Source organism: Pseudomonas sp. Fl4BN1, assembly GCF_009908285.1.
Classification (GTDB): domain Bacteria; phylum Pseudomonadota; class Gammaproteobacteria; order Pseudomonadales; family Pseudomonadaceae; genus Aquipseudomonas.
Window position 1 is genome coordinate 168,716 of record NZ_JAAARM010000002.1, and the last position, 56,496, is coordinate 225,211.

General features: G+C 61.2%; 53 protein-coding genes and 1 other RNA gene (2 of these 54 only partly in view). 21 read left to right on the forward strand and 33 right to left on the reverse strand.

From position 1 onward, the window contains the following. Positions 1 to 499 carry the 5' portion of an alpha/beta hydrolase gene (locus GV818_RS03000; RefSeq protein WP_161775782.1) on the reverse strand. The gene continues 440 nt to the left of window position 1, outside the view, so 499 of the gene's 939 nt are visible here — the first part of the coding sequence; its start codon is at positions 497 to 499; its stop codon lies off the left edge, out of view. 109 nt (positions 500 to 608) lie between these two features. On the opposite strand from GV818_RS03000, the gene GV818_RS03005 reads away from it, so the two are divergent. From GV818_RS03005 to GV818_RS03015, 3 genes are all read left to right on the forward strand, one after another. Then, positions 609 to 1,187, forward strand: a complete 579-nt coding sequence (locus GV818_RS03005; protein ID WP_161753091.1) for a DUF6436 domain-containing protein — start codon at positions 609 to 611, stop codon at positions 1,185 to 1,187. A 107-nt stretch (positions 1,188 to 1,294) separates the two neighbouring features. Beyond that, positions 1,295 to 3,706: a penicillin acylase family protein gene (locus GV818_RS03010; protein ID WP_161775783.1), complete on the forward strand. Its 2,412-nt coding sequence runs from the start codon at positions 1,295 to 1,297 to the stop codon at positions 3,704 to 3,706. Positions 3,707 to 3,864: 158 nt separating this feature from the next. Further along, the gene (locus GV818_RS03015; RefSeq protein ID WP_161753087.1) at positions 3,865 to 4,206 is read left to right on the forward strand and encodes a carboxymuconolactone decarboxylase family protein; all 342 of its coding nucleotides are present in this window, start codon (positions 3,865 to 3,867) and stop codon (positions 4,204 to 4,206) included. 200 nt (positions 4,207 to 4,406) lie between these two features. Here the strand turns inward: GV818_RS03015 and GV818_RS03020 are convergent, their stop codons facing one another. The 8 genes from GV818_RS03020 to GV818_RS03055 all read right to left on the reverse strand — a co-directional run bounded on the left by GV818_RS03020 (position 4,407) and on the right by GV818_RS03055 (position 13,608). Continuing rightward, on the reverse strand, positions 4,407 to 5,297 hold the full coding sequence (locus GV818_RS03020) for an ABC transporter permease subunit (protein ID WP_161775784.1): 891 nt from the start codon (positions 5,295 to 5,297) through the stop codon (positions 4,407 to 4,409). Further along, positions 5,294 to 6,175: an ABC transporter permease subunit gene (locus GV818_RS03025; RefSeq protein WP_368668860.1), complete on the reverse strand. Its 882-nt coding sequence runs from the start codon at positions 6,173 to 6,175 to the stop codon at positions 5,294 to 5,296. The genes GV818_RS03020 and GV818_RS03025 overlap by 4 nt, the downstream gene beginning before the upstream one ends. 35 nt (positions 6,176 to 6,210) lie before the next feature. After that, complete coding sequence (locus tag GV818_RS03030; RefSeq protein ID WP_161753081.1) at positions 6,211 to 7,353, reverse strand: ABC transporter ATP-binding protein; 1,143 nt, start codon at positions 7,351 to 7,353, stop codon at positions 6,211 to 6,213. Positions 7,354 to 7,425: 72 nt separating this feature from the next. Beyond that, the gene (locus GV818_RS03035; protein ID WP_161753079.1) at positions 7,426 to 8,520 is read right to left on the reverse strand and encodes a polyamine ABC transporter substrate-binding protein; all 1,095 of its coding nucleotides are present in this window, start codon (positions 8,518 to 8,520) and stop codon (positions 7,426 to 7,428) included. A 190-nt stretch (positions 8,521 to 8,710) separates the two neighbouring features. Further along, complete coding sequence (locus GV818_RS03040) at positions 8,711 to 9,808, reverse strand: polyamine ABC transporter substrate-binding protein (RefSeq protein WP_161753077.1); 1,098 nt, start codon at positions 9,806 to 9,808, stop codon at positions 8,711 to 8,713. Between the two features lie 199 nt (positions 9,809 to 10,007). After that, positions 10,008 to 11,372, reverse strand: a complete 1,365-nt coding sequence (locus tag GV818_RS03045; protein WP_161753075.1) for an aspartate aminotransferase family protein — start codon at positions 11,370 to 11,372, stop codon at positions 10,008 to 10,010. A gap of 56 nt (positions 11,373 to 11,428) precedes the next feature. Further along, on the reverse strand, positions 11,429 to 12,787 hold the full coding sequence (locus GV818_RS03050; protein WP_161753073.1) for a glutamine synthetase family protein: 1,359 nt from the start codon (positions 12,785 to 12,787) through the stop codon (positions 11,429 to 11,431). Between the two features lie 38 nt (positions 12,788 to 12,825). Continuing rightward, entirely contained in the window at positions 12,826 to 13,608 is a 783-nt protein-coding gene (locus tag GV818_RS03055; RefSeq protein WP_161753071.1) for a gamma-glutamyl-gamma-aminobutyrate hydrolase family protein, read from the reverse strand. A 278-nt stretch (positions 13,609 to 13,886) separates the two neighbouring features. On the opposite strand from GV818_RS03055, the gene GV818_RS03060 reads away from it, so the two are divergent. Further along, positions 13,887 to 15,263, forward strand: a complete 1,377-nt coding sequence (locus GV818_RS03060; RefSeq protein ID WP_161753069.1) for a glutamine synthetase family protein — start codon at positions 13,887 to 13,889, stop codon at positions 15,261 to 15,263. Between the two features lie 111 nt (positions 15,264 to 15,374). After that, on the forward strand, positions 15,375 to 16,013 hold the full coding sequence (locus tag GV818_RS03065) for a TetR/AcrR family transcriptional regulator (RefSeq protein WP_161753067.1): 639 nt from the start codon (positions 15,375 to 15,377) through the stop codon (positions 16,011 to 16,013). 17 nt (positions 16,014 to 16,030) lie between these two features. On the opposite strand, the gene coaA is transcribed toward GV818_RS03065, so the two are convergent. The 11 genes from coaA to argE form a co-directional block, all read right to left on the reverse strand. Next, positions 16,031 to 16,948: a type I pantothenate kinase gene (gene coaA / locus GV818_RS03070; RefSeq protein ID WP_161753065.1), complete on the reverse strand. Its 918-nt coding sequence runs from the start codon at positions 16,946 to 16,948 to the stop codon at positions 16,031 to 16,033. A gap of 119 nt (positions 16,949 to 17,067) precedes the next feature. After that, positions 17,068 to 17,283, reverse strand: coding sequence for a TOBE domain-containing protein (locus GV818_RS03075; RefSeq protein ID WP_007928303.1), 216 nt, complete (start codon positions 17,281 to 17,283; stop codon positions 17,068 to 17,070). A 109-nt stretch (positions 17,284 to 17,392) separates the two neighbouring features. Further along, a complete protein-coding gene (gene ssuB / locus GV818_RS03080; protein ID WP_161753063.1) occupies positions 17,393 to 18,199 on the reverse strand; it encodes an aliphatic sulfonates ABC transporter ATP-binding protein in 807 nt (268 codons plus the stop codon). Further along, positions 18,196 to 18,984, reverse strand: a complete 789-nt coding sequence (gene ssuC / locus GV818_RS03085; protein WP_161775785.1) for an aliphatic sulfonate ABC transporter permease SsuC — start codon at positions 18,982 to 18,984, stop codon at positions 18,196 to 18,198. Before ssuC ends, ssuB begins: the two co-directional genes overlap by 4 nt. 9 nt (positions 18,985 to 18,993) lie before the next feature. Beyond that, positions 18,994 to 20,142 (reverse strand): FMNH2-dependent alkanesulfonate monooxygenase, encoded by a 1,149-nt coding sequence (gene ssuD, locus GV818_RS03090; protein WP_161753059.1) that lies wholly within the window; start codon positions 20,140 to 20,142, stop codon positions 18,994 to 18,996. 24 nt (positions 20,143 to 20,166) lie between these two features. After that, positions 20,167 to 21,132, reverse strand: coding sequence for a sulfonate ABC transporter substrate-binding protein (locus GV818_RS03095; RefSeq protein ID WP_161753057.1), 966 nt, complete (start codon positions 21,130 to 21,132; stop codon positions 20,167 to 20,169). 89 nt (positions 21,133 to 21,221) lie between these two features. Next, the gene (gene ssuE / locus GV818_RS03100) at positions 21,222 to 21,815 is read right to left on the reverse strand and encodes an NADPH-dependent FMN reductase (RefSeq protein WP_161753055.1); all 594 of its coding nucleotides are present in this window, start codon (positions 21,813 to 21,815) and stop codon (positions 21,222 to 21,224) included. A 321-nt stretch (positions 21,816 to 22,136) separates the two neighbouring features. Next, positions 22,137 to 22,775: a peroxiredoxin gene (locus GV818_RS03105; protein ID WP_161753053.1), complete on the reverse strand. Its 639-nt coding sequence runs from the start codon at positions 22,773 to 22,775 to the stop codon at positions 22,137 to 22,139. A 273-nt stretch (positions 22,776 to 23,048) separates the two neighbouring features. After that, positions 23,049 to 24,446, reverse strand: coding sequence for an OprD family porin (locus GV818_RS03110; RefSeq protein ID WP_161753051.1), 1,398 nt, complete (start codon positions 24,444 to 24,446; stop codon positions 23,049 to 23,051). A gap of 501 nt (positions 24,447 to 24,947) precedes the next feature. Beyond that, a complete protein-coding gene (gene argA, locus GV818_RS03115) occupies positions 24,948 to 26,246 on the reverse strand; it encodes an amino-acid N-acetyltransferase (protein WP_161775786.1) in 1,299 nt (432 codons plus the stop codon). 136 nt (positions 26,247 to 26,382) lie between these two features. Continuing rightward, complete coding sequence (gene argE, locus GV818_RS03120; RefSeq protein WP_161775787.1) at positions 26,383 to 27,540, reverse strand: acetylornithine deacetylase; 1,158 nt, start codon at positions 27,538 to 27,540, stop codon at positions 26,383 to 26,385. Positions 27,541 to 27,699: 159 nt separating this feature from the next. On the opposite strand from argE, the gene GV818_RS03125 reads away from it, so the two are divergent. Beyond that, positions 27,700 to 29,067 carry an inorganic triphosphatase gene (locus GV818_RS03125; RefSeq protein WP_161753045.1) on the forward strand — a complete coding sequence of 456 codons (1,368 nt, stop codon included), beginning with the start codon at positions 27,700 to 27,702 and terminating at the stop codon, positions 29,065 to 29,067. A 63-nt stretch (positions 29,068 to 29,130) separates the two neighbouring features. On the opposite strand, the gene GV818_RS03130 is transcribed toward GV818_RS03125, so the two are convergent. Beyond that, positions 29,131 to 29,601, reverse strand: a complete 471-nt coding sequence (locus GV818_RS03130) for an Lrp/AsnC family transcriptional regulator (protein WP_161753043.1) — start codon at positions 29,599 to 29,601, stop codon at positions 29,131 to 29,133. A gap of 124 nt (positions 29,602 to 29,725) precedes the next feature. Here GV818_RS03130 and GV818_RS03135 point away from each other — a divergent pair, with 124 nt between their 5' ends. From GV818_RS03135 to GV818_RS03155, 5 genes are all read left to right on the forward strand, one after another. Next, the gene (locus GV818_RS03135; RefSeq protein ID WP_161775788.1) at positions 29,726 to 30,055 is read left to right on the forward strand and encodes a hypothetical protein; all 330 of its coding nucleotides are present in this window, start codon (positions 29,726 to 29,728) and stop codon (positions 30,053 to 30,055) included. A gap of 111 nt (positions 30,056 to 30,166) precedes the next feature. After that, positions 30,167 to 31,945, forward strand: a complete 1,779-nt coding sequence (locus tag GV818_RS03140) for a GspE/PulE family protein (RefSeq protein ID WP_161775789.1) — start codon at positions 30,167 to 30,169, stop codon at positions 31,943 to 31,945. 153 nt (positions 31,946 to 32,098) lie between these two features. After that, a complete protein-coding gene (locus GV818_RS03145; protein WP_161753037.1) occupies positions 32,099 to 33,019 on the forward strand; it encodes an SPFH domain-containing protein in 921 nt (306 codons plus the stop codon). Between the two features lie 10 nt (positions 33,020 to 33,029). After that, entirely contained in the window at positions 33,030 to 33,479 is a 450-nt protein-coding gene (locus GV818_RS03150; protein WP_161753035.1) for an NfeD family protein, read from the forward strand. Positions 33,480 to 33,551: 72 nt separating this feature from the next. Continuing rightward, on the forward strand, positions 33,552 to 33,869 hold the full coding sequence (locus tag GV818_RS03155) for a DUF2388 domain-containing protein (protein ID WP_161753033.1): 318 nt from the start codon (positions 33,552 to 33,554) through the stop codon (positions 33,867 to 33,869). Between the two features lie 84 nt (positions 33,870 to 33,953). Here the strand turns inward: GV818_RS03155 and gcvP are convergent, their stop codons facing one another. Continuing rightward, a complete protein-coding gene (gene gcvP, locus GV818_RS03160; protein ID WP_161775790.1) occupies positions 33,954 to 36,827 on the reverse strand; it encodes an aminomethyl-transferring glycine dehydrogenase in 2,874 nt (957 codons plus the stop codon). Positions 36,828 to 37,018: 191 nt separating this feature from the next. Here gcvP and GV818_RS03165 point away from each other — a divergent pair, with 191 nt between their 5' ends. After that, entirely contained in the window at positions 37,019 to 38,158 is a 1,140-nt protein-coding gene (locus GV818_RS03165) for a DegT/DnrJ/EryC1/StrS family aminotransferase (protein WP_161753029.1), read from the forward strand. Positions 38,159 to 38,229: 71 nt separating this feature from the next. Here the strand turns inward: GV818_RS03165 and gcvH are convergent, their stop codons facing one another. The 9 genes from gcvH to GV818_RS03210 all read right to left on the reverse strand — a co-directional run bounded on the left by gcvH (position 38,230) and on the right by GV818_RS03210 (position 47,594). Continuing rightward, positions 38,230 to 38,613 (reverse strand): glycine cleavage system protein GcvH, encoded by a 384-nt coding sequence (gene gcvH / locus GV818_RS03170; RefSeq protein ID WP_161753027.1) that lies wholly within the window; start codon positions 38,611 to 38,613, stop codon positions 38,230 to 38,232. A gap of 51 nt (positions 38,614 to 38,664) precedes the next feature. Continuing rightward, complete coding sequence (gcvT, locus tag GV818_RS03175) at positions 38,665 to 39,747, reverse strand: glycine cleavage system aminomethyltransferase GcvT (RefSeq protein ID WP_161753025.1); 1,083 nt, start codon at positions 39,745 to 39,747, stop codon at positions 38,665 to 38,667. A gap of 154 nt (positions 39,748 to 39,901) precedes the next feature. Next, positions 39,902 to 41,518 carry an ABC transporter permease gene (locus GV818_RS03180; protein ID WP_161775791.1) on the reverse strand — a complete coding sequence of 539 codons (1,617 nt, stop codon included), beginning with the start codon at positions 41,516 to 41,518 and terminating at the stop codon, positions 39,902 to 39,904. A gap of 123 nt (positions 41,519 to 41,641) precedes the next feature. Beyond that, entirely contained in the window at positions 41,642 to 42,643 is a 1,002-nt protein-coding gene (locus GV818_RS03185; protein ID WP_161753021.1) for an extracellular solute-binding protein, read from the reverse strand. Between the two features lie 146 nt (positions 42,644 to 42,789). After that, entirely contained in the window at positions 42,790 to 44,007 is a 1,218-nt protein-coding gene (locus tag GV818_RS03190) for a 2-octaprenyl-3-methyl-6-methoxy-1,4-benzoquinol hydroxylase (protein WP_178124708.1), read from the reverse strand. A 9-nt stretch (positions 44,008 to 44,016) separates the two neighbouring features. Continuing rightward, a complete protein-coding gene (locus tag GV818_RS03195) occupies positions 44,017 to 44,502 on the reverse strand; it encodes a DUF4442 domain-containing protein (RefSeq protein ID WP_161753017.1) in 486 nt (161 codons plus the stop codon). Continuing rightward, positions 44,495 to 45,682 carry a 2-octaprenyl-6-methoxyphenyl hydroxylase gene (ubiH, locus tag GV818_RS03200; RefSeq protein WP_161753015.1) on the reverse strand — a complete coding sequence of 396 codons (1,188 nt, stop codon included), beginning with the start codon at positions 45,680 to 45,682 and terminating at the stop codon, positions 44,495 to 44,497. Before ubiH ends, GV818_RS03195 begins: the two co-directional genes overlap by 8 nt. Further along, complete coding sequence (gene pepP / locus GV818_RS03205; protein ID WP_161753013.1) at positions 45,679 to 47,013, reverse strand: Xaa-Pro aminopeptidase; 1,335 nt, start codon at positions 47,011 to 47,013, stop codon at positions 45,679 to 45,681. The genes ubiH and pepP overlap by 4 nt, the downstream gene beginning before the upstream one ends. Positions 47,014 to 47,036: 23 nt before the next feature. Next, entirely contained in the window at positions 47,037 to 47,594 is a 558-nt protein-coding gene (locus GV818_RS03210) for a YecA family protein (RefSeq protein ID WP_161753011.1), read from the reverse strand. A 235-nt stretch (positions 47,595 to 47,829) separates the two neighbouring features. On the opposite strand from GV818_RS03210, the gene GV818_RS03215 reads away from it, so the two are divergent. The 4 genes from GV818_RS03215 (at position 47,830) to GV818_RS03230 (ending at position 49,256) form a co-directional block, all read left to right on the forward strand. Then, a complete protein-coding gene (locus GV818_RS03215; protein ID WP_011064144.1) occupies positions 47,830 to 48,039 on the forward strand; it encodes a TIGR02449 family protein in 210 nt (69 codons plus the stop codon). After that, the gene (locus GV818_RS03220) at positions 48,036 to 48,359 is read left to right on the forward strand and encodes a cell division protein ZapA (protein WP_161753009.1); all 324 of its coding nucleotides are present in this window, start codon (positions 48,036 to 48,038) and stop codon (positions 48,357 to 48,359) included. Before GV818_RS03215 ends, GV818_RS03220 begins: the two co-directional genes overlap by 4 nt. Before the next feature lie 23 nt (positions 48,360 to 48,382). Continuing rightward, positions 48,383 to 48,561, forward strand: a non-coding RNA gene (gene ssrS / locus GV818_RS03225) — 6S RNA. Positions 48,562 to 48,650: 89 nt separating this feature from the next. Next, the gene (locus GV818_RS03230; protein WP_161775793.1) at positions 48,651 to 49,256 is read left to right on the forward strand and encodes a 5-formyltetrahydrofolate cyclo-ligase; all 606 of its coding nucleotides are present in this window, start codon (positions 48,651 to 48,653) and stop codon (positions 49,254 to 49,256) included. A gap of 33 nt (positions 49,257 to 49,289) precedes the next feature. On the opposite strand, the gene GV818_RS34050 is transcribed toward GV818_RS03230, so the two are convergent. Continuing rightward, positions 49,290 to 49,439, reverse strand: a complete 150-nt coding sequence (locus tag GV818_RS34050; protein WP_178124695.1) for a hypothetical protein — start codon at positions 49,437 to 49,439, stop codon at positions 49,290 to 49,292. A gap of 197 nt (positions 49,440 to 49,636) precedes the next feature. On the opposite strand from GV818_RS34050, the gene GV818_RS03235 reads away from it, so the two are divergent. From GV818_RS03235 to GV818_RS03250, 4 genes are all read left to right on the forward strand, one after another. After that, positions 49,637 to 50,086: an EVE domain-containing protein gene (locus GV818_RS03235; RefSeq protein WP_161753005.1), complete on the forward strand. Its 450-nt coding sequence runs from the start codon at positions 49,637 to 49,639 to the stop codon at positions 50,084 to 50,086. 184 nt (positions 50,087 to 50,270) lie between these two features. Then, positions 50,271 to 51,236 (forward strand): HlyD family secretion protein, encoded by a 966-nt coding sequence (locus GV818_RS03240; protein ID WP_161753003.1) that lies wholly within the window; start codon positions 50,271 to 50,273, stop codon positions 51,234 to 51,236. After that, positions 51,233 to 53,959, forward strand: a complete 2,727-nt coding sequence (gene rbbA / locus GV818_RS03245; RefSeq protein WP_161753001.1) for a ribosome-associated ATPase/putative transporter RbbA — start codon at positions 51,233 to 51,235, stop codon at positions 53,957 to 53,959. The genes GV818_RS03240 and rbbA overlap by 4 nt, the downstream gene beginning before the upstream one ends. Next, positions 53,959 to 55,077 carry an ABC transporter permease gene (locus GV818_RS03250; RefSeq protein WP_161775794.1) on the forward strand — a complete coding sequence of 373 codons (1,119 nt, stop codon included), beginning with the start codon at positions 53,959 to 53,961 and terminating at the stop codon, positions 55,075 to 55,077. Before rbbA ends, GV818_RS03250 begins: the two co-directional genes overlap by 1 nt. Before the next feature lie 101 nt (positions 55,078 to 55,178). Here GV818_RS03250 and GV818_RS03255 read toward each other — a convergent pair whose 3' ends face one another. Beyond that, a complete protein-coding gene (locus GV818_RS03255) occupies positions 55,179 to 55,586 on the reverse strand; it encodes a flagellar basal body-associated protein FliL (protein WP_161752997.1) in 408 nt (135 codons plus the stop codon). 158 nt (positions 55,587 to 55,744) lie between these two features. Here GV818_RS03255 and GV818_RS03260 point away from each other — a divergent pair, with 158 nt between their 5' ends. Next, positions 55,745 to 56,496 carry the 5' portion of an NADPH:quinone oxidoreductase family protein gene (locus GV818_RS03260; RefSeq protein ID WP_161752995.1) on the forward strand. 226 nt of this gene lie beyond the right edge of the window, so 752 of the gene's 978 nt are visible here — the first part of the coding sequence; the start codon lies at positions 55,745 to 55,747; its stop codon lies off the right edge, out of view.

The following is a 56,496-nucleotide window of genomic DNA, read 5'->3' on the forward strand; positions in this document are numbered from 1 at the left end:
TTTCGGCTCCCTGGTTGAGCAGATGATCCATGATGATCGCGCCGCCGGTGCTTTGTCCGAACAGGTGCCAGGGCTGTGGCAGGTCCAGGGACCGCGCTTCGGCGAACAGGCCTTGCAGCACCCGCTGGTACACCGCGAAGTCATCGATACTGGCTCGCTCGCCACTGGACAGCCCGTGCCCAGGCAGATCGCAGGAAATCACCACAAAGTGGCGCTGCAGCGCCCACTCAATCACATGTCGGTACAAACCCATGTGATCGTAGAAACCGTGGAACAGAAACAGCGTTGCCCGCGGCTGCTCTGGCCACCAGACCTGACAGACCACTTCGTAGCCGTCCACCTGGAACCGCCCCAGGCGACTGCGCGGCACCAGCGCACGTCCGGCGAAGTCCAGCCCATAGAACCGTTGGTAGGCCTGAGCCTCGGCCGACAAGGGCTGCCCGGCGACCAGGGGTTGCAGGCTGGCACGCAGGTGGTCGGAGTCGAAGGTCGCGGACATAGAGGTTTCCAAAACGGGATAGCGGGGACAAAACGGGCTTTCTGGGCCTGCGATATTCATCTGTCGCGGCAAGCATGGCAAGCTACGCGACCTTCGAGGACTGTATTCCATGCGCCATTCTTACCGCACGCCCCTGATTGCCAGCCTGCTCGTCCTGATCTGTGCCGTTGTGCTGTGGAGCGCCTACGACTGGTTTCAGGGACGCTATCTGCGGGCCTTCAGTGAGCACACGGCGATGTTCTCCGGCGACCCCTTGCAGCTGCCCGCCGAGTTGGCCGGCCCCGGGGCGATCCGCCTGGTGCACTTCTGGGACCCGGCCTGCCCCTGCAACGTCGGCAATCAGCAGCACCTGGCCGAGCTGATCGAGGCCTACGGCCCTCAGGGCGTGGAGTTCTACTCGGTGCAAAAGCCTGGCAGTCACGGCCAGCTACCCGCCACCCTGAGCCGCCTGAAACCCCTCGACAGCCTGCCGGGTGCCGAACAGATCCCCGCCAGCCCGGCAGTGGCGATCTGGGACCGTAGCGGCAAACTGGCGTACTTCGGTCCCTACAGCGAAGGCCTGACCTGCAACGCCAGCAACAGCTTTATCGAGCCGATCCTCCAGGCCCTGCAGGACAATCGCAAGGTCAGCGCCACCCATACCCTGGCGGTAGGCTGCTACTGTCCCTGGCCAGCCAGCGCGGACTAAGGCATTCGCGACTATTCAAGGACCGCCTCCTGCGCGAGGCCCATGACTTGTGCTAAATCTCTGCAGCTCTCCCAAGGCGGCATTGAAAACAACAGCAAGGAGCCCGCATGAAACGCAGCCTGACCGTCGTCGCCGTACTGATCTTCGCCCTGTTGGCAGGCGTTGCCGGCTATCTGTACAGCAAACAGCCGACGCGTCAGGGCCAGGTCGAGCTCAGCGGCCTGCAGGGCTCGGTCACCGTGCGCTACGACGAACGCGGCGTGCCGCACATCCGTGCGGAAAACGAAGCCGATCTGTACCGCGCCCTGGGTTACGTCCACGCCCAGGACCGGCTGTTCCAGATGGAAATCCTGCGGCGTCTGGCCCGCGGCGAGCTGGCAGAAGTCCTGGGGCCCAAGCTGCTGGATACCGACAAACTGTTTCGCAGCCTGCGCATTCGCGAGCGTGCCGACAGCTACGTGGCCGGGCTCGACCGCCAGTCTCCGGCCTGGAAGGCCCTGGAAGCCTATCTGGACGGCATTAACCAGTATCAGGCCAGCCACGCCCAGCCCATGGAATTCGATGTCCTGGGTATCCACAAACGGCCGTTCACTGCAGAAGACACTGTCAGCGTCGCCGGTTTCATGGCCTACAGCTTCGCCATGGCCTTTCGTACCGAACCGCTGCTGACCTACATCCGCGACCAGTTGGGCAACGACTACCTGAAGGTCTTCGATCTCGACTGGCAGCCCAAGGGCGTGCTGGCCAAGGGCAAGTCGCCCACCTCACTGCCATTGGCCGCCGTTGACTGGCAGGACCTGGGGCAGATCGCCCGCCTGAGCCAGGAGGCCCTGAGCGAGGCGGGACTGCCGCAGTTCGAAGGCAGCAACGCCTGGGCCGTGGCCGGCGCACGCACCAAGAGCGGCCGGCCGCTGCTGGCCGGCGACCCGCATATTCGCTATTCCCTGCCATCGGTTTGGTACGAGGCGCAACTGTCGGCGCCGGGTTTCGAGCTCTACGGCCATCATCAGGCCCTGGTGCCCTTTGCCTTCCTGGGCCACAACCTGGACTTCGGCTGGAGCCTGACCATGTTCCAGAACGACGACCTCGATCTGATCGCCGAGAAGGTCAACCCGGAGAACCCCAATCAGGTCTGGTTCCACGACAAATGGGTCGACCTGAGCAGCAGCACGCAACAGATTGCGGTCAAGGGCCAGGCACCGGTGACCCTGACCTTGCGCCAGTCACCCCACGGTCCGATCATCAACGACATGCTCGGTACCACCGTGGGCAAGGCCCCGGTGGCCATGTGGTGGGGCTTCCTGGAAACTCCGAACCCGATCCTCGACGGTTTCTACCAGCTCAATCGTGCCGACACCCTGGCCAAAGCCCGCGCCGCCGCGGCCAAGATCCACGCACCAGGACTGAACATCATCTGGGCCAACGCCAAGGGCGACATCGGCTGGTGGGCTGCGGCGCTGCTGCCCAAGCGCCCAGCCGGGGCCAAGCCGGCCTTTATCCTCGATGGCAGCACCGCCATGGCGGACAAGGAAGGCTTCTACCCCTTCAGCGCCAACCCTCAGGAAGAGAATCCGGCCCGGGGCTATATCGTCTCTGCCAACTTCCAGCCGCTCTCCCCCACCGGCGTGGAAATTCCCGGCTACTACAACCTCCCCGACCGTGGTCAACAACTGGACCGTCAGCTCAGTGACAAAAGTGTCAAGTGGGACCTGGAAAACACCCAGAAACTGCAACTGGGCACCACCACCGCCTACGGCCCGCGCCTGTTGGCTCCCCTGCTGCCGGTGTTGCGAGAAGTGGTCAGCGATCCCGAGGAACTGAAACTGGTCGAGCAACTGGCGAAGTGGCCAGGCGACTACCCGCTGGACTCCACCAGCGCCACCCTGTTCAACCAGTTCCTGTTCGAACTGGCCGACGCCACCTTCCACGAGAAACTCGGCGACGCCTATTTCGACGCGCTGATCCAGGCCCGGGTAGTCGATGCCGCCCTGCCACGCCTGGCGGCGGACCCCGACTCGCCCTGGTGGGACAATCGCACCACCGCTCAGCGTGAAAGCCGCGCCGACACCGTGAAGGTGGCCTGGCGCGCCAGCATCGACCACCTCAAGCGCACCCTAGGGGCCAACCCTGGGCAATGGCGCTGGGGCACCGCCCATACCCTGACCCACGCCCACCCACTGGGCATGCAGAAACCTCTGGACCGGTTGTTCAACGTTGGCCCTCTGGAAGCCCCCGGCAGCCATGAAGTGCCGAACAACCTCACCGCCAAGATCGGCCCGGCGCCCTGGTCAGTGGTGTATGGCCCCTCGACCCGACGCATCATCGACTTCGCCGATCCGGCCCACAGCCTGACCATCAACCCGGTGGGCCAGAGCGGTGTACTGTTCGACAAGCACTACGACGATCAGGCTGAGGCCTACATCGAAGGGGTCTATCAGCAAGCGCACTTCAGCGAAGAAGAGGTCACCGCCAATACCCGCAGCACTCTGAAGCTGCTGCCGGCGCGCGGCCCCCAATAAGCCGGGGCAGCCCATTGTTGGCAAACGGGCTCGCCATCGAGTTCATTTGCGCGTACTGGGCAGGTATTTGAGCGAATCGGACACACCCGAAACGCCAGGATGGTCAAGACTGAGGGTGTCGCAACAGCACACCCCCAACCCATCCCGGAGTGACTACGATGTTCCATAACTGGTCCGAACTGCTGCCTACCATCAAGAAAGCCTTTGGCTCCCTGGGCAAGAGCAACCCGAAAATGGTCCAGGCCTATATGGCCCTGGGTGAAGCCGCGGAAGAAAACAACGTACTCGACGCCAAGACCCGCGAGCTGATTTCCATTGCCGTGGCCATCACCACCCGCTGTGACGGCTGCATCGGTGTACACACCGACGCCGCGATCAAGGCCGGCGCCACCCGCGAAGAAGTGGCCGCGACCCTGGCCACGGCGATCTCGCTGAATGCCGGTGCGGCGTATATCTATTCACTGCGCACGCTAGAGGCGTATGACAGCCTGAAGCCATGACGGCCCTGCGCCAATCTCGAAGCAGCACCTTTGGCAACGGAAAGGCCGACGTGTTGCGGGATCAGCAGCCAGGGCTCAGGGCGCTGGACTTCATCGAGATCACCCGCCAGTCGCCCTGGCAATCCTGAGAGGGAATGTTCAGGGTAAAAAAAACCTCGCTCCCGATCAGGGGCGAGGTTTTTTTCAGTGCTGCACGCAGGTCAGACGGTTTCCACCCGCTGTGGCCGACGCACGTCCGGCTGTTTCCAGGAGTCGGCGGCGCTTTCTTCGATGGCTTGCTGGATTGCCCGCTTGCGGGATTCTTCGGCGCGACGGCTGAAGAACCAGACCAGGAAGGTCACCAGGGACACCGCCAGCAGAATCAGGCTGGCCACGGCGTTGATCTCAGGTTTTACCCCCAGGCGCACCGCCGAGAACACTTCCATCGGCAAGGTGGTGGAACCCGGGCCGGAGACGAAGCTGGCCAGAACCAGGTCATCCAGGGACAGGGCGAAGGACATCATGCCGCCCGCTGCCAGGGAGGGCGCGATCATCGGGATGGTGATCAGGAAGAACACCTTCCACGGCCGCGCGCCAAGGTCCATGGCCGCCTCTTCGATGGACAGGTCCAGCTCACGCAGGCGTGCCGACACCACCACCGCCACATAGGCGGCGCAGAACGTGGTGTGAGCGATCCAGATGGTGACGATGCCACGCTCCTGGGGCCAACCGATGGCCTGGGCCATGGCCACGAACAGCAGCAACAGCGACAGACCGGTGATCACTTCCGGCATCACCAGCGGCGCGGTGACCAGGCCACCGAACAGGGTGCGGCCCTTGAAGTGGGTGATCCGGGTCAGCACGAATGCCGCCAGGGTGCCCAGGGCCACCGCCGCTACTGCGGTGTAGCAGGCGATCTCCAGGGACCGCAGGACCGAGCCCATGAGCTGGGTGTTGTCCAGCAGCCCGACGTACCAACTGATCGACCAACCGCCCCACACCGTCACCAGTCGCGAGGCGTTGAACGAGTAGATCACCAGGATCAGCATCGGCAGGTAGATGAACAACAATCCCAGCACCAGCATCAGGCTTGAAAAACTGAAGCGCTTCATTCCTTGCCCTCCATTTCCTTGGCCTGACTGCGGTTGAACAGGATGATCGGCACAATCAGGATCGCCAGCATCACCACTGCCAGGGCAGACGCCACCGGCCAGTCACGGTTGTTGAAGAACTCTTGCCAGAGCACTTTACCGATCATCAGGGTTTCCGGACCGCCCAACAGTTCCGGAATCACGAACTCGCCCACCACCGGGATGAACACCAGCATGCAGCCGGCGATGATGCCGTTCTTGGACAGCGGTACGGTGATCGTCCAGAAGCTGTTGAAGGAGCTAGAACCCAGGTCGGCCGCCGCCTCCAGCAGACTGTGGTCGTGTTTTACCAGGTTGGCGTAGAGCGGCAGGATCATGAACGGCAGGTAGGAATAGACCACGCCGATGTACACCGCGATGTTGGTGTTGAGGATCTGCAGCGGTTCGTTGATCCAGCCCATCGACATCAGGAAGCCATTGAGCAGGCCGTTGTTACTGAGAATGCCCATCCAGGCATAGACGCGGATCAGGATCGCGGTCCAGGTCGGCATCATGATCAGCAGCACCAGCACCGTCTGCATCTCTTTGCGGGCACTGGCGATGGCATAGGCCATCGGGTAGCCGATCAGCAGGCAGAGGATGGTGCTGAAGAACGCCATCTTCAGCGAGCCGAGGTAGGCGGCGATGTACAGCTCGTCGTCCCCCAGCATCGCGTAGTTGCCGAGGTTGAGCAGCAGCTGGAGCTTCTGGTCGACGTAGCTGTAGATCTCGGTATACGGCGGAATGGCCACGTCCGCTTCGGCGAAGCTGATCTTCAGGACAATGAAGAACGGCAGCATGAAGAACAGGAACAGCCAGATGAAGGGGATCCCGATGACCAGTTGGCGACCACCGGGAATTATTCGATTGAGTCGGCGCTTGAGCTTTCGCATGTTCATGAGCGCAGTACCACGCCGCTGTCGTCTTCCCACCACACGTAGACCTGGTCACCCCAGGTCGGCCGCGCGCCACGGCGCTCGGCGTTGGCGACGAAGGACTGCACCAGCTTGCCGCTCGGCAGCTCGACGTAGAACACCGAGTGACCGCCCAGGTAAGCAATGTCGTGCACCTTGCCGCTGGACCAGTTGTACTCGCAGGTCGGCATCTCGGCGGTGACCAGGAGTTTTTCCGGGCGGATCGCGTAGGTCACCGACTTGTCCTGGACCGAGGTGCTGATGCCGTGGCCAACATAGATGCTGCGGTCCACGTCCTTGCAGGTGATCACCGCATGGCCCTCGGCATCGTCCACCACTTCGCCCTCGAAGATGTTGACGTTGCCGATGAACTCGCAGACCAGACGGCTGACCGGCGTTTCATAAATATCGATCGGGCTGCCGATCTGGGCGATCCAGCCCAGGTGCATGATGGCGATGCGCTCGGCCATGGTCATGGCCTCTTCCTGGTCGTGAGTCACCATCACGCAGGTCACACCCACGCGCTCGATGATCTCTACCAGCTCCAGCTGCATCTGCGAGCGCAGCTTCTTGTCCAGGGCGCCCATGGGCTCATCCAACAGCAACAGTTTCGGGCGCTTGGCCAGAGAGCGGGCCAGGGCCACGCGCTGGCGCTGGCCGCCGGACAGTTGGTGCGGCTTGCGTTTGGCGTATTGGCTCATCTGCACCAGCTTGAGCATTTCGGCCACCCGGGCGTCGACTTCAGCGGCCGGGATCTTGTCCTGCTTGAGGCCGAAGGCGATGTTCTGCGCCACAGTCATGTGCGGGAACAAGGCGTAGGACTGGAACATCATGTTGATCGGCCGCTCGTAAGGCGGCATATCGGTGATGTCCACGCCATCGAGGAAGATTCGCCCCTCCGTCGGCCGCTCGAACCCGGCCAGCATACGCAGCAAAGTGGACTTGCCCGATCCCGAGCCGCCGAGCAGGGCGAAGATCTCGCCTTTGTTGATTTCCAGGGACACATCGTCCACAGCAATCGTCTCGTCGAACTTCTTCGTGACCCGGTCGATTTTGACCAACACCTGTTTCGGTGTCTGGTCGCCCTCGAGGGCTTTCTTATAGGCGCCGGAGGCAACTGCCATTTTGCGAAACTCCCAACAAAATTTGCAGCCCGCCGCACGCCGGCGGGCCTTGGATAGTTTGAGCCTGTGGAACTATTTACCCGTCTTGACCTTGGTCCAGCTGCGGGTCATCAAGCGTTGGATATTCGGGGGTAACTCGGTGGACACGTAAGTCTTGTCGAGCACTTCCTGCGGTGGATAAACCGCTGCATCGGTGCGAATGGATTGCTCCATCAGCTTGTCCGACCCCGGATTGGGGTTGGCATAACCGACGTAGTCACTGACCTGAGCAATCACCTCAGGTTGCAGCAAATAGTTGATGAAGGCGTGGGCTTGCTTGACGTTGGTCGAGTCCTTGGGAATCGCCAGCATGTCGAACCACAGGGCGCCACCCTCTTTCGGAATTGCATAGGCGATGTTCACGCCCTTGCCGGCCTCCGCGGCCCGGGCCTTGGCCTGGAAGATGTCACCGGAGAAACCGATGGCCACGCAGATATTGCCGTTGGCCAGGTCGGAGATGTACTTGGACGAGTGGAAATAGGTCACGTAAGGACGTACGGCCAAGAGTTTGGCTTCGGCCTTCTTGTAGTCCTGCGGGGTGGTGCTGTTGGCGTTCAGGCCCAGGTAGTTGAGGACCGTGGGCATCATCTCGTCGGCGGAGTCGAGGAAGGCCACACCGCAACTGTTGAGCTTCTTGATGTTCTCTGGCTCGAACAGCACGCTCCAGGAGTCGATCTTGTCCACACCCAAGGCAGCCTTGACCTTATCGACGTTGTAGCCGATGCCATTAGTGCCCCACAGGTAAGGCACCGCGTACTGGTTGCCCGGGTCGTTCATTTCCAGGCGCTTGAGCAGTGCCGGGTCAAGATTCGAATAGTGGGTCAGCAGGCTTTTGTCGAGTTTCTGGAAAGCCCCGGCCTTGATCTGTTTGCCCAGGAAGTGGTTGGACGGTACGACCACGTCATAACCGGTACGACCGGCCAGCAACTTGCCTTCCAGGGTTTCATTGGAATCGAATACGTCATACACCGGCTTGATACCCGTGGCCTTTTCAAACTCTGCCAGGGTGTTCTGACCGATGTAATCCGACCAGTTATAAATATGCACGGTCGGTGCCGCCTGAGCGCCAGCCATCAGCGTCAGGCCGGCGGCAACCAGCATGGCTTTGCGAAACAAAGAAATAGGCAAGTAGAGGTCCTCTTCAATAGTTGGGCCCAAGTTGCCCCGCGCTACCTGACAGCCCCCAAGCTGCCCAGCAACAAAACCGGCGCGCAACTTACCCTCGATAAACCAATCCAGCAAAACTTTCTGTCATTTAATTGTTTCCTGTTGCCGCCCTCGCCATGACGACGACAACAGGATATTGCTGCAAATCGGTTTATTTACCGGATTTGATCTTGGTCCAACTGCGGGTCAGGACGCGCTGGGTCGCGGCCGGCAAGTCGGAGATCGCGTACAGCTTGGCCTGGACATCCGCAGGCGGGTAAACGCCCGGGTCGCTGGTGATGTCTTTATCGACCAATGGGGTTGCAGCCGCGTTACCGTTGGGGAAACGCACGGCGTTGGTGATCTCGGCCATCACTTCCGGCTTCTGCAGGAAGGTCATGAACTTGTAGGCACCTTCGACGTTTTCTGCATCTTTAGGGATGGCGACCATGTCGTAGAAACTGCCAGCACCCTCTTTCGGAATGTTGTAGCTGACCTTGACCTTGTCACCGGCTTCAGCCGCACGGGCCTTGGCCTGGTAGATATCGCCCGAGTAACCAACAGCCACGCAGATGTTGCCGTTGGCCAGGTCAGAGATGTACTTGGACGAATGGAAGTAGGCGATCGAAGGACGGATCTTGAGGAACAGTGCTTCGGCTTCAGCCAGTTGTTTCTTGTCCTGGCTATCGGTTGGGTAGCCCAGGTAGTGCAATGCCACCGGAATCATCTCGGTTGGCGAATCGAGGAAGCTGACGCCACAGGATTTCAACTTCGCGGCGTTTTCCGGCTTGAACAGCAGGTCCCAGGAGTTGGTCGGTGCGTCGGCACCCAATGCAGCCTTGACCTTCTCGGCATTGAAGCCGATACCGATCGAGCCCCACATGTAAGGGAAAGCGTGTTTGTTGCCCGGGTCACTCACCGATACCGCCTTGAGCAGCGACTCGTTGAGGTTCTTCCAGTTCGGCAACTTGGACCGGTCCAGTTCCTGGTAGACGCCCGCCTTGATCTGCTTGGCCAGGAAGTTGTTGGAAGGCACCACCACGTCGTAACCGGACTTGCCGGCCAGCAACTTGGCTTCCAGGGTCTCGTTGCTGTCGAACACGTCATAGACCACTTTGATGCCCGACTCGGCTTCAAACTTCTTGATGGTGTCCGGAGCGATGTAATCGGACCAGTTGTAAACGTGCAGCACTTTATCGTCCGCCTGTGCCGCGGCCGCCATCACGCCCATCAGGGACATGGCGAGGAGGGTCTTGCCAGCTAACTTCATACCTAATGCCTTCATGCGTAATGCTCCGATTATTCTTTTTAAGCACATTCTTGGTGACCCAGAGCCAGCGGCCGATATGCAAGCCACTAAGAACGGCGGGTAGTCTGGCAAGATCCAAGGCCGGCTTTCAAGGAAAGTCCCGGCCTTTATATCCACTTTGAACGCAATGCCCGCAAGCATCGCGCTCAAAGCCTAGCACTCAGCCCTCGAGTGCATGCAGAGTCAGGTCCAGGCACTTGCGCGCCTTGGCCACCAACTCGTCAATCTCTGCTTCGCTGATCACCAGCGGCGGAGCAATGATCATGGTGTCGCCCACGGCGCGCATGATCAGGCCGTTGTCGAAACAGAACTGCCGGCAAATCATGCCTGCACCACGGCCTGTGTGGCGTGCCCGGGTGGCCTTGTCCTTGACCAGTTCGATCGCCCCCAGTAGACCGACTCCGCGAACCTCACCCACCAACGGGTGGTCACTCAGTTCCCGCAGTCGTTTCTGCAAGTAAGGTGCCGTTTTTTCCTGGACATGCTGGATAATTTTTTCTTCACGCAGGATGCGGATGTTTTCCAGGGCCACAGCCGCCGCCACCGGGTGCCCGGAATAGGTGAAACCGTGGTTGAAATCACCGCCCTCGTTGAGCACCGCCACCACCGCGTCACGTACGACCAGGCCACCCATGGGGATATAGCCGGAGGTCAGGCCCTTGGCGATGGTCATCATGTCCGGCTTGAGGTCGTAGAAATCGCTACCGAACCACTCACCGGTACGACCGAAGCCACAGATCACTTCATCGGCGACGAAGAGAATGTCGTACTTGGCGAGGATTTCCTTGATCCGCGGCCAGTAGCTGTCCGGCGGCACAATGACCCCGCCGGCGCCCTGGATCGGCTCGGCGATAAAGGCCCCGACGTTGTCCACGCCCAGTTCGAGGATCTTTTCTTCGAGTTTGTTGGCCGCCCAGATGCCGAACTCTTCGGGGCTCATGTCACCGCCTTCGCCGAACCAGTAAGGCTGCGGGATGTGGACGATGCCCGGGATCGGCAAGTCGCCCTGCTCGTGCATGTAAGTCATGCCGCCAAGGCTGGCACCGGCCACGGTGGAACCGTGGTAGCCATTGACCCGGCTGATGATGGTTTTCTTGTTCGGCTGGCCCTTGATCGCCCAGTAGTGGCGGACCATGCGCAGCATGGTGTCGTTGCCTTCGGAGCCGGAACCGGTGAAGAACACGTGATTCATGCCTTCTGGTGCGACATCGGCAATCGCTTTGGACAACTCCAGCACCGGCGGGTGGGCCGTCTGGAAAAACAGGTTGTAGTACGGCAGTTCGCGCATCTGCTTGCTGGCGGCCTCGGCCAGTTCATCACGACCGTAGCCGATGGCCACGCACCACAGGCCAGCCATGCCGTCGAGAATCTGATTGCCTTCACTGTCCCAGAGATAAACACCCTTGGCATGGGTGATGATCCGTGGCCCCTTCTCCTTCAATTGTTTGAAGTCACTAAAAGGCGCCAGGTGGTGATCACTGCTGAGGGTTTGCCACTCGCGGGTTTGCGGGTTTTTATGAGTCATCAATGTCTCCTAAGTGTCAGTGAAGGCGCCACTGGCGGGCAGTGGCGCCCGGCGGATCAGACGGCGAACAACAGGAACTCCCGCTCCCACGAACTGATCACGCGCTTGAAGTTTTCATGCTCGGCCCGCTTCACCGCGACATAACCGGTGATGAACTTGTGGCCCAGGTATTTTTCGATGGTCTTGCTGTTTTCCATACGTTCCAGCGCATCCTCGATGGTCAACGGCAGGCGCAGGTTACGGCGCTCGTAGCCACGACCGACCACCGGCGCGCTCGGGTTGTGGCCTTCGACCATGCCGATGTAGCCACACAGCAGGCTGGCAGCAATGGCCAGGTAGGGGTTGGCGTCGGCGCCCGGCAGGCGGTTTTCCACCCGGCGGTTCTGTGGTCCGGCATCCGGCACCCGCAGGCCCACGGTACGGTTCTCCTCACCCCACTCGACGTTCACCGGCGCCGAAGTGTCGGGCAGGAAGCGACGGAACGAGTTGACGTTGGGGGCAAACAGCGGCAGCAGCTCGGGGATGAACTTCTGCAACCCGCCGATATGATTGAGGAACAGCTGGCTCATGGTTCCGTCTTCATTGGAGAAAACATTCTTGCCAGTACTGATCTCAATGATGCTCTGGTGCAGGTGCATGGCGCTGCCAGGCTCGCCGGTCATCGGCTTGGCCATGAAGGTCGCGGCGACGTCGTGCTTGAGCGCGGCTTCACGCATGGTGCGCTTGAACACCAGGATCTGATCAGCCAGGGACAGGGCATCGCCGTGACGGAAGTTGATCTCCATCTGCGCCGTGCCGTCCTCGTGGATCAGGGTGTCGAGGTCCAGCTCCTGCAGCTCGCACCAGTCGTAGACGTCCTCGAACAACGGGTCGAATTCGTTGGCGGCTTCAATGGAGAAGGATTGGCGACCGGTTTCCGGGCGGCCGGAGCGGCCCACCGGCGGTTGCAACGGGTAGTCCGGGTCGTCGCTGCGCTTGGTCAGGTAGAACTCCATCTCCGGCGCCACGATGGGCTGCCAGCCGTGGTCGGCATAGAGCTTGAGGACCTTCTTCAAGACGTTGCGCGGCGACAGCTCGATGGGGTTGCCTTGCTTGTCGTAGGTGTCGTGGATCACCTGGGCGGTGGGCTCGATGGCCCACGGCACGAGGAACACGGCGTTCTGGTCCGGGCGGCAGATCATGTCGATGTCCGCGGGATCCAGCAGGTCGTAATAGATGTCGTCTTCGACATAGTCGCCGGTCACGGTCTGCAGCAGCACGCTCTCGGGCAAACGCATGCCTTTCTCGGCAATGAATTTGTTGGTCGGCGAGATCTTGCCCCGGGTGATACCGGTCAAGTCGCCGATCATGCATTCGACTTCTGTGATCTTGTGGTCTTTCAACCAATCGGTGAGCTGGTCGAGGTTGTTACTCATAAATGCCTCTAGGCTGAGTTTCCTGACTCTTTATTAGGTCAGGCGTTGTTTGACGCATGGGCGTCGCGTTGTGTTGCCCGCTTGCGGCAGGCATCACCAAATGCCCGGAAGATGGCAAGGTAGTGAGGATTGGAGCTTACCTGCCATTCGGGGTGCCATTGCACCCCCAAAGCAAAAGCCTTGCCTCCTTTGATAGAGATCGCCTCTATCAACCCGTCAGGAGCCTGTGCCTCAACCTGCAGGCCCGGCGCCAGACGTTCAACGCCTTGAGCATGAATCGAGTTGACTTGCATCTTTTGCGGCAAGCCCAGGCCCGCCAGTATCCCGCCGGCCTGGATATGCAGCTCGTGAGCGGGCGCGTACCAGGCATCCAGGGGCTGCTCGGGCTGCTCCGCGTGGCGGTGGTCCATGAAAGGCTCCACCTCATGCACGTTCTGATACAGGCTGCCACCGAGGGCCACGTTCATTTCCTGAAAACCGCGACAGATAGCCAGCACCGGAATCCCGGCGGCAACGGCGGCGCTCAGCAGTGGCAACGTGGCAGCGTCCCGTGCAGAATCATGAGCAGTGCCCGCCGCGCTGGCAGGACCCTGATAGTGAAAAGGTTCGATATTGGAAGGGGAGCCCGTAAAGAGAATGCCGTCCAGACCGTCCAGAATATCGGACGGGGAAAGCAGTTCTGCCAGGGAAGGAAGAATCACCGGCACGCCGTGGGCGGCGCTGGCTACTGCCTGGACATACTCGTCGCCACTGATGTGATAGGCATGCAGACCGATCTGCCTGGAGCAGGCGGTGACGCCGATTAACGGCAGGCGAGACATGAAACACCCCGGTATTATTGCTGTTATGGGTTTGATTCGAGCTTAGCCTTGTTCATTTTTTTACACAACACCCCCGTAAAAAATACAACACGGCCCGCTCAAGCCTGCGGCACCCAAGTGACTCGAGGCCCAAAAAACGCCCCGTTTTGCCTCAAAAGGGCCTTGTCGGCCCTTTATTAGGGCATAAAAGGCCTTACTTGACTTCGGCAAGCCGTTCGGGTTGACTGAAACCAGAAAAGATCAATGATTGATATTTTTAACAACAAAGGTGTTGCATCATGTCGGTACCCCCGCGTGCCGTTCAGCTTAATGAAGCGAACGCGTTCCTTAAGGATCATCCTGAGGTTCTGTACGTAGACCTTCTAATTGCGGATATGAATGGTGTGGTGCGCGGCAAGCGCATCGAACGCACCAGCCTCCACAAGGTTTACGAGAAAGGCATCAACCTGCCGGCCTCCCTCTTTGCCCTGGATATCAATGGCTCTACGGTGGAAAGCACCGGCCTGGGCCTGGACATCGGTGATGCTGACCGAATCTGCTATCCAATCCCCGATACCCTGTGCAATGAACCCTGGCAGAAGCGCCCTACCGCGCAACTGTTAATGACCATGCACGAACTGGAAGGCGAACCTTTCTTCGCCGACCCCCGCGAAGTCTTGCGTCAAGTCGTGACCAAGTTCGACGATCTCGGCCTGACCATCTGCGCAGCGTTCGAGCTGGAGTTCTACCTGATCGACCAGGAGAACGTGAACGGTCGCCCACAACCTCCGCGCTCGCCGATCTCCGGCAAGCGTCCGCACTCGACACAGGTCTACCTGATCGACGACCTCGACGAATATGTCGACTGCCTCCAGGACATTCTGGAAGGTGCGAAAGAGCAAGGCATCCCGGCTGACGCCATCGTCAAGGAAAGTGCTCCGGCGCAGTTCGAAGTGAACCTGCACCACGTTGCCGACCCGATCAAGGCCTGCGACTACGCGGTACTGCTCAAGCGTCTGATCAAGAACATCGCCTACGACCATGAGATGGACACCACCTTCATGGCCAAGCCTTACCCTGGCCAGGCGGGTAACGGTCTGCACGTCCACATCTCGATTCTCGACAAAGACGGCAAAAACATTTTTGCCAGTGAGGATCCCGAGCAGAACGCCGCACTGCGTCACGCGATCGGCGGTGTGCTCGAGACCCTACCGGCGCAGATGGCCTTCCTCTGCCCGAACGTCAACTCCTACCGTCGTTTCGGCGCGCAGTTCTATGTACCCAATTCGCCGAGCTGGGGCCTGGACAACCGCACCGTAGCCCTGCGCGTACCGACCGGCTCTGCCGACGCGGTCCGCCTGGAGCACCGGGTAGCCGGCGCCGACGCCAACCCTTACCTGCTGATGGCTTCGGTCCTGGCGGGTGTGCACCACGGTCTGACCAACAAGATCGAACCCGGTGCTCCGGTGGAAGGCAACTCCTACGAGCAGAACGAGCAGAGCCTGCCGAACAACCTGCGCGATGCACTGCGCGAGTTGGACGACAGCGAAGTCATGGCCAAGTACATCGACCCGAAATACATCGATATCTTCGTCGCCTGTAAAGAGAGCGAGCTGGAGGAGTTCGAACACTCCATCTCCGACCTCGAGTACAACTGGTACCTGCACACCGTTTAAACGGTTGCTGTAGAAAACAACGCCGCGGGGCTCAACAGCCCGCGGCGTTTTTTTGCGCCGGTGATCCGTAACCGCTGACGTACAATGCCCGCTGCCCTGTAGGAGACACCGATGACGCGCACTGCCCCTCTTCGCAAACCCCGTGCACGCAGCCAGGCCCGGATCGACTCGATACTCGAGGCCGCACGGACCCTGCTGGCGGCCGAGGGCGTGGCCAGCCTGTCGATCTACAGCGTGGCTGAAAGAGCACAGATTCCACCGTCGTCGGTCTATCACTTCTTCGCCAGCGTCCCGGCCCTGCTGGAAGCCCTTACCGCCGACGTCCACGCCGGGTTCCGCGCCTGCCTGCAAGCACCGATCGACCATGACCAACTCAACAGCTGGCGCGATCTGTCACGCCTGGTGGAACAACGCATGCTCGTCATCTACGACGCGGATGCAGCGGCCCGCCAGCTGATTCTCGCGCAGCACGGCCTGACCGAAGTGACTCAGGCCGATCGCCAGCACGACATCGAACTCGGCGACCTGATGCACAAGCTGTTCAATCACCACTTCGAACTGCCGACGCTGCCCCAGGACGTGGATGTATTCGCCCTGGCCATGGAGTTGGGAGATCGGGTGTACGCGCGCTCGGTACAACAGCATGGGCAGATCACCCCGCGCATGGCAGAAGAAGGCATGCGCGTATTCGATGCCTACCTGGGTCTCTATCTACCGCCCTACCTGCCCAAGCGCCCAGCATCGCGCTGAGAACAGCGCCAGCCCGCTCATACTTGCCGCAGCAGCAGCCTGTCGATGTGATGGTCCGCCGATTTATGGATGATCAGGTTGGCCCTTTCTCGGGTCGGCAGGATGTTTTCGACAAGGTTCTTCAAGTTGACCCGATCCCAGGTAGCAGACGCCATTGACAGCGCTTCGGGATCGGAGAGCCCTTTGTACTTGTTGAAGTAAGAGTCTGCCGACTGGAAGGCGGTGTTCTTCAAGTAGACAAATCGCTCCAGATACCAGGTCTTGATCGTCTCCGGCGATGCATCGACATAGATGGAGAAGTCGATGAAGTCCAGCGCGTTCAAGCCTTGCCCCTGTTCCCCCTGCAACACATTCAGGCCTTCCAGGATGATGATATCCGGCGCCTCTACCGACTGCGCTTCATCGGCCAGGATGTCGTAGCGAACATGGGAGTAGACCGGAATCTGCGCGGCTTTGCCGTTCTTGCACACGGCCTGCAGGAAATCCACAAACAGCGGCTCGTCGTAGGACTCGGGAAACCCCTTGCGGTGCAAAATATTCTTTGCCTCAAGGGTCGCCAAAGGAAACAGAAACGAATCCGTGGTCACCAGGTGCACATTGGGTTTTCCCGGCCAATAGGCCAACAGAGCCGCCAAGACCCTGGCAAAACTGCTTTTGCCCACTGCCACGCTGCCCGAGACGCCAATCACATAAGGGGCCTTGAAGCCTGCCTGCGGCTCCTTGAGCGGCTGCACCTGTGCCGCATGCAAATGCAGCAGGCGCGACAGCGGGAGCAGAATCTGCCTCACCTCCTCGGACGCCATGGGCTGGGTCGGACTGGTCAGCGTGTCCATCTCGGACGGTGACAGGCTCATGGGCTCCCCGGCCCGCAAAGCAGACCAATGGTCGCGATCGAACTCCAGATACCCTACGTTTGGACCCTGCTCTGTTGTCATGTCAGTACTGTTCAGGCCTTGCCGAAAGCAGGGAAAGTATCAAATCTGACCGTTATTTACAGCGCCCATGAAAAAGCCCCGAAGGACTCGCACCCTTCGAGGCTGTTGTGTAGCACCGCTCACAGCTTGGCGATCGACACCTCGGTGGACTTTACAAAGGCGATCACTTCGCTACCGATCGCCAACTCCAACTCCCTGACCGAACGGGTGGTGATCACCGAAGTGACAATCCCGGAGGCGGTTTGCACGTCGATTTCCGACAGCACATCACCTTCGACGATTTCCTTGATGGTGCCCTTGAACTGATTACGTACGTTGATGGCTTTAATGGTCATGATATTTCTCCTGGGGGATCGAAATGAGCTGCAAGCTTCAAGCGACAAGTAGCAAGCCGGAGCGCTCGGTTCCTTCTTGCCACTTATCGCTGAACACTTGCCGCTGCTCTTACAGCGCCCACCGCAACTGGGTGGGCAAGGGTGAAACAGGTTCCGGTTCCGGCGGCGAGCCAGGCAGTGACAACACACGATTGAGGACTTCAGTCTCCAGCGCCGCCAAGCGATGGGAACCCCGTACCCGCGGACGCGGCAATTCAACATGCAGATCGAGACCGACCTCGCCGTCCTCGATCAGGATCACCCGATCGGCAATCGCCACGGCTTCACTGACATCGTGGGTCACCAGCAATACGGTGAAGCCATGCTGCTGCCACAGACGCTCGATCAACTGCTGCATCTCGATCCGGGTCAGGGCATCCAGCGCCCCCAGCGGCTCGTCCAGCAGCAACAATCGCGGCTGGTGAATCAAGGCCCGGGCCAGGGCTACGCGCTGTTTCTGGCCACCGGACAAAGCGGCTGGCCATTCATTGGCGCGATCTGCCAGGCCCACTGCCTCTAGAGCTTCCAGGGCTTGTGGCCGCCAGTTGCCCTTGAGTCCAAGCCCAACGTTGTCGATGACTTTTTTCCAGGGCAGCAAACGCGCCTCCTGGAACATCAGCCGGGTATCTTCAATGGCCGCGCTCAACGGCGCGGAACCCGCCAGCAACTCACCGCCCGTGGGTTGATCGAGACCGGCCAGCAGGCGCAGCAAAGTGCTTTTGCCGCAACCGCTGCGACCGACCACCGCAACGAACTGGCCGGCAGGAATATGCAGATCGACTTCCCGCAGCACCTGCCGCGAACCGAAGGTCTTGTGCAATTTGTGTACGGCTAGGGGAATACCCCGCAACAGCCGTGGGGGTTGTTGAGCCGTCATTGGGCACCGCCTTTGGCCACTTGGTAGGCCGGATGCCAGCGCAGCCAGAGCCTTTCCAGGCCACGCGCCGCCAGATCCGCCAGCTTGCCAAGCACCGCGTACATGACGATGGCCAGCACCACCACATCGGTCTGCAGGAACTCCCGAGCATTCATTGCCAGGTAACCGATACCGGAACTGGCGGAAATGGTTTCGGCGACGATCAGGGTCAGCCACATGAAGCCCAGGGCAAAACGTACCCCCACCAGGATCGACGGCAGGGCCCCCGGCAGGATCACCTGGCGGAACAGCGCGAAGCCAGACAGGCCGTAGCTGCGAGCCATCTCCACCAGCGCCGGATCGACGTTGCGAATGCCGTGATACGTGTTGAGGTAGATCGGAAACAGGGTGCCCAGGGCCACCAGGAAGATCTTCGCCGACTCATCGATACCGAACCACAGGATCACCAGGGGAATCAGTGCCAGATGCGGTACGTTGCGGATCATCTGCACCGAGCTGTCGAGCAAGCGCTCGCCCCATTTCGACAAACCGGTGATGAAGCCCAGCGCCAGGCCGATGCCGCCGCCGATGAAAAAACCCAGCCCCGCACGCCAGCCGCTGATCGCCAGATGGGTCCAGATATCACCGCTGCGTACCAGGCTGACCCCGGCTTCGATCACTGCGCTGGGGGCCGGCAGAATGCGGGTCGAGAGCCAACCCGCCGACACCGACAGTTGCCACACCGCGAGCAACAGCAACGGCAGCCCCCAGGGCGCCAGCCGATGCACTATGCGTTGTCCATTCATGGCCGCACCTCAGCTCTGGGACGCGGCTTTGGGGATGATGTCATTGGCCACCATTTCCCCGAACGGGCTGACATAACCTGCAGCTTCAGGCAGCTTGGGGCGCTCGATATCCAGGTGCGGGAACAGCAGCTCGGCCACCCGGTAGGACTCTTCCAGGTGTGGATAACCGGAGAAGATGAAGGTGTCGATGCCCAGGTCCGCGTACTCCTTCATCCGCGCCGCCACGGTAGGACCGTCGCCCACCAGGGCGGTGCCGGCACCACCGCGCACCAGGCCGACTCCGGCCCAGAGGTTGGGGCTCACTTCCAGCTGGTCGCGACGCCCGCCATGCAGCGCTGCCATGCGCTGCTGGCCCACGGAATCGAAGCGTGCCAGGGAAGCCTGGGCCCGGGCGATGGTGTCGTCGTCCAGATGGGAAATCAGACGCTCGGCGGCTTGCCAGGCCTCGGCATTGGTTTCCCGGACAATCACGTGCAGGCGGATGCCAAAACGCACGGTGCGCCCGAGCTTGGCGGCCTTGTCCCGCACTTGCTGGATTTTCTCGGCCACGGCGGCCGGTGGCTCGCCCCAGGTCAGGACCATCTCCACCTGCTCGGCGGCCAGGTCCTGGGCGGCTTCCGAAGAACCGCCGAAGTACAGCGGCGGACGCGGTTGCTGCAGCGGCGGATAGAGCAGCTTGGCGCCCTTCACACTGATGTGCTGGCCGTCGTAGTCCACCGTTTCGCCTTCCAGTACCCGCCGCCAGATACGGGTGAACTCCACCGAGGCCTGATAACGCTCTTCATGGTCGAGGAACAGGCCATCGCCGGCCAGTTCGTCCGGATCGCCACCGGTCACCAGGTTGAACAGCGCCCGGCCACCGGACAACCGATCCAGGGTTGCCGCCTGACGCGCCGCCACCGTCGGGGAAATGATCCCGGGGCGCAGGGCTACCAGGAACTTCAGACGCTGAGTCACCGGAATCAGCGAGGCCGCCACCAACCAGGAATCCTCGCAGGAACGCCCGGTGGGAATCAGCACCCCGCCAAAGCCAAGGCGGTCGGCGGCCTGGGCGATCTGCTGCAGGTACGCATGATCCACGGCGCGAGCGCCCTCAGCGGTACCAAGGTAATGGCCGTCGCCGTGGGTGGGCAGGAACCAGAAGATGTTGAGGCTCATGGAGTTGTCTCCTAAGGGGTCGAATTACGGCGCTTTGGCCACGGCGGCGGTGGGCGTCCAGATCACGTCTTTGATGCTCAGCGGCTTGGGAATCAGCTTGAGCTGATAGAAGCTGTCGGCGATTTTCTGCTGCGCGGCGATCACTTCCGGGGTCAAGAAGGCCGCACCGTAGCCCTGGCGCTTCACCGAGGTCAGAGTGATTTCAGTAGACAGACCCAGCAGCGGTGCCACCTGCTGGGTGACCTCCTGCGGGTTGGCCTTGGACCACTCGCCCACGGCCCGCACTTCTTCCACCAGGGCCTTGATCACCTCAGGGTGCTGCTGTGCGTAGGGTTTGGTCGCCAGGTAGAACTGGTGGTTGTCGACGATGCCGCTGCCGTCACGCAGGGTGCGTGCCTGCAGTTGCTGCTCGGCTGCCGCCTGGTAGGGGTCCCAGATCACCCAGGCATCGACGCTGCCACGCTCGAACGCCGCACGGGCATCGGCCGGGGGCAGGAACACAGTCTGGATATCGCTGTACTTGAGGCCGGCATCTTCCAGGGCGCGGACCAGCAGGTAATGCACGTTGGAGCCCTTGTTCAGCACCACCTTCTTGCCCTTGAGGTCCTGCACCGAGTTGATCGGCGAGTCCTTGGGCACCAGGATCGCTTCGCTGTGGGGAGCTGGCGGCTCATAGGCCACGTAGAGCAGATCGGCACCGGCAGCCTGGGCGAATACCGGTGGGGTTTCGCCGGTCACGCCGAAGTCGATGGAGCCGACGTTGAGCCCCTCTAGCAACTGTGGGCCACCTGGGAACTCGGTCCACTGCACGTCCACGCCCTGCTGTGCCAGGCGTTTCTCCAGGGAGCCCTTGGCCTTGAGCAGCACCAGGGTGCCGTATTTCTGATAACCGATACGCAGGGTTTCGGCTTGAGCTTGAACAATGACGCCGAAGGACACAGCCGCAGCAAACAGAGCGACCAGACCGCGACGCAAAATGACAGGGCGCATGGCGCTCTCCTTTTTGCTGTGGGGTTGTGGCTGCACCTGCTTGCCCGTTGGCGGGCGAGTAAGGCCAGTACTTCAATCAGGGATGTGGCTCAAATGCTCCAGCGAGCACTCAACAAACGTTCATTCAGCAGATGAGGGTCCAGGGGCTTGGGACGACGCGCCATGGCACTGTGAAACTCCTCGAGGGCTTCCTTCAAGCGCTGCTCCAGAGCCTTGGCCAACTGCGGCTGGACACTGCCTTCGCCGTAGGCGATCTGGCTGTCCTCGGCAAAGATGCCTTGCAGCATTTCCTGGGCCTTGAGGGCAGAGAGTACCGGTTTCAGGGCGTAGTCCACCGCCAACATATGGGCGATGCTGCCGCCGGTGGCCATTGGCAGCACCACCTTGTGGCTCAGGGCGCGCTCCGGCAGCAGGTCAAGCAGGGTTTTCAGGGCCCCGGAGAACGATGCCTTGTACACCGGAGTAGCGATCAACAGGCCGTCGGCCTGTTCGATCTGTTGCAGCAGGTCGATGACCTTGGGGCTGTCGAAGCGGGCGTGGAGCAGATCTTCTGCCGGGAAGTCCCGTATCTGGTAACTGACCACTTCCACGCCTTGCTGCTGTAACCAGCGCTTGGCCAAGTCCAGCAGCACTCCGGAACGGGAGCGTTGGCTGGGACTGCCACCGAGAGAGACCACCAGCATGCAGGGATTCCTTGAACGAAATAAAGCGATTCGCGGGATGCGATCTCGCCGGACTGGACAGACCTTAACAGCCTATTTTTATATCCATAAATCTTATTTATTCATTTGTTTATTCCATATATGAATATGCAATATCTAAACTGCCAGGCAAAAAAATAGGCCGTCGAAACGGCCCAAAACCCCTGCTTTATGGATCGATCAGCCCCAACGCTGTAAGTGCAGCCAGACGGCGCTCCGCTTGCCTGCGAAGAGGCCCTTGAACCTTGCTTCAGCTCACGTCCGCCCTCGCCGGCAAAACGGCTACTACAAAAGCATCAGGCGTTAACGATTGGGCTGCGGAGTCAGGCGCAGGTAAGGCTTCACTGCGCGATAGCCTTTGGGAAACCGGCGCTTGATCTCTTCCTCGTCCTTGAGCGACGGCACGATGACCACCTCGTCACCGTCCTGCCAGTTGGCCGGAGTGGCCACCTTGTAGTTGTCGGTGAGTTGCAGCGAGTCGATCACCCGGAGGATTTCATGGAAGTTACGCCCCGTACTGGCCGGGTAGGTAATGGTCAGGCGAATTTTCTTGTTCGGGTCAATGACGAACAGCGAGCGCACTGTCAGGGTGTCGTTGGCATTGGGATGGATCAGATCATAGAGGTCCGACACCTTGCGATCGGCGTCTGCCAGGATCGGAAAATTGACGATGGTGTGCTGGGTCTCGTTGATGTCCTCGATCCACCGGTGATGGGAATCCACCGGGTCCACCGACAGGGCAATGGCTTTCACCCCACGCTGGGCAAATTCATCCTTGAGTTTGGCGGTGAAACCCAGCTCGGTGGTGCACACCGGAGTGAAGTCCGCCGGATGGGAAAACAGCACGCCCCAGCTGTCACCCAACCACTCGTGGAAACGAATCTTGCCGGCACTGGAATCCTGTTCGAAGTCGGGGGCGATATCGCCCAGTCTGAGGCTCATGAGTGCTGCTCCTGTGAGTGCTTGATGGAGCTACTCTGCCTGCAGCGAAGAATATTTAAAAAGAATAAATATCGATTTATCAAGAACCAAAAGGAATATTAAAAATCTCTTCACTGGACTCACAGACATAGCAAGACCACCCTTCCCAACAAGGTTCGAGAAGGCCTTGAGTCGCTGTAAAAAAGAGGGGGATTCAGGAAGGGCTCACGGGGGTGGGCCTGACTTGAAGCAATACCTCGCCCGGCATTGCGCCGGGCGAGGCTTCAACTGAAATTACTTCAGCGGGATCGAGTAGCTGACGATCAGACGGTTTTCGTCCTGGTCGCGCTGGCCCGGAATGTCGTTACGCCACATGGCGTTTTTCCAGGTCAGACCCAGGTTCTTCAGCGGACCTTGCGGAACCACGTAGGACAGGGTCAGGTCGCGTTCCCACTCGGTGCCGCCAGTACCCAGAGTCGGGTTCTTGTCAGCGCCGATCTTACCGGCGGTGTTGATGTTATTGCCACGCAGGTAAATGATGCCGGCGGTCAGGCCAGGCACGCCGACCTTGGCGAAGTCATAAGCGTAGCGAGCTTGCCAGGTACGCTCGCCGGCACGGGCGAACTTCTGGATCTGCATGTCGGTGATGGTGCTGTTGGACGAACCGTCACCCTGGTTCAGCCAAGGGAAGTCACTGTCACCGTTGCTGTACTGATAGCCGCCACCGAAGGTGTGACCTTCAACCGAGTACAGAGCCAGGTAGCTGTACAGGTTGTTGTCGACCTTGCCCTTGGTAATGGTCGACAGGCCGTTGTCCGGGTAGTAGCCGCTGGTGTAGTAGGCAGCGGTATCGCCATTGGAGCCGTTGTCGCGGCTACGGTAGTAGCGCAGGTCGCTCTTCAGCACGCCAGGACCGATGGACCAGTTATGCACCAGGCCCAGGAAGTTCTGCGAGTAGAAGTCTTTCAGCTCACCGTAGTAGTACGAAGCGGTCAGGTCCTTGGTGATCTTGTAGTCAGCACCACCGTAGTAGAACTTGTTGCTGAACTTGCCGGCATCGTAGTTGGAGCTGGCGTTGGCACCGGCGATCGACAGACCTTCGTTGTTGCTCGAGTTACGCCCTTTGGCGTGTTCGATCTGGCCAGCGGTCAGGGTCAGGTCCTTGATCTCGTTCGAAGTGATCTGGCCACCCTGGAAGGTTTGTGGCAACAGACGACCGTCGTTGTACTTGATCACCGGGTTGTTCGGCTGCAAGGTACCGATCTTCAGCTCGGTCTGGGAAACCTTGACCTTGCCGGTCAGGCCCAGGCTGGAATAATCGTTCACCGCTAGAGCGTTTTTGCCGCTGGAGGAGTGAGTCGGGAAAATGGTGCCACCGGAAGACGTGGTGGTCGCGCCATTGGTGCCGCCGCCGGAGTCCAGGCGTACGCCCAGCAAACCGATTGCGTCCAGGCCGAAACCTACAGTGCCTTCGGTGTAGCCAGAGGTGAAGTTGAAGATGAAGCCTTGGCCCCACTCTTCCTGCTTGTTCTGGGCTTTTGCGGCTTTGGTGTTGCTGTCGCGGTTATCGGTATTGATATAGAAGTTACGCAGCCCCAAGGTGGCCTTGCTGTCTTCGATAAAACCAGCGGCGCCTGCCTGCTGCGCCAAAACCCCTACGGCCACAGCCAGGGCCAAGGTGGACTTGTTCATGTTTCGCTCCTCTCGTTTCTAATTCTTGTGGTTCCTGGCCCCGGATCGAACGCCCGGTTGCCACAGATGCGCGATTAGCGCCAGACCGTGACTGATAAGTCAATCGTAACGACCTGTGTCTACGACCATGGTCTAATCGCAATGATTTGGTCCTTGCAGGGTAATGAATTACTCATAAACCCAAAAAGAATTGTTTAATTCTTTTTCATGCCTTTCAGGAATAAAGCCCACAACTCATACGCCGAACATCCCAGCGTAGACGCCTGCAAGCTTATTGCTAAAAAGAATTTCCCCGATCCATGCCCCCAAGACCCCAGGCGTTTCAGGCTCAAAACGTCACACAGGATCAAAAAAGCGACGCAATCATGGCTAAGAGCCTATCCTCCCGTCAATTTGTTACAGTTTTTGTATCGAAATGAAATTTTTCTGACATGTGCAACCAGCCACTGCGATCCGATCAGTTGATCGGATCGCAGTGGCTGGTTGCACAGAAAAACAGGCTCAGAGGGTTTTTTCGAAAATCTTCGAGTTGCGCTGGTAGTTGTACAGCGAGGCACGGGCCGATGGCAGGCGCTCGACGCTGCTGGGCACAAAGCCCCGCTCACGGAACCAGTGGGCAGTACGAGTGGTGAGGACGAACAAAGTCTTCAAACCTTGGGCACGGGCGCGGGTTTCGATCCTTTCCAGCAGTTCGTCACCGCGTTTGCCATGCCGGTACTCAGGGTTCACCGCCAGGCATGCCAGCTCGCCGGCATCGGAGTCGGCAATCTGGTACAAGGCCGCACAGGCGATGATCATGCCCTCGCGCTCGACCACGCTGAATTGTTCGATCTCGCGCTCCAGTACCTCGCGGGAACGCCGTACCAGGATGCCCTGCTCTTCCAGCGGGCTGATCAGATCCAGCAATCCGCCAACATCTTCAATCGCCGCCTCGCGCACGCGCTCGAATTGCTCCTGGGCCACCAGGGTGCCGCCGCCATCACGGGTAAAGAGCTCAGTCAGCAAGGCACCGTCTTCGGCATAACTGACGATATGGCTGCGACCCACCCCACCTCGGCAGGCCTCGGCGGCAGCATCCAGCAGTTCGGCCTGATAGTTGCCACCCAGGCGCTGCAAGTGCGCCGGAACCTGTTGCGGACGCAGTTCGCGTACCAGCTTGCCATTTTCGTCCAGCAGACCCAGGTCCGCCCCGAACAGCAGCAGTTTGTCGGCCCCCAGATCGATGGCCGCGCGGGTGGCCACGTCTTCACAAGCCAGGTTGAAAATCTCGCCAGTAGGCGAATAGCCCAGTGGCGACAGCAGCACGATGGAACGCTCATCCAGCAGGCGGTTGATGCCTTTGCGGTCGACCCGACGCACTTCGCCGGTGTGATGGTAATCAACACCTTCCAGTACCCCGATCGGACGGGCGGTCACCAGATTGCCGCTGGCAACCCGCAACCGCGAACCCTGCATCGGCGACGAGGCCATGTCCATGGACAGGCGCGCTTCAATGGCAATCCGCAACTGGCCCACGGCGTCGATCACGCACTCCAGGGTCGCCGCGTCAGTGATCCGCAGGCCGTGATGGTAGTGAGGAGTCAGGCCACGCGCCGCCAGACGGGCTTCGATCTGCGGACGAGAACCGTGCACCAGTACCAGACGCACCCCCAGGCTGTGGAGCAGCACCAGGTCGTGAACGATATTGCCGAAGTTGGGATGGTCAACACCGTCGCCAGGGAGCATGACCACGAAGGTGCAGTCGCGGTGGGCGTTGATATAGGGAGACGCGTGGCGAAGCCAATTGACGTATTCGGGCATGAACCTGAGCCTGTAAATAAAAAGCAGCCTATGAAAGGACGAAACGGGAAACGCACAGCGGGCTGATGGTTATCGTCGGAACAGGCTTGGCAACACGCTTACTCTCCTCATGGGTACGGACAAAGGCACCGGCAATTTACTGAAATTGGGTCGGTGTCAGGCAGTAATGTTCAATCAATTCCCGTAGTAGATGCACGGTAGGCTGCAAGCGTGACATTTCGAGGTACTCCCCGGGCTGGTGAGCACAGGCGATGTCACCCGGGCCGAGCACCAGCGTCTCGCAGCCAAGGCGCTGAAGATAAGGCGCTTCGGTGCCAAACGCTACTGCTTCGGCGCGATGTCCTGTGAGTCTTTCCGCGACCCGTACTAGCTCGGCGTCCTCCGGCTGCTCGAAAGGCGGCACGGCTGGGAACAGTGGTGCGTAGTCGATCTGCACCTCATGACGCTCGGCAATCGGCCGCAGCTTCTGCCGGATCGCCTCGCGCAGGACTTGCGGATCCATGCCTGGCAGAGGCCGCAGGTCGAACTCCAGGGAGCACTGGCCGCAGATACGGTTGGGATTGTCGCCGCCATGGATGCAGCCGAAATTCATGGTCGGTTGCGGCACGCTGAACTGCGGATTGCGAAATTCGCGTTGCCACAGCAAACGCAGCCCGCGCAATTCGCCAATCGCGTCGTGCATCGCCTCCAGAGCGCTGCGGCCCAGGGTCGGGTCCGAGGAGTGGCCGCTACGCCCGAGGATGTCGATGCGTTCCATCATCACCCCCTTGTGCAGGCGAATCGGCTTGAGGCCCGTGGGTTCGCCGATCACCGCCGCGCGCCCCAGGGGCCGCCCGGCTTCCGCCAGGGCTCGCGCCCCGGCCATGGAGCTCTCTTCATCACAAGTGGCCAGGACCAGCAGCGGTTGCTTGAACGGTTGGTCCAGCAAAGGCCGCACCGCTTCGATGATCAAGGCGAAAAAGCCCTTCATGTCGCAACTGCCAAGGCCGACCCAGCGACCATCGACCTCAGTCAACTTCAACGGATCGGTCTGCCACAGCGCAGCGTCGTAGGGCACTGTGTCGCTGTGCCCCGCCAGCACCAGGCCGCCAGGGCCACTGCCGAAGCTGGCCAGCAGGTTGAATTTGCCCGGGCTGACCTGCTGGATATCGCAGGAAAAACCGAGGTCGCCGAGCCAGCCGGCCAACAAGTCGATGACCGGGCGATTGGACTGGTCCAGCGCAGGTTGGGTGCAGCTCACCGACGGCGCGGCGATCAGTGCGGCAAACTGATCCTTCATGGACGGCAATGGCATGGGCTGGCTCCGGAAATCCCAAGATGAAGATCATCATAGGGTCTGTTGCCCTGCAGAAGAAACCGTCGCGGCACCTCCAGGCGCCTTGTCCTGTACACTGCACGGCCTTGGCAGCCAACTCTTTCCCCGGCTGCGCTCCCGATCCTGGATTTTCCGGCCATGCAAAAAGAAACCGAAATCAAACTCCGCGTCAGCCGCGAAACTCTCGCCGCCCTGCGCGAGCACCCGCTCCTGAAAAAACGCAACAAAAGTGGCTGGGAGCGCCGTGAACTGATGAATCAGTACTTCGACACCCCAGAACGCGACCTGGCCCGGGCCAAAGTTGCCCTGCGCCTGCGCCGCGACGGTGACGCGGTGATTCAGACCCTCAAGACCAGCGGCCAGAGTGTTGCCGGCCTGTCCGAGCGCAACGAATACGACTGGCAGCTGGCCAAAGCCAAGCTCGACCTGAAAAAGCTCGACGGTGAGTGCTGGCCAGAGGCCCTGGCCGAGCTGGATAAAAAGACCCTCAAGCCGCTGTTCACCACGGACTTTGTCCGCGAGCGCGCGGAAATCGCCTGGGGCCGTGGCAAGGCCAAGGTGGTGATCGAGGCTGCCCTGGACCTGGGCCAGGTAATCGCCGGCAAGCACAAGGAAGAAATCTGCGAGCTGGAACTGGAACTGCGCGAAGGTGAACCTGCCGCTCTGCTGGAGCTGGCAGCGGAGCTGGCCCTCACCCTGCCGCTGATGCCCTGCGACATCAGCAAGGCCGAGCGCGGTTATCGCCTGTTCGATGCCGGCAGCTACTCCCTGAGCCTGCCCGCTGTGCAGTTGAGTGCCGAAACACCCCTGGACGATGCCTTCGCCGCACTGGCCTGGCACCTGCTGGGCAGCAGCCAGCGCCTGGCCGAGCAGTATCGCTTCAACGGCCACTGGCGCTTGCTCCAGGACTGGGTCGATAGCCTTGCCGAACTGCGGGCCCTGGCCAGCAGCCTGGGTCAAGCCGCACCGCGCCAATCCACTGCTGAGCTGCGCAGTGCCCTGGACGCCCTGCTGGAAGACTGGCGCCCACTGGTACAGGCCGGCCTCGACGATGAAGACGTGCGCAAGGCCGCGCCGGAGCAATTCATTGAAGAACTGCAGGACGTACGCTGGGGCCTGTTCTCCCTGAACACTTCGCGTTGGCTGCTGGCCCGCGCCTGGACTGTCGAGCGCAACACCCGTGGCCACCGCCAGGGCGCCGCGCAACTGGGCAGCTGGCTGCCACGCTTGTTGGCCGAGGAAGCCACAGCCCTGCAACTGCCACGCTACCAGCAACAACCGGAAGACCTGGCCGAGCAACTGCCGCGTATCGAACGCATCCAGGCCTGGCTGCACCATGCCCGTGCCGTGCTGGAGATTGCTGAACTGGACCGCCTCTACGGTGAGCTGAACAAACTGACGCAGTTGGCCAACGAGCCCATCACCGACGAAGTCCTCGATGCTCGTAAGCAGCAAGCCATTGCAGTGTTCCAGAACCGTGCCTGGAAAACTCTGCTGCGCATGTGATTGCAGCTCCGGTCTTGAAGGATATGACTAGTGGCAAGGGAGCAAGCTTCCTTGCCACACTCCTCAGCGCAATACCGGCAGGCTGGTGGTGGACTTGATCTCCGACAGGGCAACGATCGAGTTCACCTCCTGAATCCCCGGCACCATCGACAGTTTTTCGAAGAAGAACCGCTCATAAGCTTCGATATCCGCAGTCACGATGCGCAACAGAAAGTCCACCGCCCCCATCAGCACATAGCATTCCAGCACCTCCGGAAAACCGCGAATCGCCTCGGTGAACTCGGTGAAGTTGGAACGTCCGTGGGCGTTGAGCTTGATCTCGGCGAAGATCTGCGTGTTAAGGCCGATTTTCTTGCGATCAAGCAAGGTCACCTGGCCGCGAATCACCCCCTCTTCCTTCAAACGTTGAATCCGCCGCCAGCACGGTGACTGGGACAGCCCTACCTGTTCGGCGACTTGCGCACTGGACAGCGAGGCATCCTCCTGAAGCAACGCGAGGATCCGGCGGTCATAGGCATCCAGCTCGCTATGCATAATTAATCCTTAAATTTATAAAATATTGAATCAAACAATTCATTTTTTAGTAAATAGGCTCAATTTTAGATAAGAAATACCCGGAACCCCATGTAAAAATTTCTCCACTGAACTGGAGACCGCCATGCCCCCTCTCGAATCTGCCACCAGCCAATCACCCCGCGCCGATGTCTGGAGCCTCAACAATGCCCACTGCCGTGTGCACTACCAGGTGGTGGCCGAGGCCGAGGCTGACGTGCTGTGCCGGATACTCAACCATTTCGCCCTGCAGTTCCTGGTGCCGCAGCGAGTCTCGGTGCTGCAACAACAGGCCACGCTGCATATCGAGGTGGAACTTGACGGCTTGAGCTGGCACCGGGCACGGGTGATCGGGGACAAATTGCGCAACCTGATCAGCGTATGTTCGGTCGAGCTGGAACTGGCCGAACCATCGCACCTGCAAGCCGCAGGCTGAGGCCGGAAAAACCCTGCAACCCTTGGCCGGCGGACCCTCACTCCCGCGGGACTATTCTTGGCAGTTTGCGGCCAGAGAGCATCGTCTCTACCACCGCCCCAAGGAGTTCCCATGACCGCAGCGCATACCCTTCAGGACCGCTGGCTGGACCTCAATGAGCTGCTGCGTGAACTGCTGGTACAGGGCCGTATCAGCCAGGACGCCGCCGAACAAGCCATGAGAGCCCGGCGACATGGGACCCGCAATCCACTGCATCCCCTGGAGGTGATCGCCAGTCAGCAGCTGTCGGACCTGCATCATCCGGGCAGGCACCTGGACCTGGACAGTCTCACCTCCTGGCTGGCCGAACAGGCCGGCCAACCCTACCTGCGCATCGATCCCTTGCGCATCGACGTGGCCAGCACCACCCCCTTGATGTCCTACGCCTTTGCCCAGCGGCACAAGATTCTCGCCGTGGCGGTGGCCGCCCAGAGCGTCACGGTGGCCAGCGCGCAGCCTTATGTCAGAGCCTGGGAAGCCGATCTGGCCCATGCCCTGAAGCGCACGATCCAGCGCGTGGTAGCCAACCCGGCGGATATCCAGCGCCTGACCCTGGAGTTCTATCGCCTGGCCAAGTCGGTGAGGGGCGCCACCAACGAGCAGAAAACCAGTAACCAGGGCAACTTCGAACAATTGCTCAAGCTGGGGGCCAACGACCAGGAGCCGGATGCCGATGACGCCCACATCGTCAACATCGTCGACTGGCTGTTCCAGTACGCCTTCCAGCAACGGGCCAGCGATATCCATATCGAGCCCCGCCGCGAACACGGCTCCCTGCGCTTTCGCATCGACGGCGTGCTGCACACTGTCTATCAGTTCCCTCCCCAGGTGACGCTGGCCATCGTCAGCCGCCTCAAGAGCCTGGGGCGGATGAACGTCGCAGAAAAGCGCAAGCCTCAGGACGGCCGGGTCAAGACTCGTGCACCCGAAGGCAGCGAGATCGAACTGCGGCTCTCAACCCTGCCCACGGCCTTCGGCGAAAAGATGGTGATGCGCATCTTCGATCCCCAGGTACTGCTCAAGGACTTCGACCAGTTGGGCTTCTGCACCAACGACCTGAGTCGCTGGCAAGCCATGACCGCAAAGGCCCACGGCATGATCCTGGTGACCGGCCCTACCGGTTCGGGCAAGACCAGCACCCTCTACTCCACCCTGAGGAAGCTCGCGACCCCCGAGGTCAATCTGTGCACCATCGAGGACCCGATCGAAATGATCGAGCCGGCGTTCAACCAGATGCAGGTCCAACACAACATCGACCTGAGTTTTTCCAGCGGCGTGCGCGCGCTGATGCGCCAAGACCCGGACATCATCATGATCGGCGAGATCCGAGACCTGGAAACCGCCGAGATGGCGATCCAGGCAGCACTGACCGGGCATCTGGTGCTGTCTACCCTGCACACCAACGACGCCCCGGGAGCGATCAGTCGCCTGCTGGAACTGGGAGTCCCCCATTACCTGATCAAGGCCACTCTGATCGGGGTCATGGCCCAGCGCCTGGTACGAATCCTATGCCCATACTGCAAGGCACCCTGCAAGATCGCCGAAGATGACTGGCAGAACCTGACCCAACCATTGCAAGTCCCGGCCCCGGCTCTCTGCCAACAGGCAGTCGGCTGTGCAGAGTGCCGAGGCACCGGTTATCACGGGCGCACCGGCGTCTACGAAATCATGCCGATGAATGCCGCCCTCAAGGCGCTGGTCCAGCGCGATCTGGACCTCGACAGCCTGCGCCGCCAGGCGCTTGCGGACGGCATGGACAGTCTGCGTCTGGCCGGAGCCCAAAAAGTTGCTCAAGGCACGACCAGCCTGGAAGAGGTATTGCGCGTGACGCCCCACGGCGAACAGGCCTAGCCGGAGCATGTCGGCAGACGAATCGGCCCTGCAGCTGGTTTTTATGTCACCTGATGATGCAAATCGCGGGTTAATCCTGCAGCGGGCTGCCCTGCCCCGCTAAACTCAAGCCATTGGCCATTTCGCCAAATCCAACCTGAACAGGGAAATGTCATGCAGATCGGCAGCGTGCTTCTACTCTTCGTCGGCCTCGCAGTGGCCATTGTATTCATGGGTTTCAAGGTCGTGCCCCAGGGCTATCAATGGACCGTGGAACGCTTCGGGCGCTACACCAACACCCTCAAGCCGGGGCTGAACATCATCATTCCGGTGATGGACCGCATCGGCCGCAAGATCAACGTCATGGAAAGCGTGCTGGACATTCCTCCCCAGGAAGTCATCACCGCCGACAACGCCACGGTGCAGATCGACGCGGTGTGTTTCTTCCAGGTAGTCAATACCGCCCAGGCCGCCTACGAGGTCAACAACCTCGAACACGCCATCCGCAACCTGTTGCAGACCAATATCCGTACCGTGCTCGGCTCCATGGAGCTGGATGCAATGCTCAGTCAACGTGACGGGATCAACGAGAAACTCCTGCGAACCGTCGATGAAGCCACTGCGCCCTGGGGGATCAAGATCACCCGGATCGAGATCAAGGACATCAGCCCGCCTGCAGACTTGATGGCGGCCATGTCCGGGCAGATGAAGGCCGAGCGGGTCAAGCGCGCGCAGATCCTCGAAGCCGAAGGCCTGCGTGCCGCGGCCATTCTCACCGCCGAAGGCAAGAAGCAGGCACAGATTCTGGAGGCCGAAGGCGAGCGCCAGGCGGCATTCCTCGAATCCGAAGCCCGGGAGCGTCAGGCAGAAGCCGAGGCCCGGGCGACCCAGGTGGTATCCGAAGCGATCGCCACCGGCAACGTCCAGGCGATCAATTACTTCGTCGCGCAAAAATACATCGATGCCCTAGGCAAGCTGGCATCGGCCAATAACAGCAAAGTGATCCTGATGCCGCTGGAGGCCAGCCAGGTCATCGGTGCCGTCGGCGGAATCGGCGAGATCGTCAAAGCCACGTTCGACAGCAAGAAAGCCTGAGGCACGGTTCATGTTGGCATTTCTCCAAGCACTATCGTTCTGGGACTGGTTGGCCCTGGGCACCGTACTGTTGATTTTCGAGGTGTTCGGCGCCGGGGGATACCTGCTGTGGATCGGCCTGGCCGCCGCCGCGGTGGGAGTCCTGACCTTCCTGATTCCCGGCCTGTCGTGGGAGATGCAGTTCTTGCTGTTCGGCCTGCTGTCGGTGCTGACAGCGCTGTATTGGTGGCGCCGCCAGCGCAGCGTGGTCCGCCCCAGCGACCAGCCGAACCTGAACCTGCGGGGTCAGGAATTGATCGGCAAGACCTTCGTGGTGCACCAGGCGATCGTCAACGGCCGTGGCCGGATCAAGGTCGCCGACGGCGTGTGGATCGCCAAGGGCGACGACGCGCCCGTAGGTGCCAAGGTCCGGGTGGTGGCCCAGGAAGGTACGGTCCTGCTAGTCGAAAACCTTGACTGAGGGGGTCACGGAACTCCGACGGGTTATCTAGAATCAAACTGTGCAGATAACCCCCAGTTGGAGTCCCCCATCATGCGTCTGAAAATAGCTGTCGTCACACTTGCCCTGCTTTCCCTCCCCGTTGGTTCGGCAATGGCCGACACCTTCTGGCGTAACGTCATTTCCTCCGGTGCCACCACCGGTTCCACCTACCTGACCTTCAAGGACCACAAACTGATCGTCGCTGCCCAGGACGATGCCGGCAGCTTTGTTGCCAGTGATGGCAACATTCGCGGCCCATACCTGGAAGCTGCGATGCAGAAGGTCCGTGCTGAGAATCCCGGCCTCAAGGCCACCGACATGGAACTGGCCAACGCAATCCTGGCCAAGAACGCGTTGGCTGAGCAATAACACCGGGAATGAAAGCCAGAATGCCGCTCGAATGAGCGGCATTTTTTTTGCTGAAAACCTGGCGAGAAACCACTGGGACGAGGCTTAGCGATAAGCCTCCAGCGGCACACAGGCACAGAACAGGTTGCGGTCGCCATAGACGTTGTCCACGCGATTCACCGTTGGCCAATACTTATGCGCCCGAGTGTGAGCCGTGGGCAACACCGCCTGCTCGATACTGTAAGGCCGCTCCCAGACACCGGTGATGTCCGCCAGGGTATGGGGGGCGCCCTTGAGCGGATTGTCGTGGTCTGGCCAGTGGCCTTCCTGTACCTGGGCGATTTCGGCACGAATGCTCAGCATGGCCTCGATAAACCGGTCGAGCTCGGCCTTGGACTCACTTTCCGTGGGCTCCACCATCAACGTGCCCGGCACCGGAAACGACATGGTCGGAGCGTGGAAGCCGTAATCCATCAGACGCTTGGCCACATCTTCCTCAGTGATGCCGGTCAGGACCTTGAGCGGGCGCAGATCGAGAATGCATTCGTGAGCCACCCGGCCATTACGCCCGCTGTAAAGCACTGGAAATGCGCCACCCAACTGCTCGGCCAGATAATTGGCGGCGAGAATCGCCACCTCGCTGGCATCCGCCAACTGCGGCCCCATCAGGGCGATGTACATCCAACTGATGGGCAGGATGCTTGCGCTGCCCCAGGGGGCGGCGCTGACCGCGCCATTCTCCGGCAGCGGTCCGTCGATCGGCACCACCGGGTGATTGGCGACAAAAGGCGCCAGGTGCGCACGTACCCCGATAGGTCCCATACCCGGTCCACCGCCGCCATGGGGAATACAGAAAGTCTTGTGCAGATTCATGTGCGAGACGTCGGCGCCAATGTCCGCGGGCCGAGCCAGGCCCACCTGGGCATTGAGATTGGCGCCGTCCATGTAGACCTGGCCGCCATGGCTGTGGATAACTTCACAGATCTGGCTGATACCCTCTTCATAGACGCCATGGGTCGATGGATAGGTCGCCATCAGGCAAGACAGGCGGCTGCCAGCAGCCTGGGCCTTGGCTTTCAGATCTTCCAGATCGACGTTGCCGGCCTCGTCGCACTCGACAATCACCACCTGCATCCCGGCCATCTGCGCCGACGCCGGGTTGGTGCCATGGGCCGAGGCCGGTATCAGGCAGATATGCCGATCCCCCTGATGGCGACTCTCGTGGTATCGACGAATGGCCAACAGCCCGGCGTACTCGCCCTGGGCACCGGAGTTGGGTTGCATGCAGATGGCCTCGAAACCGGTAATGGCGCACAGCCAGCGCTCCAACTCCTCGATCATCAACCCATAACCGACAGCCTGCTCCCGGGGGGCGAAGGGATGCAGATTGGCGAACTCCGGCCAGGTAATGGGGATCATTTCGCTGCTGGCGTTGAGCTTCATGGTGCAGGAGCCCAGGGGGATCATCGACTGGTTGAGCGCCAGGTCCTTGTTCTCCAACTGCTTGAGGTAGCGCAGCATCTCGGTTTCGCTGTGATGGGCGCTGAACACCGGATGGGTCAGGTAGCGGCTGCGGCGCAGCAGCTCGTCAGGAAGGCCTGACTGCAGTTCCTCGGCGTCCAGTCCGGTGACATCCAGCCCGTGGTCAGCGCCCAGGAACACATCCAGCAACCGGGCCACGGTGGTTTCATCACAGGTCTCATCAAGGCTCAGTCCCAACCGACCACGGCCAACAATCCGCAGGTTGATCTGCAGTGCCTTGGCGCTTTCGATGATCGCGGTCTGGCTGCCGCCCACCTCCAGGGTCAAGGTGTCGAAAAAGTGCCGATTGAGTCGCACGATGCCATGGCGCTCAAGACCTGCCGCCAGGATGCAGGTCAGCCGGTGCACCCGCTGGGCAATGCGCTTGAGCCCTTGGGGACCGTGGTAGACCGCATAGAAGCTGGCGATATTGGCCAGCAGCACCTGGGCAGTGCATATGTTGGAGTTGGCCTTCTCGCGACGAATATGTTGCTCGCGGGTTTGCAAGGCCATGCGCAAGGCCACCTGGCCCCGAGTATCCCTGGACACGCCAATGATGCGCCCGGGCATCGCCCGCTTGTACTCGTCGCGACAAGCAAAAAACGCAGCATGAGGGCCGCCATAACCCATCGGCACGCCAAAACGCTGGGAAGAACCCAAGACCACATCGGCCCCCAGTTCGCCCGGTGGAGTCAACAGCAGCAGGCTGAGCAAGTCGGCAGCAACACAGGCCAGGGCCTGCTGGGCGTGCAGCTGGTCGATCAGCGGCCGCAGGTCACGGATCTCGCCTTGGGTATCCGGGTACTGCAACAGAGCACCGAACACCTGATGCGCGGACAGGTTTTCCACAGCGTCGACGATCAGCTCGAAACCGAAACCTTCGGCACGGGTGCGGACCACGGAAATAGTCTGGGGATGGCAGTGCTGGTCGACAAAGAACAGATTGCTCTTGGACTTGGCCACGCGCTTGGCCAGGGCCATGGCTTCGGCAGCTGCGGTGGCTTCGTCCAGCAGCGAGGCATTGGCCAGGTCGAGGCCGGTGAGATCGATGGTCATCTGCTGGAAGTTCAGCAAGGCCTCGAGCCGGCCCTGGGCAATCTCGGGTTGATAAGGTGTATAGGCGGTGTACCAGCCGGGGTTCTCCAGCACATTGCGCAGAATCACCGTCGGCGTCAGGGTGCCGTGGTAGCCCATGCCGATCAGGCTGGTAAACAGCTGATTTTGTGCGGCATAACCCCTGAGCTTTGCCAGGGCGGCAGATTCATCGAGGGCCGGTGGCAGGTCCAGGGCACGATTGAGGCGAATTCCCGGCGGCACCGTCTGCTCGATCAACTCGACCCGGCTGCCCAGCCCAAGGCTGGCGAGCATGGCCTGCTGCTCCTCGGCATCGGGCCCCAGGTGCCGGTTGAGAAATGCGTTGGGCTCGCGTAACTGGCTCAGGGATGGCGACTGGGACATGACAGGCTCTCTCCGATAAACGGCGCTCAGCGTCGATGCAACAGGGTGCAAAGCAGCATAGCAGTCGATTTCACCCATCGACGTGCTGGCGTCCCGAGGCAATCGGTACCATCATGCAGGGCGTCCGCGCGCCAGCCCTGGCGCGCCTCAACCCATGCTCTTATCGTCCGCTTATCGGGTGTCCCATCGTCATGAGCCAACTGCCTTTCCTGCCGTTCTCCAAACCCACCATCGATGAAGCCACCATCGCCGCTGTCGGCGACGTGCTGCGTTCGGGATGGATCACCAGCGGTCCCAAGGTCCAGGCCTTCGAAGCACAACTCTCGGAGTTCTTTGGCGGGCGTCCGGTACGCACGTTCAACTCCGGCACTTGCACCATGGAAATCGCCTTGCGGATCGCCGGCATAGGTCCTGGAGATGAAGTCATCACCACCCCCATTTCCTGGGTCGCAACCGCCAACGTGATTCTCGAAGTGGGCGCCACACCGGTGTTCGCCGACATCGACCCGGTCACCCGCAACATCGACCTGGCCCAGATCGAAGCGGCCATCACGCCACGTACCAAAGCCATTATCCCGGTGTACCTGGCTGGCTTGCCGGTGGACATGGACCATTTGTACGCCCTGGCCAAAAAGCACAACCTGCGGGTCGTGGAAGATGCGGCCCAGGCCCTGGGCTCCAGCTGGAATGGCCAGCGCATTGGCGCCGGCGGCGACCTGGTGTCGTTCAGCTTCCAGGCCAACAAGAACGTCACCTCGTCCGAGGGCGGCTGCCTGGTCCTGAATACGCCGGAGGAAGTACGCCTGGCCGAGAAATATCGCCTGCAAGGGGTTACCCGTAGCGGTTTCGACGGCCTGGACGTGGATGTGCTGGGGGGCAAGTTCAACATGACCGATGTCGCCGCGGCCATCGGCCTGGGACAATTTGCCCATATCGAGAAGATCACCGCCCACCGACGTGAGCTGGCCCAGCATTACTTCGAGTGTTTTGGCAGCGATTTCGAAGCCCGCTACGGCGCCCAGCTACCGCCAGCGGACTTCACCAACAGCAACTGGCACCTGTTCCAGCTGGTGTTGCCGGAGCGCAAGGATGGCAAACCGGCTCGCGCGACCTTCATGGAGCAGATGCAAGAGCGGGGGATCGGCATTGGCTATCACTATCCGCCCATTCACTTGCTGAGCCTGTACCGCGAACGCGGCTTCAAGGAGGGCATGTTCCCAGTGGCAGAACGGGTCGGTCGACTGATCGTCTCGTTGCCGATGTTCAGCGCCATGAACAAAGCCGATGTGGAACGTGCAGTGGCCGCAGTGAAAGAAGCGTTGCAGTACTAACGGGTAGCACGCTTAACGCGTTCGCGAGCAAGCTTGCTTGGAAGGAAAGCAGGCTTGCTCGCGGAACCGGGTTACTCGCCGATGGCGGCCTGGTAACCGGCAGCGTCCAGCAACTTGTCCAGATCGGCCAGATTGCTCGGCTTGAGCTTGAAGATCCAGGCGCCGTACGGGTCGCTGTTGAGCAGCTCGGGACTGGCGCTCAACTCTTCGTTGACCGCGATCACTTCACCAGCCACCGGGGCATAGATGTCGGAAGCGGCTTTCACCGACTCAACCACACCGGCCTGATCCCCTGCACCAAATACAGTGCCGACTTCGGTCAGCTCGACGAACACCACATCGCCCAGGGCTTCCTGGGCGTGGTCGCTAATACCCACGGTCACACTGCCGTCGGCCTCCAGACGGGCCCATTCGTGACTTTCGGCAAAACGCAGGTGGGCAGGGATATCGCTCATGTTCTGTGTCCTCAAGAAGAAATGTCAGCGGCCAATGCCGGCTGCAAAAAGTTAGATCAAGGTTTTGCCATGGCGCACGAAGGTCGGCTTGACCACCCGAACCGGGTACCACTTGCCACGGATTTCCACTTCAGCACGGTCGGCGGTGGCCATCGGCACCCGCGCCAGTGCGATCGATTTACTCAGCGTAGGGGAGAAACTACCACTGGTGATCTCACCTTCGCCAACATCCGCGATGCGAACCACCTGATGAGCGCGCAGAACCCCGCGTTCTTCCAGAACCAAACCCACCAGTTTCTGCTTCACGCCGGATGCTCGTTCAGCCTCCAGCGCCATACGACCAATGAATTTGCGTGATGCCGGCTCCCAGGCAATGCTCCAGGCCATGTTCGCCGCCAGCGGCGACACATCCTGGTGAATGTCCTGGCCGTAGAGGTTCATCCCGGCTTCCAGGCGCAAGGTATCCCGCGCACCCAGGCCAATCGGTGAAATCCCCGCCCCGACCAGGTCGTTGAAGAATGCCGGCGCCTGTTCGGCAGGCAAGACAATCTCCAGACCGTCCTCGCCGGTGTAACCGGTACGGGCAATAAACCAGTCGCCGTCGGCGCGGCCTTCGAAAGGCTTGAGTTGCTGGATCAGTATTCCCCGAGACTGGGTGACCAGCTCGGCAATCCGGTTTCGCGCCTGAGGCCCCTGGATTGCCAGCATGGCCAGCTCCTGGCGCTCGTGCAGTTGCACCTGGAAGTCCCCCAGTTGCAGCTGCATCCAGGCCAGGTCCTGCTCCCGGGTAGCGGCGTTGACCACCAGGCGATAAGCGTCTTCGAGACGGTAGACGATCATGTCGTCGACAATGCCGCCACGCTCATTGAGCATGGTGCTGTACAAAGCCTGGCCGGGGCTTTTCAGGCGTTCGACGTCATTGGCCAGCAACTGCTGGAGCCAGGCCTTGGCCTGGACGCCGCTGACATCGATCACGGTCATGTGGGATACATCGAACACACCGCAATCACGTCGCACCTGATGGTGCTCCTCGACCTGCGAGCCGTAATGCAAGGGCATATCCCAACCGCCAAAATCGACCATTTTCGCGCCGAGGGCGAGATGCAGGTCATACAGAGGCGTACGCTGTCCCATGGGTTTCTCCTTCCGGGCGTGGCGAGGGTGCGGACTGGCGCTGCAAGGGTGGAAGCCTTGAAATAGATGGCTTTCAGCCGATTTCAGCGTCCCGGCCAAACAACAGGCCGCACCGAATGCCGCGCATTGTAGCTGCAAGGTGGAAGGCTGGCACCTAACCGATTCGATGGGCCGAGCGACGGATCAGGCCAATCACCGGCAACAGGCCCACCAACACCAAAGTCAACGCTGGCAGCGAAGCCCGCGCCCACTCCCCTTCACTGGTCATTTCAAAGATCCGCACCGCCAGCGTGTCCCAGCCGAACGGGCGCATCAGCAAGGTGGCGGGCATTTCCTTGAGCACATCGACGAACACCAGCAGGGCCGCGCTCAAGGTCCCGGGCAGCAACAGCGGCAGATACACTTTGAAAAACAGTCGCGGACCACCAACCCCCAGGCTGCGCGCAGCTTCGGGCAGCGATGGGCGAATCCGCTCCAGACTGTTTTCCAGCGGCCCGTAAGCCACGGCAATGAAACGCACCAGATAAGCCAGCAACAACGCACTGAGGCTACCCAGCAACAGCGGCTTGCCGGCCCCGCCCAGCCAGCTGGAAAGCGGAATCACCAGCTCGCGATCCAGATAACTGAAGGCCAGCATGATCGACACCGCGAGCACCGAGCCAGGCAAGGCATAACCCAGGTTGGCCAGGCTGACCCCGGCGCGGATGCCCCGGGTCGGCGCCAGGCGCCGAGCGAATGCCAGCAGCAACGCCACACTGACGGTAATCAACGCTGCCATGCCCCCCAGATACAAGGTATGGATAATCAGCCCGGCATAACGCTCATCCAGGTCGAAGCGCCCGCGCTGCCAGAACCACGCCAGCAATTGCAGCAGCGGGATCACGAATGCACAGGCGAACACCAGCAGGCACCAGCCAGTGGCCGCCACCGCCTTGATTCCCCGCAGGTGATACAAGGCCTTGCCCCGGGGCCGCTCGTTGCCGGTGCGGCTGGCTCCCCGGGCTCGCCGCTCGCCGTACAGCACCAACATCACCACCAGCAGCAACAGACTGGCCAACTGCGCGGCACTGGAGAGGCTGAAGAAGCCATACCAGGTCTTGTAGATGGCTGTGGTGAAGGTGTCGAAATTGAACACCGACACGGCGCCGAAATCCGCCAGGGTCTCCATCAGCGCCAAAGCCACACCGGCGCCAATGGCCGGCCGCGCCATGGGCAATGCCACGCGCCAGAACGCCTGCCAGGGGGATTGCCCAAGGACTCGTGCGGCCTCCATCAAGCCCTTGCCCTGGGCCAGGAAAGCGTTGCGCGCCAACAGATAGACATAGGGATAGAACACCAGCACCAGCACCAGGATCACCCCACCGGTGGAGCGTACCCTGGGCAGGCGCAAGCCGCTGCCGAACCAATCCCGCAGCAAACTCTGCACCGGCCCGGAAAAATCCAGCAAGCCGACAAAGACAAAGGCCAGCACGTAGGCCGGAATCGCGAACGGCAACATCAGCGCCCAATCCAGCCAGCGTCGTCCGGGGAACTCGCAGAGACTGGTGAGCCACGCCAGGCTCACGCCCAACAGCGTGACGCCCACGCCCACGCCGAGCACCAGGATCAGGGTGTTGCTCAACAGACGCGGCATCTGCGTGTCCCACAAGTGGGACCAGATCTGTGTATCGATCGCCTGCCAGGACAACAGCAACACGCTCAGCGGCAACAGGACCAGGGCCGCTACGGCAAAGACCAGGGGATACCAGCGACGTTGGGCGGGATGGGCCACAAAAAACTCTCGGGCAGATGGCAGTTACAGGGAGTGCGCGGCACGGTCATCGCGGGCAAGCCCGCTGCTGCCGGCCGTTAAAGAAAACGCCCCGCAGAAGCGGGGCGCAGTATAACGGCAGGCTCAATTCCAGCCAGCGCGATCCATCAAGCGGATGGCTTCGGCCTGGCGCTTGCCGGCAATCTCGACCGGCAGGGTGTCGGCCACGAACTTGCCCCAACTGGCCACTTCCGCAGAAGGCTCTACGGCCGGGTTGGCCGGGAATTCCTGGTTGACGTCGGCAAAGATCTTCTGCGCTTCAGGCGTGGTCATCCACTCCACCAGCGCCTTGGCCGCTTCCGGATGCGGTGCATGCTTGGTCAGGCCAATGCCCGACAGGTTGACGTGCACCCCGCGATCAGCCTGGTTCGGCCAGAACAGCTTCACCGCCAGGTTCGGCTTTTGCTTGTGCAGGCGGCCGTAGTAGTAGGTGTTGACGATGCCGACGTCGCATTGCCCGGCGTTGATCGCCTCCAGCACTGCGATGTCGTCGGAAAATACATCGGTGGACAGGTTGTTGACCCAGCCCTTGATGATCTCTTCGGTCTTCTCGGCACCGTGGGTTTCGATCAGGGTCGCGGTCAGCGACTGGTTGTAGACCTTCTTCGCGGTACGCAGGCACAGGCGGCCTTCCCACTGCTTGCCCGCCAGGGCTTCGTAGCTGGTCAACTCGGAAGGTTTGACCCGGTCGGTGGAGTAGGCCAGGGTCCGTGCCCGCAGGCTAAGACCGGTCCAGGCGTGATTGGAGGAGCGGTATTGCAGGGGAATGTTGCTGTCGATGACCTTGGAGGTGAACGGCTGCAGGATGCCCATCTGCTCAGCCTGCCAGAGGTTTCCCGCATCCACGGTGAGCAGCAGGTCGGCGGTGGCGTTCTCGCCTTCGGCCTTGATCCGCTGCATCAGCGGCGCTTCCTTGTCGGTGATGAACTTGATCTTCACCCCAGTCTTTTGGGTGTAGGCATCGAACACCGGCTTGATCAGCTCATCGATACGCGAGGAGTAGACCACGACTTCATCAGCGGCATAGGCGGTGCCACCGATGAGTGTGAGTGCCAGGGCGGTCAGTAGACGCTTCGGTGCCAACATGGGAGCGGTCTCTCGAATTCAAAATGAGGCGAAATGATAAGGACTCACATTTAGCTTCTCAACCGAACCCGGCGTTGAGGAGTTACGAGATGTTGCGCAGAAGAGGCCACCCGGAAGCAGTGGCCCCTTCGTCGGCAAGCCAGCGCCTACGCCTTGGCCAACTCCGGCAGATCGCCACTGAGCCCCAGTGCCTGACGTACGAACAAGGCTTTGGCCTCGGGCATCTGATCGACCATCTTCAAACCGGTATTGCGCAGCCAGCGCAGTGGCAGCGGATCGGCCTGGAACAGCCGTTCAAAACCCTCCATGGCCGCCATCAGCGCCAAGTTATGCGGCATGCGCCGGCGCTCGAAACGGCTCAGCACCTTGACCTCGGCCAGGCGTTCGCCACGGCTGAGTGCCTGCAACAGCACTTCCGCCAGCACTGCAGCGTCGAGGAAGCCCAGATTGACCCCCTGCCCCGCCAGCGGGTGAATGGTATGGGCGGCGTCACCAATCAGTGCCAAGCCTTCTGCCACATAGCGCTTGGCATGCCGCTGGCGCAGCGGCACGCAGAGCCGTGGATCGGCGCCGAGCACACTGCCCAGGCGGCCTTCGAAGGCGCGCTCCAGTTCAGCACAGAAGCTTGCGTCGTCCAGGGCCATCAGGCGCTCGGACTCAGCAGGCGTGGTGGACCAGACGATCGAGCACCAATCGTGCTGTCCATCTCGTACCAACGGCAGAAAAGCCAGTGGCCCGGTATCAGTGAAACGCTGCCAGGCCGTCAGTTGGTGAGGCTGGCTACAGCGCACGCTGGTAACGATGGCATGGTGCAGATAATCCCACTCGCGGGTGGCGCATCCGGTGAGACGACGCACCGCCGAGTTGGCACCGTCGGCGGCGATCACCAGCGGCGCGCGCAATACCCGACCGTCCGCCAGGGTCAGCAGCCAGTCATCGCCGGAGCGACGCATCTGCTCCAATCGCGCATTGGCCAACAGGCCGATATCGCATTCGTGCAGACGCTCAAGCAGGGCATCCTGGACCACGCGGTTCTCGACAATGTGCCCGAGTACCTCGGCATGCACGCTGGACGCCGAGAAGTGAATCTGCCCGGTGCCACTGCCATCCCAGACCTGCATGTCGCAATAGGGACTGCTGCGTCGGCTAGCGACGCCATCCCAGACACCGAGGCGCTGCAGAATCCGCTGGCTGGCCGCCGACAAGGCGCTGACCCGCGGTTCGAAAGGCGATTCGGCGTCGAAAGGCTTGACACTCAAAGGGCCGCCATCGAGCAACAGCACTTCCAGGCCGCTGCCCTGCAACGCCAGCGCCAAGGCACTGCCGACCATTCCGGCTCCGACAATCAGCACATCTGCGCGCATTTCCATGCTTTAAGCCTGTCTCGCTTGCGGCTTGAGCCGCACGTAAAGGGTTTTATCGACCCGCGCCACCAAGGTGCCGGAGCCGTCGTGAATCTCCACCTGCAACTGCGGCAGGTACTTCTCGCCGCTGGCGGTCTGCCGGCGGATCTCATCCAGCAGCGCCTGATCGATGCTGAACCGGGCAAACACCGGGCCCTTGCCCGGTGCAATGAAGTCGATGGCCGCGGCCTTGTCCCAGACGATGTAGTCGCGACCGAGGCTTTCCATCAACATCAGCATGAAAAACGGGTCCACCATCGAATACAGGCTGCCGCCGAACTGGGTCCCGACATAGTTGCGGTTGTACCAGCCCAAGCCCATGGACACCTGGACTTCGCGGAAGTCCGCGCTGATGTACCGCACCCGCACACCGGCTCCCAGATAGGGTGGATACAGGCTCAGCAACCAGCGCAGCAGGCGTGCCTTGCCGACGCGCCGGGTCAACCAGTCACGCATCCGGGCGGGTACCCAGGCCCATGGCCTGACGTGCAAACCAGCGTTTGGCCGGGGGCAGCAGATCCAGTCCAAGCAATCCCAAATTGCGCCCCACGGACAACAGCGGTAGCTTGCTGCCGAACAGCCGCGTGACCTGATCGGAGAAGCCCACTGTCAGGTTCTGGTCCTGGCGTTGGCGCTCGCGATAGGCCTGCAGGACCGCAAAATCACCCGGAGGCTGCTCACTGGCCAACAAGGCATCCGCCAACGCCTGGGCATCACGCAGCGACAGGTTGAAACCCTGGCCGGCAATCGGGTGCAGGCTGTGGGCGGCGTTGCCCAGGACCACCAGATGCGGGCGTACCTGCTCTTCGGCTTCCACCAGGGACAGCGGATACAGGTGCCGGGCGCCCACTTGTTTCAGGGTCCCCAGGCGATAGCCGAACACACCCTGCAATTCGCTGAGGAAACTGCGCTCATCCAGGTCGGCCAGGCGCTGCGCATCCATGCCCTGGCGGGTCCAGATCAGTGCGCAGCGATTTTCCGGCAACGGCAGCAGGGCCATCGGCCCATCATCGGTGAAGCGCTCGAAGGCCATACCGTTGTGGGCTTCGCTGGGGGTGATGTTGGCAATCAGCGCGCTCTGGTTGTAGGGACGGTTCTTGACCCCGATCCCCAGTTTTTCGCGCAAGCCGGAGCGGCCGCCGTCGGCGAGCACTGCCAGGTCGCACTCCAGAGTGGTTTCGTCATTGAGGGTCAGGCGATAGCCGCCTTCCAGCGGCTCCAGGCGGGTGACTTCAGCCGGGCAGCGCCAACTGATCACATCCTTGTCCAGGCCTTGCCACAGGCATTGGCCAAGCCAGGCGTTCTCCACCACATAACCCAGGGCTGGAACCCCCTCTTCCATGGCCGACAGGCGCGCAGTGGAAAACCGCCCGCGATCAGACACATGGATCTGCTTGATGGGCTCGGCGCGACGGGAGATTTCCTGCCACAACCCCAGGCGCTGGTAGATCTGCCGGGCACCGAAGGACAGGGCCGAAGAGCGCGAGTCGTAGCTGGGCTGGAAACTGTCGCCGGGGGCAAACGGCTCGATCAGCACGATCTTCCAGCCACGGGCCTTGGCGCCGGCCTGCAGGGCCAAGGCCAAGCTGGCGCCTACCAGGCCGCCACCAATGATTGCCAGATTGACCCGGCTCATAGCGCCTGGGTCCGGGCAGTGAGCATCAGTGCCTCGATCTCGGCGATCCGTTTCGGCACGCCGTCCGTCAGAATTTCACAGCCCTGCTTGGTCACTACCACGTCGTCCTCGATGCGCACGCCAATGCCGCGCCACTTCTTCGCTACTTGCTGGTTGCCCGGGGAGATATAGATGCCCGGCTCCACAGTCAGCGCCATGCCGACCTCCAACACCCGCCACTCGCCGCCGACCTTGTATTCGCCGACGTCGTGCACATCCATGCCTAGCCAGTGTCCAGCACGGTGCATGTAGAACACCTTGTAGGCCTCGCTGGCAATCAGCTCATCGACATCGCCTTCCAGCAGGCCCAGGTCCACCAGGCCGGAGGTAATCACCCGTACCGTCGCCTCATGGGCCTGGTTCCAGTGCTTGTTCGGGGCGATCTCGGCAAAGGCGGCTTCCTGAGAAGCCAACACCAGTTCGTAGATCGCCTTCTGCTCGGGAGAGAACTTGCCATTGACCGGCCAGGTTCGGGTGATATCGCTGGCATAGCAGTCGATTTCACAACCGGCGTCGATCAGCACCAGGTCACCGTCCTTGAGCACGGCGTCATTCTGCTGATAGTGCAGGATGCAGCTGTTGCGCCCAGCCGCGACGATGGAGCCATAAGCCGGCATCTTCGCCCCGCCCTTGCGAAACTCGTAGTCCAGCTCGGCTTCCAGGCTGAACTCATGCAAACCGGCACGGCTGGCCTGCATCGCACGGATATGGGCCTGGGCGGAAATTCGCGCCGCTTCGCGCATCACCTTCACTTCTGCCGCCGATTTATACAGGCGCATGTCATGCAGCAGATGATCCAGGGCAACGAATTCGTTCGGTGGCTGGGCGCCGAGGTGCGCTTTAGAGCGGATCACGTTGATCCAGTCCATCAGGTGGCGGTCGAATTCCGGGTTGCTGCCCATGGCCGAATAGACCCGGTCACGCCCCTCGATCAGGCCAGGGAGAATGTCGTCGATATCGGTGATGGGGAACGCATCGTCCGCAGCATAGTCGCGGATCGCGCCTTCCTGTCCGGCCCGCAGGCCGTCCCAAAGCTCACGCTCGGCATTGCGCTCGCGACAGAACAGCACGTACTCGCCATGCTCGCGCCCGGGCATCAGCACGATCACCGCCTGGGGCTCGGGGAAACCGCTGAGGTACTGGAAGTCGCTGTCCTGGCGGTAGACGTGTTCCACATCGCGGTTGCGAATGGCCACGGCCGCCGCCGGCAGGATCGCGATACTGTTGGGCTCCATCTGCGCCATGAGTGCCTTGCGGCGACGGCTGTATTCCGCTTTCGGGATATGAATCATGGGCAGATGCAGTTCCCTGTCAGTCAGTGCAGAGAAGGCTTGGCAGCCGGTGCAACGGTCTTGTTGGTTTCGGTGAACAGCAGCAACGGTGCGACCCGCAGGTACTCCATCACTTCCATGTAGTCGCCTTCACCGTCGTCGGATTCTTCCAACGCGTCCTGCACCTGGGCGATAGCGGCAAGGTCCTGCAACACTTCCGTGGCCTCGACGCTCAAGGAGCTGCTGTCACGGGAGTTGAGGCCGAAACCGGCGAGGAACCCCTGGCACCACTGACCCAGGGCCGCGGCACGTTCGGCCAGTGGCGCGTCATCGCTGGGCAGCAACAGGACCACGGTCATGTCGTCGCTGGTGAGCTCGCCCTTGACCATTTCCTGCAGGCCGATCAAGGCGTTGCGCACGTTGTCTTGCGGTTCGCCTTCGAGCAGTTCGGTGGCGTCCACCAGCCAACCATCGACCTCGAACCCGGCGCCGGCGCAACTGCGACCCAGCAACAGGCCGTGCAATTCGGCAGGAGAAACAGGATGACCACTGCTGCTGAGCAGGGTGGCGAAGGCGTTATACGGGGAATTCTGAATGGGCATGGGCAGCTAGGCGCCAAGCGGCGCAATGTCTAGAATGAAGGCCTTGTATCGTAGGGCGTGTCATCATTCATTGCCAGCGCCGCGTTGTGCTTTGCGCCCCGTCACAACGGTCCGCGAGGCGTTGGGCGAATGACAGATTGCCGACCGGGCAGCGCCAGATGCGCCAGGACTGTTCAGCCCTTCCAGGCGCTGCTCAGCCAGTTGCCACTCATCAGACCAACTTCAGTGGGACACAATGGAAGACACCGACCTGCACGCACTGATGGCCAGACTCGAACTGCTTATTACCCGGGTCGAGCAACTAAAGAGTCAAAACGCACTCTTATTAGCTCAGGAAAAGACCTGGCGCGAGGAACGCGCGCACCTCATTGAAAAAAACGAAATCGCCCGGCGTAAGGTCGAATCGATGATTTCGCGCCTCAAGGCCCTGGAGCAAGACTCATGAGTTCAAGCAATAGCGTTACCGTGCAGATCCTCGACAAAGAGTATTCAATCATCTGTCCCCAGGAAGAGCGCAGCAACCTGGTGAGTGCAGCCCGCTACCTGGACGGCAAGATGCGCGAAATTCGCAGCAGCGGCAAAGTCATTGGCGCCGACCGCATTGCCGTCATGGCCGCCCTGAACATCACTCACGACCTGCTGCACCGTCAGGAGCGTCCGGATGTGCAGGCCAGTGCGACAACCCGCGAACAAGTGCGGGATCTGCTGGATCGCGTTGACCTGGTTCTGGCCACTGATTCGGACACAAGCAAAGCTGATTCCTGATCGAGGTTGCGGTATACTTCCGCCACTCCCTGGGGTGCTTGCCAGTTGGCGATGTCCCTGAGCCGATTCGCACTACCCTGGAAGTTGCACGTTGGGCTGGTGTGCATGTCCGCTAGACGGAAAGCCTTAAAGCCTGCTGCATCTTCCGCCTTGAACTTTCGGGTTCAAGGGCTAAGTCGACAGCGGTTCGCCCGGGGAGCCTGAATTACCGACCAATGCCAGTTATCCATGCTGGCGTTGGTTTTTCCGGGTAGGCTGTTCTGCCATATCCGACCTTGCATAGCCTCTTCCATGACCGAACCTGCGCCGCTTTCCCGCCCGCAACTTCGACGCATGCTGCGTAAAGCCCGTCGCGCCCTGACATCAGCCCAACAACGCCAAGCTGCCCGCGGCCTGTACCGCCAACTGGCGCAGAATCCAGCGTTTCGCAGGGCGAAGCACCTGTCGCTGTATTTGCCTACCGATGGTGAGATCGATCCACGCCTGCTGCTGCGCGCCGCCCAGCGCCGGGGCAAGACCACCTACCTGCCGGTGCTCAGTGCCTGGCCACGAACCAAGATGGTCTTCCAGCGCATTCGACCGGGAGAAAAGCTGCGACCCAATCGTTTTCGCATCCTCGAACCCAGGGTCAATGCTGCACGGCAACGCAAGGTCTGGGCTTTGGACCTGGTGCTCCTGCCACTGGTGGGATTCGATGAACAAGGCGGACGCCTGGGAATGGGCGGCGGTTTCTATGACCGCAGCCTGGCCTATCTCGCGCGGCGCAAGAGCTGGCGCAAGCCAAAGCTGTTGGGGCTGGCTCATGAATGCCAGAAAGTCGAAAGACTGGATCAGGCCAGCTGGGATGTGCCGTTGCACGGCACCGTGACTGATCAGGGGTGGTACTTCAGCCGATAGGCGCAACATCCAAACCGCGGCGCCAGGCCTGGCTCAACGCTTAAACGGTTGCGGCTGCTGTTGGGCGATCTCGATCGGCGCATCGGTCTTGTTGGACCACAAGCTTTGGGCATAACCGGTGGTCACCACGCCCAAACCGAACAAAATAACCAAAATCCATAGTAAATCCGGTTGGCGTTTCATCGATTGCCCCCCCTCAGGCAAATCACACACGATGACAGCAGCGGGTTCCATAACAGGCCGTGCAGCAGCGTCAAGCTTAAAATCCCGGCATTCTGCGATAACGTGAACCGACACGCAAACGCTGACGTCAACCGACCGTCGGTTTGTCATAAAATTGCCCGACAACCTGCCCAATCACCCTTTGGAGGGGAAGAAAGATGGCCTATTGGCTGATGAAGTCCGAGCCGGATGAACTCTCGATCGAGGGTCTGCAGCAACTCGGCCAAGCCCGCTGGGATGGGGTACGCAACTACCAGGCACGCAACTTCCTGCGTGCCATGGCGGTCGGCGACGAGTTCTTTTTCTACCACTCCAGTTGCCCGGAACCGGGTATCGCCGGCATAGGCCGAATTATCCAGGCGGCCTACCCGGACCCTACTGCCCTGGAACCTGACAGCGTCTATTTCGACCCCAAGTCCAGCGCCGAGAAGAATGCCTGGAGCGCCATCGACGTGGCCCATGTGGAAACCTTCGACAAGGTCCTGCGCCTGGATTACCTCAAGCAGCAAACCGCACTCGCCGAGATGCCCCTGGTGCAAAAAGGCAGTCGCCTGTCGGTCATGCCGGTCACCGCAGATCAGTGGGCGGCGGTGCTCGCCCTGCGCTGAGCGCTAAGCCCCATACGCCGTGGCCTGGCAACCGGCACGGCGCCGACTCCAGGTTTTTTTGCCCTGATCGTCATGCAGCTTGCGGACAATAGGTTTAGGCTTGCCCCTTTCATTTGACGAGCATCAAGCTGCCAAAAGCCTTGATCCGTCAAACTAGGATGCTATAGCCGCAGGACGCAGATACATGTCGACGAACCACCGTTCTTCCCGTCTTTTCGCTGTCTCCCTCTTGATTCTGTTGCTCGCCGCGGGTGGCTTTGGCTACTGGAAATCCCTGCGGGATCGCCTGCCCGAAGGGCTGAGCATGGGCAATGGGCGGCTCGAAGCCACCGAGGTACAGATCGCCAGCAAAATCCCCGGGCGCCTGGCGGAAGTACGGGTCAATGAAGGCGACAAGGTACTCCAGGGCCAGTTGCTGGCACGCATGGATACCCGGACCCTCGAAGCCCAGCGCAATCAGGCCGAGGCCGAAGTAGTGCGAACCCGGGAAAACCTGTCCGCGGCACAAGCCAACGTGCAGTTGCGCCAGAGCGAACTGCTCCTGGCCAATCAGGAACTCAAGCGCTCCCAGGAGCTGTTCAGACGCGGCTTCGCCAGCCAGCAGATCATTGACCAGCAACAGGCTCGACTGAACACCGGCAATGCTGCGGTACTGGCGGCCCAAGCCCAGGTCGCTGCGGTCAAGGCGGCTATCGGCGCCGCCCAGGCCCAAGTTGCCCAGCTCACCAGTGAGATCGACGACAGCAGCCTGCGAGCCCCCATCGACGGTATTATCCAACTGCGCCTGGCCGAGCCCGGCGAAGTACTGGGGGCTGGCGGTCGGGTCCTGTTGCTGATCGACCCCAACGACCAGTACATGAACCTCTACCTGCCGGCCTCGGTCACTGGGCGCCTGACAGTTGGCGATGAGTCGCGGATTCTCCTCGATGCCCTGCCCAACCAGCCGCTGCCGGCGAAGATCAGCTTCGTCGCAGCCAAATCCCAATTCACCCCTAAAGAGGTGGAAACCCGGGACGAGCGCCAAAAGCTGGTGTTCCGGGTCAAGGTGCGCCTGACCCAACCCGCGTCCGTGCCCCAGGCCAAGCCGGGAATGCCCGGTGCCGGTTATGTGCGCACCGCTCCCGTGGACTGGCCGGCTAACCTGAAATGAGCGGCCTGGCGCTGCAAGCGACCGGCATCAGCCATCGCTACGGCTCACAGCAAGCGCTGATAGACATCAGCTTCAGCCTGCCGGCAGGCACCCGCTGCGGCCTTATCGGGCCAGACGGTGCCGGCAAGTCGAGCCTTCTCGGGCTGATCGCCGGGGTCAAGAAGCTCCAGCAGGGTGAGCTGGATGTGCTCGGTGGCGCCATTTCCCAGCGCCGCCACCGCAGCAGCCTCTACCCGCGCATTGCCTTCATGCCCCAAGGCTTGGGGGGCAACCTGTATCCCGAGCTGTCCATCAGCGAGAACATCCGTTTCTTTGCCACGCTGTTCGGCCTGCCCCGTGACGAATGTGAGCAGCGCATGCACAGCCTGCTGCTGGCCACCGATCTGCTGCGCTTTGCCGAACGGCCGGCCGGCAAACTGTCCGGCGGGATGAAACAGAAGCTCGGCCTGTGCTGTGCGCTGATCCATGAGCCGGACCTGCTGATCCTCGACGAACCCACCACCGGGGTCGACCCGCTCTCGCGCCGGCGCTTCTGGGAACTGGTGGAAGACGTGCGCCAGCAACGCCCGCAACTGACCCTGCTGGTGGCCACCGCCTACATGGAAGAGGCCGAGCAGTTCGAACATTGCCTGATGCTCGACCGCGGCAAGATGATCGCCCAGGGCCTGAGTCAGGAACTGGCGCAGGTGACGCCCAGCGGCAAGCTGGATGACGCCTTCACCCATTACCAGGGCGACAGCGGCCACGACAATCAGCCGCTGGTGATCCCGCCGCGCTCGGGCGACAACCAGGACATCGCCATCGAAGCCCACGAGCTGACCCTGCGCTTCGGGGACTTCACCGCCGTCAACAAGGTCAGCTTCGCCATCGGTCGTGGGGAGATCTTCGGCTTCCTCGGCTCCAACGGCTGCGGCAAGACCACCACCATGAAAGTCCTCACCGGGCTGATGCCCGCCAGCGAGGGCAGCGCCAAGCTGCTGGGTAACCCGGTGGATGCCAAGGACCTGGCCACCCGCAAGCGGGTTGGCTTCATGTCTCAGAGTTTCTCCCTGTACGGCGAACTCAGCGTGCGCCAGAACCTCGAGCTGCACGCCCGCCTGTTCGACCTGCCGAAAGCCGAAAGCGGCCCACGTATCGAGGAGCTGATCCAACGCTTCGACCTGGGGGAGATCGCCGAACAACAGTCCGGCGCCCTGCCCCTTGGGCTGCGCCAGCGTCTGTCCCTGGCAGTGGCCGTGCTGCACCGCCCGGAAGTGCTGATCCTCGACGAACCCACCTCCGGGGTCGACCCGGCAGCCCGCGATGATTTCTGGCGCTTGTTGATCGAGCTGTCTCGGGAGCAGGGCGTGACCATCTTCCTCTCCACCCACTTCATGAACGAAGCCCAGCGCTGCGATCGCATCTCGCTGATGCACGCGGGAAAAGTACTGGCCTGTGACACCCCGGCGGCACTGCAACAGCAGTTTGCCGGCGACACGTTGGAAGCTGCCTTCGTCCGCTGTCTGGAAGACGCCCAAGGGGCACCGGACGCACCTGCACCGCCTCCGGTGGCGGCATCTGCGGCCCACACTACAGGCCTCGCACCTGCCCGCTCGGGATTGAGCCTGGCCCGGCTGCTGGCAGTGGCCACCCGCGAGGGCAAGGAGCTGCTGCGAGACAAGGTGCGCCTGGGCTTTGCCCTGCTGGGAGCGATCTTCATGATGGTGATCTTCGGCTACGGCATTTCCCTGGATGTGGAAAAGCTCGCCTTCGCGGTCTACGACCAGGACCAGACGCCGCAAAGCCGTGCCTACCTGGAGGCCTTCCGCAGCTCACGCTATTTCGAGGAAAAACCGACGATCCGCAACTCCGCCGAACTGCATCGACGCCTGCAGCGCTCGGAGATCAAGCTGGCCCTGGAGATCCCCCCTGGTTTCGGCCGCGACCTGTATGCCGGACGCCAGCCTGCCGTGGCCGCCTGGCTGGACGGTGGCATGCCGTTTCGCGCGGAAACCAGCCGCAACTATGTCGAGGCGGTGCATCAGGCCAACCTGCAACTGCTGGCAGAGCAGAGTAGCCCGGCACTTCACTCAAGGCCCGCAGCCAAGCTGGAAACCCGCTTCCGCTACAACCAGGACGTGGTCAGCGTCAACGCCATCGGCCCCGGAGTCATGGCACTGATCCTGGCCTTCATTCCGGCCATGCTCACCGCCCTGGGCATCGTCCGCGAGAAGGAACTGGGCTCGATCACCAACTTCTACGCCACACCCCTGACCCGCCTGGAGTTCCTCCTCGGCAAACAGGCACCCTACCTGGCCGTCAGCCTGATCAACCTGGGCTTGCTGGTGGCCATGAACCGCTGGCTGTTCGGCGTTCCCTTCAAGGGCAGCGGCCTGACCCTGGCCCTGGGTGGCGTGCTCTACGTGCTGGCCACTACCAGCATGGGCTTGCTGATCTCCGCCTTCACTCGCACTCAGATCGCAGCGATTCTCGGCACCATGATCATCACCAGCCTGCCAACCATCCAGTTCTCTGGGCTGATCGTGCCGCGCTCGTCCCTCGACGGTTCGGCGGCGATCATGGGGCAGTTATTCCCCGCCGGATACTTCCTCGACATCGCCGTCGGCACCTTCACCAAAGCCCTGGACCTGCGCGAACTCTGGCCCCAGTGCCTGGCACTGATCGGGTTTTTCCTCGGTTTCACCGGGCTCAGCCTGGTCATGTTGAAAAAGCAGGAGGTCTGATGAACCGGCTTGCCCACATCCTGCGCCTGGGTCTGAAGGAACTCACCAGCCTGCGCCACGACAGCGTCTTGCTGCTGTTTCTGCTGTATGCCTTCACCGTGGCCATCTACCTGCCCGCTGCCGGTTCGGTGATCGGTGTGCACAACGCCAGCGTGGCTTTGGTGGATGAAGACCACAGCGCGCTATCACGGCAACTGGCCGAGTCGCTGCAACCACCGGAGTTCCAGACCCCGGCAGCATTGCCCTATGACCAGCTGGACGCGGTGATGGACAGCGGCCAGTACACGTTCGTGATCAACGTTCCCGCCAACTTCCAGAGCGACCTGCTGGCCGGGCGCCAACCCGCGGTACAGGTCAACGTCGACGCCACCGCCATGAGCCAGGCGTTCATGGGCGCCGGCTACATCGGCCGGATCTTCCAGCGCGAGCTGCTCAGCTATGCCAATCAGGCAGATGCCGCGAGCAAGGCCCCGGCGCTGTTAACCACCCGAGCACTGTTCAACACCAACCTGCAAGGCGGCTGGTTCCTCGCGGTGATCCAGATCGTCAACAACATTACCATCCTGGCTATCGTGCTCACCGGCACCGCGCTGCTGCGCGAGCGCGAGCATGGCACCCTCGACCATCTGCTGGTGCTGCCGCTGACGGCCCTGGAGATCATGCTGGCGAAGGTCTGGAGCAATATGCTGGTGGTGGTGGTGTGCACCTGGATATCGCTGGAGGTGATCGTCAAAGGCGTACTGGGAGTACCCCTGGCAGGTTCAATGGGACTGTTCCTGATGGTGACCGCACTCTATCTGTTCGCCAGCACCGCCCTGGGGATCTTCCTGGCCACCCTGGCTCGCTCTACCCCACAGTTCGGCTTGCTGGCGATCCCGGTGATCATCCCGATGCTGCTGTTGTCCGGTGGCAGCACGCCTTTGGACAGCATGCCGCAATGGCTGCAATGGGTGATGCAAGGCTCGCCGTCAACGCACTTCGTCAGCCTCAGCGCAGCGATTCTGTTCCGAGATGCCGGGGTCAATGTGGTCTGGCCCGACCTGCTGGCCCTGGCGGCGATCGGCCTGCTGTTCTTCGCCATCGCCCTGGCGCGCTTTCGCAAGAGCCTCGCCTCATGACCCACACCTCGTAGGAGCCGGCTTGCCGGCGAAGGGGCCTCAGCCCTGTATCGCCCTCTCGGGCGTCTTCGCTGGCAAGCCAGCTCCTACAGCGGGCAGGCCTACTGAATGATCAGGTTGTTGAACAACAAGTCTTCCACTACCGGCTTGCCGGTTTCGTCGTTCATCACTTGCTGCACCTGCTTGAGGGCCTCCTGGCGCAGCTTTTCCTTGGCCTCGACGTTATTCATGGTGTCGGTGGTCTGCTGGGCGAACAGTGCCACCAGCTGGTTGCGGATCAGCGGTTCGTTGGCCTTGACCGCCTGGGCCGAGGCATCGCCAGTCACCCGCAGGGCCACGTCAGCCTTATAGACCTTGAGTTTCGGGCTGCCATCCAAGCCGTAGTTACCCACGAACGGCGGGCTCAGGCTGATGTAGCTGACTTTCGGTGCTTCGCCTTCTTTGGCCTCTTCGGCCATGGCTGCCATCGGCAGGGAGAGGGCCAGCAGCAAGATGATCCACGCTTTCACAATTCGCTCCTTAATCCGGTTTGCGGCCTAGCATAAAGCTCTGCCCGCCTGAGCCCAAGCACAAGCTTATGGCTGACTATCAGGACCGGGCATGCTCGTTGACCGCCTGATTCACACTCCTACACTTATCGGCCACCACTCCCAAAGGAATAGCCCTGATGAAAGCCGTGCTGTGCAAAGCCTTCGGCCCCGCCGAAACGCTGGTGCTGGAAGAGGTCGCAAGCCCACTGCCGAAGAAGAACGAGATCCTGCTGGACGTGCATGCCGCAGGAGTCAACTTCCCGGACACCCTGATCATCGAGGGCAAGTATCAGTTCAAGCCGCCATTCCCGTTCTCTCCAGGCGGTGAAGCGGCCGGCGTGGTCAGCGCAGTGGGCGAGAAGGTCGGTCATCTCAAGGTCGGCGACCGGGTCATGGCCCTGACTGGCTGGGGCAGTTTTGCCGAGCAGGTAGCGGTGCCCGGCTATAACGTGTTGCCAATTCCCGCCGCCATGGAGTTCAACACCGCCGCGGCCTTCAGCATGACCTACGGCACGTCGATGCACGCCCTCAAGCAACGGGGCAACCTGCAACCCGGCGAGACCCTGCTGGTACTGGGCGCCTCGGGAGGGGTCGGGCTGGCGGCCGTGGAAATCGGCAAGGCCATGGGTGCCCGGGTGATTGCAGCTGCCAGCAGCGCGGAGAAACTCGCGGTGGCCAAGGCCGCCGGTGCCGATGAGCTGGTGAACTACAGCGAAAGCAACCTGAAGGACGAGATCAAGCGCCTGACCGACGGCAATGGCGCCGACGTGATCTACGACCCGGTGGGCGGTGACCTGTTCGACCAGGCCATCCGTTCCATTGCCTGGAATGGCCGCCTGCTGGTGGTGGGTTTTGCCAGCGGGCGCATCCCCGAGTTGCCGGTCAACCT

What these genes read in the sequence shown, in the direction of transcription:
- GV818_RS03005 (WP_161753091.1), top strand. Translation starts at nt 609, where the DNA reads ATGCGCCATTCTTACCGCACGCCCCTGATTGCCAGCCTGCTCGTCCTG.
- GV818_RS03010 (WP_161775783.1), top strand. Translation starts at nt 1,295, where the DNA reads ATGAAACGCAGCCTGACCGTCGTCGCCGTACTGATCTTCGCCCTGTTG.
- GV818_RS03015 (WP_161753087.1), top strand. Translation starts at nt 3,865, where the DNA reads ATGTTCCATAACTGGTCCGAACTGCTGCCTACCATCAAGAAAGCCTTT.
- GV818_RS03020 (WP_161775784.1), bottom strand. Translation starts at nt 5,297, where the DNA reads ATGAAGCGCTTCAGTTTTTCAAGCCTGATGCTGGTGCTGGGATTGTTG.
- GV818_RS03030 (WP_161753081.1), bottom strand. Translation starts at nt 7,353, where the DNA reads ATGGCAGTTGCCTCCGGCGCCTATAAGAAAGCCCTCGAGGGCGACCAG.
- GV818_RS03040 (WP_161753077.1), bottom strand. Translation starts at nt 9,808, where the DNA reads ATGAAGTTAGCTGGCAAGACCCTCCTCGCCATGTCCCTGATGGGCGTG.
- GV818_RS03045 (WP_161753075.1), bottom strand. Translation starts at nt 11,372, where the DNA reads ATGACTCATAAAAACCCGCAAACCCGCGAGTGGCAAACCCTCAGCAGT.
- GV818_RS03050 (WP_161753073.1), bottom strand. Translation starts at nt 12,787, where the DNA reads ATGAGTAACAACCTCGACCAGCTCACCGATTGGTTGAAAGACCACAAG.
- GV818_RS03055 (WP_161753071.1), bottom strand. Translation starts at nt 13,608, where the DNA reads ATGTCTCGCCTGCCGTTAATCGGCGTCACCGCCTGCTCCAGGCAGATC.
- GV818_RS03060 (WP_161753069.1), top strand. Translation starts at nt 13,887, where the DNA reads ATGTCGGTACCCCCGCGTGCCGTTCAGCTTAATGAAGCGAACGCGTTC.
- GV818_RS03065 (WP_161753067.1), top strand. Translation starts at nt 15,375, where the DNA reads ATGACGCGCACTGCCCCTCTTCGCAAACCCCGTGCACGCAGCCAGGCC.
- coaA (WP_161753065.1), bottom strand. Translation starts at nt 16,948, where the DNA reads ATGACAACAGAGCAGGGTCCAAACGTAGGGTATCTGGAGTTCGATCGC.
- GV818_RS03075 (WP_007928303.1), bottom strand. Translation starts at nt 17,283, where the DNA reads ATGACCATTAAAGCCATCAACGTACGTAATCAGTTCAAGGGCACCATC.
- ssuB (WP_161753063.1), bottom strand. Translation starts at nt 18,199, where the DNA reads ATGACGGCTCAACAACCCCCACGGCTGTTGCGGGGTATTCCCCTAGCC.
- ssuC (WP_161775785.1), bottom strand. Translation starts at nt 18,984, where the DNA reads ATGAATGGACAACGCATAGTGCATCGGCTGGCGCCCTGGGGGCTGCCG.
- ssuD (WP_161753059.1), bottom strand. Translation starts at nt 20,142, where the DNA reads ATGAGCCTCAACATCTTCTGGTTCCTGCCCACCCACGGCGACGGCCAT.
- GV818_RS03095 (WP_161753057.1), bottom strand. Translation starts at nt 21,132, where the DNA reads ATGCGCCCTGTCATTTTGCGTCGCGGTCTGGTCGCTCTGTTTGCTGCG.
- ssuE (WP_161753055.1), bottom strand. Translation starts at nt 21,815, where the DNA reads ATGCTGGTGGTCTCTCTCGGTGGCAGTCCCAGCCAACGCTCCCGTTCC.
- GV818_RS03105 (WP_161753053.1), bottom strand. Translation starts at nt 22,775, where the DNA reads ATGAGCCTCAGACTGGGCGATATCGCCCCCGACTTCGAACAGGATTCC.
- GV818_RS03110 (WP_161753051.1), bottom strand. Translation starts at nt 24,446, where the DNA reads ATGAACAAGTCCACCTTGGCCCTGGCTGTGGCCGTAGGGGTTTTGGCG.
- argA (WP_161775786.1), bottom strand. Translation starts at nt 26,246, where the DNA reads ATGCCCGAATACGTCAATTGGCTTCGCCACGCGTCTCCCTATATCAAC.
- argE (WP_161775787.1), bottom strand. Translation starts at nt 27,540, where the DNA reads ATGCCATTGCCGTCCATGAAGGATCAGTTTGCCGCACTGATCGCCGCG.
- GV818_RS03125 (WP_161753045.1), top strand. Translation starts at nt 27,700, where the DNA reads ATGCAAAAAGAAACCGAAATCAAACTCCGCGTCAGCCGCGAAACTCTC.
- GV818_RS03130 (WP_161753043.1), bottom strand. Translation starts at nt 29,601, where the DNA reads ATGCATAGCGAGCTGGATGCCTATGACCGCCGGATCCTCGCGTTGCTT.
- GV818_RS03135 (WP_161775788.1), top strand. Translation starts at nt 29,726, where the DNA reads ATGCCCCCTCTCGAATCTGCCACCAGCCAATCACCCCGCGCCGATGTC.
- GV818_RS03140 (WP_161775789.1), top strand. Translation starts at nt 30,167, where the DNA reads ATGACCGCAGCGCATACCCTTCAGGACCGCTGGCTGGACCTCAATGAG.
- GV818_RS03145 (WP_161753037.1), top strand. Translation starts at nt 32,099, where the DNA reads ATGCAGATCGGCAGCGTGCTTCTACTCTTCGTCGGCCTCGCAGTGGCC.
- GV818_RS03150 (WP_161753035.1), top strand. Translation starts at nt 33,030, where the DNA reads ATGTTGGCATTTCTCCAAGCACTATCGTTCTGGGACTGGTTGGCCCTG.
- GV818_RS03155 (WP_161753033.1), top strand. Translation starts at nt 33,552, where the DNA reads ATGCGTCTGAAAATAGCTGTCGTCACACTTGCCCTGCTTTCCCTCCCC.
- gcvP (WP_161775790.1), bottom strand. Translation starts at nt 36,827, where the DNA reads ATGTCCCAGTCGCCATCCCTGAGCCAGTTACGCGAGCCCAACGCATTT.
- GV818_RS03165 (WP_161753029.1), top strand. Translation starts at nt 37,019, where the DNA reads ATGAGCCAACTGCCTTTCCTGCCGTTCTCCAAACCCACCATCGATGAA.
- gcvH (WP_161753027.1), bottom strand. Translation starts at nt 38,613, where the DNA reads ATGAGCGATATCCCTGCCCACCTGCGTTTTGCCGAAAGTCACGAATGG.
- gcvT (WP_161753025.1), bottom strand. Translation starts at nt 39,747, where the DNA reads ATGGGACAGCGTACGCCTCTGTATGACCTGCATCTCGCCCTCGGCGCG.
- GV818_RS03185 (WP_161753021.1), bottom strand. Translation starts at nt 42,643, where the DNA reads ATGTTGGCACCGAAGCGTCTACTGACCGCCCTGGCACTCACACTCATC.
- GV818_RS03190 (WP_178124708.1), bottom strand. Translation starts at nt 44,007, where the DNA reads ATGCGCGCAGATGTGCTGATTGTCGGAGCCGGAATGGTCGGCAGTGCC.
- GV818_RS03195 (WP_161753017.1), bottom strand. Translation starts at nt 44,502, where the DNA reads ATGCGTGACTGGTTGACCCGGCGCGTCGGCAAGGCACGCCTGCTGCGC.
- ubiH (WP_161753015.1), bottom strand. Translation starts at nt 45,682, where the DNA reads ATGAGCCGGGTCAATCTGGCAATCATTGGTGGCGGCCTGGTAGGCGCC.
- pepP (WP_161753013.1), bottom strand. Translation starts at nt 47,013, where the DNA reads ATGATTCATATCCCGAAAGCGGAATACAGCCGTCGCCGCAAGGCACTC.
- GV818_RS03210 (WP_161753011.1), bottom strand. Translation starts at nt 47,594, where the DNA reads ATGCCCATTCAGAATTCCCCGTATAACGCCTTCGCCACCCTGCTCAGC.
- GV818_RS03215 (WP_011064144.1), top strand. Translation starts at nt 47,830, where the DNA reads ATGGAAGACACCGACCTGCACGCACTGATGGCCAGACTCGAACTGCTT.
- GV818_RS03220 (WP_161753009.1), top strand. Translation starts at nt 48,036, where the DNA reads ATGAGTTCAAGCAATAGCGTTACCGTGCAGATCCTCGACAAAGAGTAT.
- GV818_RS03230 (WP_161775793.1), top strand. Translation starts at nt 48,651, where the DNA reads ATGACCGAACCTGCGCCGCTTTCCCGCCCGCAACTTCGACGCATGCTG.
- GV818_RS34050 (WP_178124695.1), bottom strand. Translation starts at nt 49,439, where the DNA reads ATGAAACGCCAACCGGATTTACTATGGATTTTGGTTATTTTGTTCGGT.
- GV818_RS03235 (WP_161753005.1), top strand. Translation starts at nt 49,637, where the DNA reads ATGGCCTATTGGCTGATGAAGTCCGAGCCGGATGAACTCTCGATCGAG.
- GV818_RS03240 (WP_161753003.1), top strand. Translation starts at nt 50,271, where the DNA reads ATGTCGACGAACCACCGTTCTTCCCGTCTTTTCGCTGTCTCCCTCTTG.
- rbbA (WP_161753001.1), top strand. Translation starts at nt 51,233, where the DNA reads ATGAGCGGCCTGGCGCTGCAAGCGACCGGCATCAGCCATCGCTACGGC.
- GV818_RS03250 (WP_161775794.1), top strand. Translation starts at nt 53,959, where the DNA reads ATGAACCGGCTTGCCCACATCCTGCGCCTGGGTCTGAAGGAACTCACC.